The organism is Candidatus Methanoperedens nitratireducens (genome assembly GCF_000685155.1).
Lineage (GTDB): Archaea > Halobacteriota > Methanosarcinia > Methanosarcinales > Methanoperedenaceae > Methanoperedens > Methanoperedens nitratireducens.
In genome coordinates this window covers 261413-306392 of record NZ_JMIY01000001.1, presented here as the reverse complement: position 1 = coordinate 306392, position 44980 = coordinate 261413, and the positions used below count along the sequence as shown (strand labels likewise).

The window sequence follows — 44980 nt, the reverse complement described above, 5'->3', positions numbered from 1 at the left end:
GTGAAAGTCGCATGTACCGTTCTTAGAAGAGGAAGGGCGGGAAACCGCTCTTTCTTATTCGAGCGTGCCTCGAAGCACAAGAAAGAAAGTATAACAACAGGACATTTGAAGAGAATGTTACGGCGTGAGCAATAACATTGGTGTCCGCAGGGTTAAAATCCCCCCATTCGGGTCTGCTCCCGAATGAAGAGAAAGGATAGTGCGATATCGTGAGATATTGTGCGGAGTAACCTAATATCGTCAACCACAGCCCTAAACAATATGTGAACCGAAGGTGGCCTCAGCGCGATGCGACATCCCTCGAATTGATGGAAGCTTGAGCAGAATTGTGAACGCTGGGGTGGTTACGGTAGGGAGGGCTGAGAACGCTCTCTTGTGTGACCGAGGGAGGTCTCATAACGTCCTCCTTGAAACTGGAAACAAACCCTACACGTTTCTGGGTCAATGGAATCAGTGGAAAAGATACGAGGTAGGCGAGGTATAACCTGATGGGAAAGCCAGACCAATGCGGTATGAGAAGTCGGACGAACTCATAGTAACAATGAAGGTCAGACCAATGACACACAGAACCTGTCCCGCAGGGTACAGGAGGCGACTGTATGAGGACAAAACATGACCCAGTGAAGGGGTTCTGGTTTGGATAGAGAATGAGGTGAACAGCACGATAACACCAATCGGATTAAAAGAAGATACCAGAAAGGTAAGCACAGCCAAAACGGCAATAAAACGCTCTCTGGTGACAGTATGTGAAGATAGTGGAACAACTGCTGCAAACCAAAACCGATGGAGGAAATAGTGAAAAAGTGGAATCAACAATACCATGATAAATTCAAGGAATTTGCTCTGATACATAAAGTCTGGGAACAAGAGAACCTTGTAAAAGCTTGGGAAAGTGTAAGAGCGAACAAAGGAAGTGCTGGCATAGATGGTGTAACCATTGAACAATTTGAACAGAATTTGCAACAGAACTTAGCTGAAATACAGAGATTACTGAAAGAGAATCGCTATGAACCAGAGCCAGTCAAAAGGGTACTTATCCCAAAAGATAACGGCAAAATGAGACAGCTTGGGATACCCACAGTAAGAGACAGAGTAGTTCAACAAGCGCTAAAGATCATACTTGAACCAATATTTGAAGAAATATTCTTGCCACAGAGCCATGGATATCGACCTAACACCGATGCCCATGCCGCTGTCAGAAAAGCGGAAGCTTTTATTAGAAAAGATTATCGCTGGGCAGTGGATGCCGATATCGTGGGATTCTTCGACCATGTTGACCATCAGATAATGATGGATCTTGTATGTGAAAAGATTGCAGATGGAAGAGTACTTGCCCTGATAGAATCATTTCTGAAAAGCGGAGTAATGAATGAAGGTGTATTTGAGGAGAGCATAGAAGGCACTCCCCAAGGTGGAAACTTAAGTCCACTGCTGTCGAATATTTATCTAAATCACTTTGACAGAAGAATGGGTGAGCAAGGATTTCTGCTCCTTAGATATGCTGATGACATCGTTATTTTCTGCAAGTTCTTATCAGATGCACAGGATGCGTTGAAACGAGCAACAGAGATTCTAGAGGGAGAACTGAAGTTAAAACTCAGTCCTGAAAAGACAAAAATCGTTGCTGCAAAAAGTAAAGGCGTTGAGTTTCTCGGCTTCCGTTTCAATGGACGCTGGAGAAGCCCAAAGGATAAAGCAAAGAAGAAGTTCAAGGAAGAGATCAAACGAAGGACAAGACGGCAGCAGCCTATAAACCTTGAAACGGTAATTCGCCGCATCAATCCCGTAATTCGTGGATGGGGGAACTATTTCAAGGATGGCACAGTAAAAACATTGTACGCTGAACTTGATGGCTATATAAGAGGACGCTTGAGGAGCTTTAAAGCGAAAAGACGTACCTGGAATACTATTCTGTATACACTTCCTGAAACTGAATTGGCTAAAATGGGATTGGTTACTCTTTCTTCATTATTGAATGAATCCGTCTCCTGCAAAGGGAAAAGCCAAACGAAAGCTGCATACGGGAAATCCGTTCGTGCAGTTTGATGAGGAGAGGGAGGTTGAAAGACCTCTCTTTTACTCTACCTACCAGTTAGTTGTTTATATTAGCTCAACCACATCCGAGTCTAAGATGCGATATATATTGAACTTTTTCATACCAGGGCGCAAAGATCGCAAAGCAGAGCTTGATAATAACCGCCTTGCAACTATAAGGGCGCAGGACAGCATACTGATCCTGAGTATTTAAATTATCCAGAACAACCTTGATCGTTTTACCCAGATATATGGTTAGTGATCCGGTCCTAAGAAGTTTTTTAGAATAGTGACATTCGGTCAAAACCGAACATTTTCAGAGGTTTTATTAGGTACGATGCTTGAAAGAATAATAAAAAGCAAGTAAGCTGGTTATCGTTATAGATCAGGGTCCTTATCATTTACGAGTATTTGAGAACTTGACTATAAAAGCATAGTCAAGAATGTATAAGGCTTAGTAATAGAATAAGAGAAAGATTCCAGATAAAAATGTCCCATATAAGCTCTCATCTAAAACGCATAAGAACCATAGCAGATTACCAGTTCGGAAGAGGCGCAGGTGAAGCCCTCTTCCCTGATAGCGTGGAATTCCAGTTCTCTACGACCGGGAGGGTTCGCTCAATCCTGCTTGATAATAACCGCCTTGCAACTATAAGGGCGCAGGACGGCATACTGATCCTGAGTATTACCGGGGCAGGAAAGCTTCATGAATTCATCAAATCTCCTGGGCACAGGGTCGTGGTTAACAGAGAGGCAGCGCCGTTTGTGGCAAAGGGCAAGAATGCTTTTGCCAGACATGTCGTGGCTGTAGATCCTGATATCAGGGCAGGACAGGAGGTACTGGTTGTAGATGAAAGCGATGTTCTATTAGCCACGGGAAAGGCCATGCTCTGCGCTCTTGAGATGCTGGCGTTCAAAAAAGGCATGGCTGTGAGCGTAAGAAGCGGGGTAAAGACGGATAAGAGCGAGATCCTATGATACTATGCTGATTAGCTCACTTAATCTTCCTGCTACACTTTCACCCTGCTCACATTAGATATATAACCCTAAAAGATATTATTCATCGGATGAGTGATGTGGAATATATTAATCACCCTCTTGTAAAATCGAATACTGTCGAGCAGAGGTTATATCAGCTTTCTCTTGCAGGAGAGGCCCTTAAAAAATCAACGCTCATAGTACTTCCAACAGGTCTTGGGAAAACAGTAGTCGCCCTGCTTGTTATGGTCTCACGCCTCCCGAAGGGGAAGGTTCTTATCCTCTCTCCCACAAGACCTCTTGTTGAACAGCATGCTGCTTTTTTCAGGAACGTCCTTAATATATCGCCTGAATCGATTGTGCTATTCACAGGCAGCACACCCTCCCAGAAGCGCGTATCAATGTGGGAGGGCGCCAGGGTTGTAGTCTCGACCCCCCAGGTGATAGAGAACGATCTCCTTGGAAAAAGAATAGACCTTAGAGGTGTATCATGTATAATCTTTGATGAGGCACACAGGGCGGCAGGGAATTACTCATACGTGTACATAGCAGAGAAGTATGCACAGCAGAATCCAGATCTGCTTGTACTGGGAATAACAGCAAGCCCTGGAAGCGACCATGAGAAGATACAGGAGGTATGCGCAAACCTTCATATCAAATCAGTTGAGATGAGGACAGATTCTGATCCTGATGTCAGACCATATATCTTCGATAAGGACATAGAGTGGAGATATGTATCTATTCCTGTAGAGATAAAGGGATTAAAACAGTTGATGGATGATGTTCTGTCCGATAGATTAAATAAACTATGCGAGCTCGGTTTTATCTCACCCTATCAGAAAAAATTATCAAAGATGGATATGCTTGATCTGCAGGCGCGGATGCAGTCGCAGCTCAGTTCATTCCCGGATCAAAAGATATACAAAGGGATATCCCTGCTTGCTGAAATATTCAAGATCAGCCATGCCATTGAGATAGCTGAAACCCAGGGTGTGTCTGCGTTATCCAGATATTTTGAGCGACTTGAGAACGAGGCGAGATCAAAGAATGGAAGTAAAGCAGCCAGGCGCCTCATGGAGGATCTGAGCATCCGCAAGGCAGTGCATCATCTTGCAGGATGTGATAGCAACAACCCTAAACTGAATGCTGTGAAAGAGATAGTTGGAAAACAGATACTTGAGGCTCCGCAGTCACGGATAATCATTTTTACCAACTACAGGGATACGGCCGAACTTGTTGCAGACTCTCTTAAAGAGGTGGCAGGCATAAGGCCGATCAGGTTTGTGGGACAGGCAAGTAAATACAGGGATACTGGTCTGACCCAGAAGCAGCAGGTAGAGATCATTCAAAAGTTCAAGGACGGTGAGTATAATACCCTTGTCGCTACATCTGTGGCCGAAGAGGGGCTGGATATCCCGGCAACCGACCTTGTGCTGTTTTTTGAACCCATCCCATCAGAGATTAGAAGTATACAGCGAAAAGGAAGGACAGGAAGAAAACATGCCGGACGCGTGGTAATCCTCATGGCAAAAGGATCAAAGGATGAGGCATACCACTGGAGCAGCAACAGGAAAGAAAAGAGCATGTTAAGAACAATGAAAAACCTCAATGATGAGCTTGAGATCCAGCCAAAAACAAAAGAGGAAATAAATCGGCAGCAAAAAAAGTTACCTGATTTCCCGGAACAGGAAATCCATGAGAATATACAGGAACAAAAACCTGATAAAGTCGCTCCCAGGGTCTTTATTGATCAGAGGGAAATCCGCTCTCACGTTGCGCAGGCCCTTGAAAAACTCGGGCTGGATATAGTATTGAGGACGCTTGAGGTCGGGGATTACGTTGTAAGCGACCGGGTGGGCATAGAGAGAAAGACAGTGGAGGATTTCCTGAGCACGCTCATGGACGGGAGAGACCTGTTCGGCCAGATAGGAGATCTTGTGCGCACATTTGAGCGCCCTCTCCTTATAATAGAAGGAGAAGGGCTATACACGGCAAGGCAGGTTAATCCAAACTCCATCCGCGGTGTTCTCACTTCCATAGCTATTGATTTTGGGGTGCCAATAATATTCAGCAGGAACGAGGAGGATACTGCGGCATTGATCAGCACAATAGCCAAAAGAGAGCAGGGTGATACTAAAAAGGAGATAAACCTTCATGGAAAGAGAACTGCCCTTACACTCAAGGAACAGCAGGAGTATGTGATCTCATCCATGCCTGAGATCGGGCCTGTGGTGGCTAAGAATCTGCTCAGGCATTTCGGGAGTATAGAGAGTGTCATGAGAGCATCCCGCGAAGAGCTGATGGAAGTTGAACTTGTCGGGCCAAAAACAGCGGACAGGATAAAGGAAGTGGTGAGCGGGGAGTATAAGGGGTAAAACTATTTAAAATTATAAAATGCGTTATAAAAGTTCAGAATTACCTTTAAGTCTTATAGCAATTATAGTGGACGGATATAAGCCGATGATGGATTGGATTCCAAGGAAGATTCATGAAAGTTCGCAGAACCATCTCTATAGATAAGAGTGACCTTGATGCTTTAAAACCTTTTTTAGACGCAAACGGAAATAATCTTAGTCTGGCCCTGAGACAACTGATTGATGAACACAGACAGAGAATCAATCTGAACAAGATAACAGGTGACCAGAAAAAGTTGATTATTCTCAGGAACCAGATCATCGAAAACAGGATAGCAACACTCGTACCTGTCCCGCTGATCAAATGGCTGCTTAGAATAAACCTGGGCGTGCCCCCTCTGGGTATATTCAGGGTCATAATGGAAAAATATACAAGACTGCTTGGACTGGATAGCCTCTCTATCAATGACTATGTCAAGATGGTCAATACACATGGCGATATATTCGGATACCAGATCAGCCAGCATATAGATGTAAGTCCTGATTCCAAGAGTATCCGTATCACTTTCGAGGCAGAAGATTCTGATCACCTAAGAGGCACGGTCGTTAATTACTCATGCCTGCTTGCCCATCATCCCCTTAGATTGAAGACTAAGAGGGTGATCGAATCACCAAACCTGATCATAATTGATTATGAACAATGCAGCAACGAAGAAGAGGCATACAGATCAGTCGTAAACCATTTCGGGTACAATCAGACGCTTTTTGATGAGATTCAAAACAATATCCAGTTCTGGAGGAATGCGGTCAATATCCTGAAGGCTGATAATTACGAAGATATCATCATAAGCAGGGATATCTTCCATCAACTCCTAATGTCCAGGGATTTTTCTGACCAACTTAACAACCTGATCTCGATCATATATGGTGTATCTGTTGAAAACACCGATTACAAGGATATTATCAGGTTTATAGAAAAGATATGTAATACGAATGGGTTAATCCATAGAATCGAGCAAGACAATAATGAGATTAGGATATATCACAAGTTCAATGACGCAGATATCATTCGCATCGTCAATGACACGATCATCAAGACACTGGAAATATCGGGTCAGCATTTCATGCTAAAGAAAGGGGATAAAATTACGATATTAAGCCAGAGATAGCAGTATAACGTTTATGGAAGTACAGGCATTCGATCAATTAATATATGCCAGGTGCTTCTCAGGTAATACATGCATAAAGTCGGAATCGCGGATACTACATTCTCACGCATCAATATGGGAAAAATAGCAATCGATGAGCTTAAGAAGGGCGCATCCCTGCAGATCGAGCGCTATACTGTTCCCGGAATAAAAGACCTTCCTGTGGCATGCAAGATCCTGATTGAGGAAAAAGGATGCGATATAGTCATAGCTCTTGGCATGCCGGGCTCAAAGCCTATAGATAAGATGTGTGCCCACGAGGCCTCTCAGGGAATAATCCAGGCACAGTTGATCACAAATACACATATTATCGAGGTCTTCGTGCACGAGGATGAGGCAAAAAATGAAGAGGAACTTGCATGGCTTATGGAAAGACGTACGCGTGAGCATGCACAGAATGTAATTAAGCTGTTATTTTATCAGGAGCAACTTCAACGTGAGGCAGGTACGGGTCAAAGGCAGGGTTTTGCTGATATCGGGGCGATACGGCAGTAATATCAAAGATTATTAATAATCGATTATTAATTTAGTATATAGATCCATATGGTTGAACCCATAGTTTTAAGAGATTATATAGAATACAGTCCAGGATCAGTAGTCAGTAAGACACTGAAACAAAACCCCGCAGGCACCATAACATTATTTGCCTTTGATGCAGGGCAGGGGTTGAGCGAGCATTCTGCACCTTTTGATGCTCTGGCATTAGTGATCGACGGAGAAGGGTGCTTTATTATTGATGGTGTAGAGCATAACCTTAAGGCTGATCAGCTAATAATAATGCCCTCCAATGTGCCCCATGCTATCAGAGCTGATCACAAATTCAAAATGCTGCTAATAATGCTGCGGATGTAAATTGTTTTCTTAACGGCATCAACAAAAGGCTTAAGTTAAATAATGTCTTTTAAGAATGTCCTCGATTAAAGAGCCGCCATAACTCAGATGGTAGAGTGCCTGGCTGTTAACCAGGATGTCACAGGTTCGAGCCCTGTTGGCGGCGTCTGAGTTATGATCGTCGCATGATCTTTGGGCCCGTAGCTTAGTCAGGTTAGAGCGCCCGGCTCATAACCGGGCGGTCACCGGTTCAAATCCGGTCGGGCCCATAACTCAAATTTTATAGAAATATCCGCTCCATTGGAGATTACTTCTCTTAAGCTCCTCCATGTTCCTTATGCTCTTCAAGGGTCTCGTGGCCATGTTTTTTCTTGGTAGCTTCACCACCTTTAGACCCACCCTTGTGTCCGATTTCTGAATAGAACTCGCGACCGTGAGTTTCCTTGGTAGCTTCTCCACCCCTGTGTCCTATCTCCGAATAGAACTCATGGCCATGGGTTTCCCTGGTAGCTTCTCCGCCCTTATGGCCAAGTTCCTTATAGCCTTCATGCCCTAACTCCTTTTTTCTCTCTTCTCCTCCCTTCTTCCCGATCTCATGGTAGAACTCATAAGTATAGCCCTTCTCTTTCTCTTCTACCTTCTCTTTTCTCTTTTCTTCTTCTTTTGCCATATTGTACCACTCCCAATTTTGAAATAATTGGAGGCAACCCTGACTATAATGTCCCCTCAGAAATAACAGCAGGTTAGCTCACTGCTGTTGTCATACAGTTACGTTGCCCCTATGAATACTCTATATTTCATTCTATAAGAATATTTTGGCAATCTCATATCCATGCCAGATATCAACCTACTTCTTAAATATCTAAAAATCGGGTTGTATAAGATTATATATTTTGAGGATCAAAACATGCTAATAGAGAGTGAAATAAAACCCATGAATGGGGGGAGGTGAAATGTAATGGCGAGATATATGGACCAGCATCCGATGAGGCCACTTACGCCAGAGCAACTTCAAAAACTTCAAAATGCGCCCACGGACGAATTCGGGGTTAAACACCACGAGATCATTTACAGTGAGAAAGACAACAAAGTATGGTGCGTTCTTGATGCACCTAACAGGGAAGCTATTGAGAAGCATCACGCAAAGGCAAAAGTTAAAACTGACTGGATTTATGAGGTAGAATCCACGCGTGAATGAGATATTAAAGAAACCTTGAAGAAGTGGCAACGTGTCAAAACCGTTCCCTGCTATGGCTTTAGAGTTTGACAGGTAAGTACTTTCTTCATGTAAAGATGGGACAAACCAAACGATATTCAAGAGAGATGAGAATATGGAAGTTATTACAATAGTGGAAGGAAATGTGCCTATTTCTAAGGCAGAAGAATTTGAAACGGCTTACGCATCCCTCAAACAAGAGACACTGTCACCGGGTTTGATAAGATCATACCTGTTAAGAAACAGTAATAATCCAGAAATTTACAGAATTGAAACAGTATGGGAAAGTCGTGAGGCTTTGGAAAAAATGAGAAGAAGTACACAAACACCTAAAGCCATTGAACTATTCCAAAAAATCAAGGCTACACCACATCTAGAAATATATGATATTGTACTTAGCCTCCCTTGATTGGTAAATCTTCAGCTTATCAATATCTTGGACACACTGCGCGTGCCAGAATCACTGAGATGCCTTTACTCTCAAGTTTCTTCTCTAATATATCCTTTATATCTATATTCGCCTGTGGATCTATTATCTCTGTATCTTTGACATAAGAACTCACTAACCCTGTTAGATCAGGAACCTGCTGACCTCCTGTCATTGCAGCTACCTCGTTTTGAAGCACTATCACCAGAAGCTCATGTTTATTGTGGACTGCATTGATAAGCCCTGCAATCCCTGAATGGGCAAGACCAAAATCGCCGATTATCGCAATCCCTTTCCTGCTAAACCCGCAGGCAGTTCCGATAGCAGAACCCAGAGAAAACGCAGCATCAAGAAGAGACAGTGGTGGGGATGAGGTCATTATGGAACACCCGAGGTCGCCTGCAACAGGCACGTTTAACTCTTTTATCGCATTATACAGGGGAATATACGGGCAGTCCTGACATATCTGACGAAGCCCTCTTTCCTTGATGGTCTGCGGTATTATATCGCGTGCTACAGTATCATTATTGATATTCTGTATCGCTTTCTGTATATCCTCAATCTCTATAATTCCGTAGGGCAGGTGACCTGTGAGTTTTCCAAGCACTCTTTTTGTAAGCTGTCTTTCAATAACAGGCTCGGTCTCTTCTACGACAAGAACGCGCTCATGCTCATCCATGAAGCGGTTGACAGTATCCAGGGGCAGGGGATTGATGATGCCAAGTGAGAGGTGGGAGAAGTTATCAGGGATGATGGAATCGACCAGAGATGTAGGAAAACCAGAGGATATTATTCCAGATGCTCCTCTTTTTTTATATGTATTCAAATTCGATCTCCCGGCATACTCACGCATCCTGGGGAAAGATATCCTGTGGAAATTCTGGTGTTTGCCGAACATGGTAAGATGCCATATTTTTTTATCAAGGCACATAGGTTTAGATTTTGACTTTATCTCCCTGGTAATGTTACCTTCGCTTATAAGGAGCCTGTCTGTTAGTCTGATTATCACAGGTGTGCTTACATTTTCTGATAATTCAAATGCCTCCTTGATACTCAGGTAAAGCGCCTCCGGTGTCGGGGGATCGAAAACAGGAACCTCTGCAATAAGTCCGTATAACCGTGAATCCTGCTCGTTCTGGGATTTTTGAACTCCTGGATCATCTCCAGCAATGATCACCAGACCTGCACCTATTGTATGGGTCGCTGATGTCACAAGAGGGTCGGAGAGGACATTCATTCCCACGTGCTTTGTAATCACTGCGCTGCGCTCACCGCATACAGATGAACCAAGTGCAAGCTCAAGTGCCACTTTCTCATTGATCGACCATTCATGCCTGATTCTCTCACCAAGAGCCTCCATGAGAGAGGTTATCGGAAAACCGGGTACACCAGTAACTATTTTTACATCACTGTCAAGAAACGCATAAACCGCTGCATTAAGGCCACTGTTATGCCCTTCTTTTGATAAAACTTTCCTAAGGTTATATACCTCTTTTGATAAAACTTTCTTAAGGTTATATCCCTCTTTTGATAAAACTTTCTTAAAGTTTTTCATATTACTACTGATTCTGAATGTTGCGAGAACCAGGGAAGCGCTGCCAGAGCGCCTATGATGCCCTTGCCATCTATACAGATCTCAACCCCGTTCTCCTTTGCTGTTTTTATTGTAAGTTCTTTTGTTATCATCCTGCTTCTGCAAAGCCTGCTGTACTCAACAAGGGATGCAGCATCAAAATCTGATAATGCAACCATGCCTGTCTCATTTGAAACGCTGTATTTTTCAAGCCCTTTTTTTATCTCCTCAAGTAATCCTTCTGTTGCGCCTTCAACACATGCAAATTCCAGCACTGTTGCCACGCAGTTCTGGGTCTTATCAGGGACAGGATAGAGCTGAACAAGCGTATGCGAGATATACTTATGCTCAATAGAATCAACTGCACTGGCGATATTGTGGGCAAGCGTCCATGTTGCTCCCACCTCTTTTGAATCGGTGTTATCTATTCCCACAAGCACCCTCTCCCTTCTGGGGACAACGATTGTCCCGCTTGCCTGCTTGCCTCCGCCTGATTCTGAGAGCCTGCATCTCAGGACCCCGTTTGCATAAGCCCTGCATGTTGTCGCGCCTACTCCCCCGCCGCCAAGACCGCTGTATGTTATCTCTATCTCTTTACCATTGATAAGGACTGATTCAATGCCTGCAGCCGCGATTGAGGACTGGAGGTTAAGAGTTGATTTCCCGGCCCTGATGAGGTAGCGCATCATGTCCCCGACCGCACGGGTTTTAATAACAAGAGGACTTTTTGAATAATGATAAAGCGCCCATGCTGAGCCACCCAGGCAACTGGAATGCTCCATTATTTCAACAAGCTCATTCTTCTGATCAGCAACTGCGTAGATGCCTTTATAAGGGATTGTATAAGGGTCTGATAGGTACATATTTCCACTGGTTTTAAGTATCTTATCCAATATATTAGCGTTTGTGAAGAAATGATCAACAGATTCATTTGGGTAATGCTGATACTTTTAGTGTCCTTAAGTAATGCTCATGCTCTGGAGGAGGGGGTCACAATCCCTCTTGTGGCAGATCATATTACTGAGGAAGGGGAGGAAGGAATTCTCCTGAGCGCCAGGGTAATAGCCACAAAAGGTACAGGTCATGTTTTTGTGGATACCAGTCCATACACGCAGGTTGATCTGCAGGGCTCTGCAAGGCTTGCGGCTATGGTGGCATCTGATGTTCTTGGGGTCGATCAGAGGACGTATGATTTTTATTATATTATTGATATAAGTTCACCGATCATAGGCGGGCCGTCAGCAGGCGGGGCATTAACAGTAGCTACCATTGCTGCCATAAACAACTGGACACTGAAGCCAGATGTGGTCATGACCGGCATGATAAACCCTGATGAATCAATAGGACCGGTTGGCGGGGTTCCTTTTAAGCTTGAGGCTGCAGCAGAAAAAAACACTACACTTTTTCTGATCCCTGATGGACAGGGCACGGTTACTGTAAAAAGGTCTGTTGGCAGAACAAGGGGCCCGATTACAATATCCGAGCAAAAGGAAGAAACAGTTAATGTAGTTGAGCTTGGAAAGAAACTAAATGTCACTGTTAAGGAAGTGAGTACGATACAGGATGCAGTTTTAGCTTTTACAGGCCATGAGATCAAAAATACACCATATAAGGGCACTATCCTTACCCCGGGTTACCTGAGCCTGCTTGAACCTCTTGCTACCAGCCTGCAGAGAGAAGCAAAAGATATGTACGAAGTAACTTCCTCTCTCGTGCAAAACAGTCAATCCATGAAGCAGGCCAAGGATATACTGGACCGGGCAGATGGTATGTACAGTGATAAGAAATATTATGCAGCGACCTCTCTATACTTTAACTCAATATACTACATGCGATATGTTCAGTGGAATGATGGATACGGTAAAGCATCAGATAAAGAGCAATATCTTACAGAATTGATCGATAGAGTTGAAAAACAGATACAGCGTTCAGAGAACGACCTTGATGATTTTAAATTATATGGTATAAATGACATTGGGGCTGTTGGAGCAGCCGAATCCAGAATTACATCTGCAATAGCAAAACTGGATGAGGCAAAAAAACTCAGTGATACTGATGGAAAGATCTCATCACTTGCTTTTGCAAATGAGAGGGCACGTACTGCGCAGTGGTGGTTGACGCTCTCTGTGCCCGATGGAAGGATCGTACCTGAGGATATATTAAAGGATCGCGCGGGATGGTATTTAAGCCAGGCACAATCAATCAATACCTACACACAGACGCTGCTTCTGGAGAGCGGGGCACATCCAGGCATTATAGGTGATACAGATGAAGACATAGACCACGCCAAGAAAGAGATGATGCGCGGATACTATGCAGGTGCGATATTTGATTCTCTTCAGGCTACAGTGAGATCCAGTACCACAATAGGATTACTCGGCCAGACCGATACCTCTAAAAAAATAGAGCAAAGTGCCATCTCAGCAGAGACAGCAATAAACGATGCGAGAATGGCAGGCATTGAGCCAACGCTTGCGGTGAGTGCATATGAGTATGCTGACACACTGACTGATGCCTACAGCAAGATCTCCCAGTACTCTTATGCAAAAATGGTTGCAAAGACCATGATAGTAATTAATTCTCATTCAGTAGCCACCGATACAACGCCAGTAAAGCCTGCACTTACGCCGTTCATATCAGAGACGCAGATGCCCACTCCAGATGTAACTCCAACTGAAAAGAAGCCAGGAACAAAAATAAGAGTGCCGGCGTTTGAAGCTGCCGTGGCACTGATAGTTATATTATTTGCAAGACGCTTGATTAAGAATTAGATAAGTATGGTTCACAGGGTCTATTTTTCAGTATGTGGTGAGGGCTACGGGCATTCAAGCAGGGATATGGCCATAGCGAATGAACTCACAAGGGCCGGAGCTCTGGTTCTTATGGGAAGCTATGGATATGTGTTAGACCGCTTAAATAAGAGTTTCAATGTTATTGAAGTCGAGCGGGAATTCGAGATGGTGGGAAATCATGGATCTTTTGATCTGAGGGCAACCATATCCAGGAGTAAGAATACTGCGTTTCATATCTCAAGAATTATCCAGGATGAGAAAAAAGCTATGGAGGACTTTAATGCCACATGTGTGGTGGCAGATGGCAGGAGTGCGGCTGTTTTTGCAGCGTTCAAATTAGGGATACCCTGCGTTATTATTACAAATCAGACAAGCATTGCGCCTTTTTTCAATGAATGTACTTTTTTTTTACGTCTTATAGGAAAGCCTGTTGAATTTACGCTCAAGACTATGACTGCACTTGCAGAAGAGGTCCTGATCCCTGATTTCCCTCCTCCCCATACTGTATGTCTTAACACATTAAGTAGAAGCCATCACACCATGAAAAAGCAGCGCTTTATAGGGCCTGCCATATCTGTGAATAATGAGAATGAGCGCCTGAACGCCCCTTATGATATAAAACGTCCCTTTATCCTGACCCTTCTTGGCGGTCATTCCTTCAGGCTTCCGATCTTTGAGGGGATATTGAAGATCGCGGATAGATTTGTGGATCTCAATTTTGTGATCTTCACAGGGTTCAGGAGTGATAAGATCCCTGGAAATGTCAGGGTACTTGAATTTGCCGAGGATATCTCCCCGTATATGCGGGCTGCTGAGCTTATAATAACGCAGGCAGGGCACAGTACTGCCATGGAGATACTGACGCTTGGGAAACCCGCGCTTATTATTCCAGATAAAGGGCAGATCGAGCAGGAAAGCAATGCCGCACGTATGAGAGAACTCGGGATCTGCGAGACCCTTGATTATGCATCCCTTGAGCCTGAACACCTTTTTGAAAAAATTCATACCCTGTTAAGCGATGTGAGATTCAGGGAAAAAGCGGAGCGATATTCTGAAATGGCAAAAAAGATGAAAGGACCTAAAAAAGCAGCAGATATTATCCTTGAGCTATCTGACAGGATACTATGCTATTAGAGAGATTGTAGCAATGAATTTCCTAATATATATTGAATCCATAGATAAATCGGTTTTTCTGAATATTAATCAGAATATCATAAATCCATTTTTTGATATCTTTTTTCCAAGCTTAAGAGAACTCACATATGTTTTCTGGATTCTTCTGATCATTTATTTTTTTATCAGGAAAGAAAGGAAACTGGCATTACTGATGGTAATCGGGATTAGCGCAGGAGCAGCTTTTATCTATCCTGTAAAATATTTCATCGACAGGGCAAGACCATATGATCAAATAGAGTCCACAAGGTTACTGACATCGCCTGAATCTGATCCATCCTTTCCATCAGGGCATGCTGAACTAAGTTTCCTTACTTCTACGGTTGTATCGAAATTCCATCCTGAATATAGCAAATATCTTTACACTTTCTCATCGCTGATAGCTTTGAGCAGAGTGTATGTCGGGGTGCATTTCCCTATGGATATAGTGGGCGGTGTAATCATCGGAATAATTATCGGAAGACTGATACTTGTGCTGGAGCAGAGGAAAGGATATATCTGGAAGGAAAAGATTTAACTAATTATGCTCGCATATTGAGAGGGATCTGCATAAAATAAGGTTAGCATGAGAAATAAGATCATTATTGAGGAAAGAGCACAGTGGTTAATTGAAATGACCTCGGGTTTTTGTGATAAATACCTGGATGAGGACTATAAGCAGTTGTGCGAGAAACTTATTCAAAAGATGGCGCACAAGCGGAATGTACCGTTCCTTTCAGGAAGAATAGAAATCTGGGCAGCCTCAGTTATCTATGCACTTGGCAGTATCAACTTCCTCTTTGACCGAAGTTTCGAACCATATGCAAGTGGCGACGATATCTGTAATTACTTTGGAACATCTAAAAGCACTACATCACAGAAAGCCAAAGCCATAAAAGATATGTTCAAAATGCACCGTTTCGAGGAGGAATTTTCTACAGCTTATATGAAGGAAAGGAATCCATTCTCTAAAATGGTGATGGTTAATGGGTTAATTGCGCCTATAGACTGCCTGCCGCCTGAAATCCAGAAGATTTTAAAAGAGAAATAAACCAAAAGCATTTCCCGCCGTCAGGCGGCGCCTCCCGGGGTCTGGGGCGCGAGCCCCAGCGCATGAAACTATCACAAGAAATAATTTATTATCCTCTGAAATTACCCCCGCTTACAGCAGGGAGTATTGATATCTCATCCGTGCCTTTTACCGGGCTATCAAGACCGCTCAGGTGCCTTATATCCTCGCCGTTCACATACAGATTGACAAAACGCCTTATTTCGCCTTTATCAAGTATACGGCGCTCAAAATCAGCGCCATACTGTTCAACCAGTTTATCCAGTACGACCTTTACTGTCGTATCTCCAAGCTCAAGAACCGTTTCGCGTGTATGGGTTACATTGCTCAATGCAGATGAGAATCTTATTTTTACCATTTTTATCACCTTATATACGTGCAAGATGTACAGCCTCTTGCTGCTTATAAATATTATGTTCGGGCGCAAGGAGATGCTCAAACTCACTCAGCGCGGGTTTAATCACTGGCGGGCGCTGCAGGGACTTAAGAAGCGTGTCCTGTGCTTTAAGGCCGTTTCCTGTAACATAGACCACGACCCGTTCATCACTCTGGATATGGCCGCTTTCAACCAGCTTCTTTAAGCCTGCTACTGTTGTGCCGCCTGCTGGTTCAGTGAATATGCCTTCTGTACGGGCAAGAAGATGTATGGCCTCTATAATCTCATTATCTGTGGGTGAGGCCGCATAACCGCCTGAATCAAGAATGGCACATTTTGCATAATACCCATCAGCAGGGTTGCCTATTGCAAGGCTGTGCGCCACGGTCTCAAAATTCCTTACCGGCACCACATCGCAATTGTTCTGGACCGCGCTTGATATGGGTGAGCAGTTAAGGGGCTGCGAGCCTGATAATCGTATATCTGAGCTGTCAACTAACCCGACCCGTTCAAGCTCTTTATACCCGCGCGAGATTGCACAGAGAAGAGCACCGCTTGCCAGAGGGGCGACGATGTGGTCGGGAACCTGCCAGTTCAATTGCTCAGCCGTTTCGTACGCCAGCGTTTTTGAGCCTTCTGTATAGTAGGGGCGGATATTGATATTCACAAAAGCCCAGTCAGGATGTGAATCAGCTACTTCGCTTGCAAGTCTGTTGGCATCATCATATGTTCCTTCCACTGCTATCACATTTGGGCCGTAGATGAGCATCTGGACGATCTTGCCCATCTCTATTGTTCCAGGTATGAAGATGTATGCAGGCAATCCAGCCTTCGCGGCATGGGCGGCCACGGCTGCTGCAAGGTTGCCTGTACTTGCGCATCCCACTGCCCTGACATCGAATTCGATCGCTTTTGAGATGGCTACTGAGGTAACCCTGTCTTTAAATGAATTGGTCGGGTTCACGGATTCATCCAGTATATAAAGTTCATCCAGTCCCAGTACTGCACCAAGGCGCTTTGCATGATGAAGCTTATTGAAACCAGCGCCAAGATCAACCCGCCTCTCTGACTCAAGCGGCAGAAGGTCGGCATATCTCCATATTGATTTTGGTCCAGATGCGATTTTTTCTTTGTTAATATTATCTGAGATATAATCCCAGTCGTAATTGACCTCAAGAGGTCCAAAGCACTCATAACATGTATTCTGAATAACGGCAGGATATTCAGCACCACATTCCCTGCATTTCAGCCCGATAACATGACTCATTAAACGTCACCAAATCATAATACAACATTACCCTATATAATATTTACCATACAAAGAGATAACTGGGAGTAATAAAACGTACCGGTGAACTGAGAAAGTGACTTATTTAAATCTCCAATACAAATAAGCACTTAATGCTTCGTGTAACTTTTCTTGGGACAGGCGGTACCCTCCCCACGCCAAACCGCAACCCATCTGCAATATTGATCAACAGGGAGGGAGAACTGATGCTGTTTGACTGCGGCGAAGGTACGCAGCAGCAGATGATGCGCGCAAAGACTGGCATGAAGCTAACATCGATTTACATCACGCACTTTCACGCGGATCATTTTCTTGGCATACCAGGGCTTATACAGACGATGTCATTTAACGGCAGGACCGAGCCACTGGATATATACGGCCCAAGATGGGCAAAACAGCTTGTTCGGCTCCTTATCGAGCTTGGTTACTACAGGCTCGGGTTCCATATAGAGGCGCATGAGCTAAAGGATGGGGATATTATTGATAAAGGGCCTTATTTCATCAAGGCGGTCGCCACAGATCACGGTGTTCCCAGCCTTGGCTATGCTCTCGAAGAAAAAAGGCGTATCGGCAGGTTTAACAGGAAGAGAGCTACCGAACTCGGAGTTCCTGTTGGACCTATGTTCTCAAAGCTTCAGAGAGGTGAGCCTGTTGTAATAAACGGCAGGACAATACTGCCCTCGGAAGTGATCGGAGAGAGCAGACCAGGACGGAAGCTCGTTTACAGCGGAGATACCCGGCCGTGTGAATCTATTGAAAAAGCAAGCACTGGAGCAGATCTACTCATTCATGATGGAACGATGACCGGTGAGCTCAAAGACTGGGCACTGCAGACAAAGCACTCAACAGCAGGAGAAGCGGCAGATCTTGCAAAAAAAGCAGGAGTAAAACAACTTGTACTGACACATATAAGCTCAAGGTACTCAGAAAGTACAGAGCCGCTGCTACATGAGGCGAAGGACATATTTGAGAATGTAAGAATCGCACAAGAGTTTACTGAGATAGAGATACCGCTTTCGGATCAGTAAAAGCCATTAAGAGAAAGGCAATTCAAAACTCCTGAATCGCAATAGCATAATTTCAGGCTTGCGACAGAGCTTTCATAACTTCCTCTACGATCATGTCAACCTGCACTTTTTACTCAGACGCTCCAGGACTTCTTTAATCGTTTCAATTGCCAGTTCAAATTGTAGCCTTGGCTCAAAGAATTCCCAGAAAATATTTTTATATGATTCGTGGCCTGTAAACATGTTCCACTGGATCTCATCCAGATGTTGATGCCCTTTTCGCTCATATTTTTTTGCTAAGTCCATATGCGCTATTGATAATACTTCATGAGAGGCAATTATGTTGTTTAGCCTGAATAGCATCCTGCCGTAAATATTTTCGGTAATGAACATTTTCTTGCATAAAGGATAGTAATCTCTCTCAAAAGCTTCTTTAGAAATTCCAGATTCAAATACTGCTTTAACAGCAATCTGCACAGAGTTAAAAGCAGACTCCAATCCATTCTTGTAATACCTTGAGTACCCTGCATCTCCGATTATGAGCAGGCGATCTGCAAAAGGATTTTTTGCATTAGTAACAGGAATCTGTGTACAGCACTGACAGCAGATTTTTGGGTTTTCAGGTAGTATCTTTGTAATTAGTGGACTGGATAAAAAATCGCGAAGGTTCCTTGGTTTAACATTCTTACCAACTATACCAATTGTCAAAAACCGCTTCTTGGGAATCATTATTCCATAATCAATACCTGGGGTTCCGAAAGAGTATATGTGGATCGTGTTTTGAATAAATTCCTCTATATGCTTTTCTCCGCAATCGATTTCCATGAGGCATGCCATTGCGGTTTCAGGAGGCTGATAACCAATCTCCTTGAATTTCTTAATTATCGGGCTTCTTACTCCAAACGCCCCTATCAGCAGATCTACTTTATGACAACCCTGATCATATTTTACTGTAATTTTATCCTCTTTATTCTTCGGAAAAATTACATCTCTCACTGAGCTCTGTACTACTATTGCCCCAGAATTTTTCGCATGCTCCAGTAAAAAGCCGTCAAAACCTCCATTTAGAGGTGAGCAAAAAGGCCCATTTCCACGAAATACCGTTATAATATCATCCAACTTTGTTTTCTTTTCCACGTATAAATTGCCACCTTTTGAAATAAAATAATAGCCATCAATGATCTGCATGATCAGTTCTTTAGGCAGTACTATACCATGTTGTTTCAGCTTTCTATTGAGCCGTTCGTTGATGACACCAACGCAGCCCTTACACCCCTTTGGGCCAGCTTCTGAGAACAATTTGCTGGTGTAGATGGTTACATTAACGTCAATTCCATATTTACGGGCATATTCAATGGCAAATTTAGCAAACAGACTTCCAGCAGGTCCTCCACCTATAATTGCAATCTCAGAGCCGTTAGTGATTAAAAGCTCTTTTTTGTGTCTTGACATGTTTAATAACTTCCTGAAACAGGAATGTCTGAATTTTATTAAGGCTTCTCATGGTTACGGGTAAACCGAGCAGTTCATGAAATGCAATTGGTATGAGTTCCTCTGCGCTGGAATCTTTAGATATTTTAATCTCCAAAATTATTCCTCCTATCATAACGTTTAATAATGATGATATACATATATTTATATATTCCCTTATATAGCAATTTATCTACAAGTATTCAGACTTTCCTTTTCCCAGGGCCTCCGCCCTCTTCTTGATGCCGAGCATCATCTTCCGCATCATGATGAAGTCTAGCTTTTCAAGCACAAGCCATGGCCAGATCTCGGATGGCTGCGCCCTGATGGTGATTGCACGGGTTACCACAAGCAGGGGGCGTTTCACCACATCATCGCCCGGCATTGTACTGTTGACCTCCTCTTGGGTCGCGCCCCACTTAAGATGCCATGGCCGTATAAAGATCAGATATGCTGCTGACACGGCGAATATCATGCCTGCGATCAGATGCCACATTTTCTCAATCCTCCTTATTCAAGGATTTGTTCGGAATTTCTTTTTATAGGTTTTAAAGATACTCCCTCCAGAAAATTTATCAAATCCTGTCTTGTAGGATGTCTTCTTTCTGAATCTGAAATGTAATAAGCTGCAACTGCATTCGCAAGCAAGAGCCTCAAGTCATCAGGTAATCCAATAGCTTCACCAAATATATCACCAGCATTCCATGCATCGCCTGCTCCTGTTAATCTTTTTGGTTGTACACTGAATGTTGGTATCTTTTCTATCTCTCTATCTTTATAGAAAGTTCTTACATAATCTTCTGTATGTAAATCTACTCTCGCCATCTTCCTGAGATAATTTATCGCCCTGCTTAGATTATCTTTCTTCCCATATCTTTTAACTTCATCCTCATTTACACTGAGTATATCAACCAGTCCTTCTGATAGTATCTTTCTAACCATCCTCTCTATCTCTTCTTTTACACTTCCCTCTTTAGGAGATGGATCTCCAGGGTCAAAAAAAGTTTTGCCTTTTTTCTCTTCTTTGACTATACCAAAAACATGCTCTGCAAGTTCTGTGCCTCTCTTATTTAAACCCCAATCTGAGACACATACGATATCTGCTTCTCTAATCAGTTTCTTCTCTTTATCTGTTAAGCATTCTGGCCCGAATTGTGAGAGTGAGCCAGGATCACTGAGCATAACATTTGTTCCTCTGATCTCAATAGCAGTAGTGAAAGCTAACTCACCATCTTTACTTACATATGATAAATCAGCGTCTTTTCCCTCAAAAAAATATTTAAGTAATTTATACCCGATCTCATCTGTCCTTGTGATTAAATATGTGCGGACACCTAAGGACAGAAGGGCTGATGCACAATTTGCGGCTTTACCTCCTCTTAATAGTGTTTGTTTTATAACTATATTTCCCCCTCCATGATCTGCAATGCTCTCAAATTTTTGAATAAATGATTTATAATCATCTTCATATTGAACAAAGCTATCTATACAGAAATGCGGCATGACAACAATTTTAAATTCTTTTGGGGCATTCTTAGCAAGTTTCTCTATAAGCTCTTCTTTTATCACTCTCATATTAGAATCACCCTCATTAGCTTCAATAAGCCTTACTTAATGATTTTGGTAATGAAAATTTAAATACATCAAAAATGTAAACATACTGATATGGGAATTATCACCAATTTCAATAACTGCATAAGCAGGTTAAGGGGGTATAATCTATACATAAACGTAACATAAGCGAAACCGCAACACTGGGTGGAGGATGCTTCTGGTGCCTGGAGGCCATATTCAACGAATTGCGCGGTGTAGAGAAAGTTGTGTCTGGCTACTCAGGCGGCAGTGTGCCCAACCCATCATATCAGGAGGTCTGTACAGGCACCACAGGCCATGCTGAGGTGGTACAGATCACGTTTGATCCTCAAATCATATCGTTCAGAGAGCTCCTGGAGGTCTTCTTTACGATCCATGACCCGACAACGTTAAACCGTCAGGGCCCTGATGTTGGTACACAGTATCGTTCAGTAATCTTCTATCATACACAGGAACAGAAAGCTGTTGCTCAAGAGGTGATAGCCAGGCTTGAGGAGGCAAAGATCTGGGATGCACCTATTGTAACTGAGGTTACACCGCTCACAGCGTTCTACACGGCAGAGGAGTATCACAGAGAGTACTTCGAACGCAACCCTGAGCAGCCGTACTGTCGTATAGTGATCGCGCCAAAGGTAGTCAAGTTTAGAAAGCAATTCCTGGCAAAGCTCAAATCACGACCGCAACAGCAGAACAATTATATCCTTTGACTTAACTAACTTATAAATTGGAGGTGGGGTTATGAAAATAGGTTACCATGCATCTCATGAACAATTCAAACCAGGTGTTTTACTGGAGCTTGCCAGAGCTGCTGAAGCCGCAGGGTTTAATGCAGCGATGTGCTCTGATCATTTTTACCCGTGGAGTGAAAGCCAGGGGGAGAGCGGATTCGCATGGTCATGGCTTGGGGCCGCACTGCAGGCGACCTCTCTGCCCTTCGGAGTGGTCACAGCGCCCGGGCAGAGGTACAATCCTGCAATATTAGCCCAGGCATCAGCCACACTCTTAGAGATGTTCCCTGGCCGTTTCTGGCCTGGATTAGGGAGCGGCGAGCTGCTTAACGAGGCGATCACAGGCGACTGCTGGCCACCTGCATCGGAAAGGAACAAAAGATTACGTGAATCGGCGCAGATCATGCGTGCCCTGTGGGCCGGGGAAAAAGTGACGCACTATGGGCGTGTCGTTGTTGAGGAGGCGAAGCTATACACACGCCCGTCGAATCCACCGCTCCTGATAGGTGCTGCCATATCTCCCGAAACAGCACAGTGGTTGGGGGAATGGGCGGACGGGTTGATAACCATATCCAGGCCAGAGGATGAACTGAAAGAGGTGGTCGAGGCTTTTCACAGTGGCGGAGGTGAGGGGAAGCCGATGTATCTCAAGGTGCAGGTCTCCTATGCCCGTACGGATGAGGAAGCACTGCAGGGAGCATGGGAACAGTGGCGGACTGCCATCCTGGGTAGTTCTGTACTGGCAGACCTTCGCTTCCCTGAGCAATTAGAAGCGGCTGCAAAATACATCAAACCTGAGGATATGTATGATCACGTGCGTATCTCCAGTGACACAGATAAGCATATCGAATGGCTTCGTGACGATATCCGGCTGGGCTTCGAGCATATCTACCTTCACAATGTGAACCGGGGCCAGCAGCTTTTCATTAAGGATTTTGGCGAGCGCGTTCTTCCTGCCCTGGCTGAATTTATGGGGGAATGATGAACGAACTTGAGATCACAGACTTTTTCAGTAAGATTGCAGACCATGTACACGACGTATGGAGAATGCCTGATTACGGTATATGGGAGGTCAGAAGTGAACCACGCCATTTCACCTATTCTAAGGTCATGGCATGGGTTGCGCTTGACCGGGCAGTTCACATCTCAGAACAATATGACCTCCCTGGAGATGTAAAAAAATGGAGCAAAACCAGGGACATAATTCACGAGCAGGTGCTTCTGCATGGTTATAATGTGGAAGTGGGAGCTTTCGTGCGATCATTTGACTCAAAAGAACTGGATGCAGCCAACCTGCGAATCCCGCTGCTTGAGTTCCTTCCCTTTAGTGATCCACGGGTTCAGGGGACTATCGATAATACCATTGAGCAGCTCACGGAAAAAGGATTGGTTTACCGCTACCGCAACGAGGATGGACTGCATGGTGAAGAAGGTGCGTTCGGGCTGTGCACCTTCTGGCTGGTCGATGTTCTGGCCCTATCAAATCGACTTGATGAGGCCAGGGAGATTTTCAGGAATATAGTCAGCCGCGCAAATCATGTCGGGCTGTTCTCAGAGCAGTTTGACACCGATACAGGTGAACTCCTGGGGAATTTTCCCCAGGCTTTCACACATATAGGGCTGATAAACAGCGTCCTCTATCTGGCTTATGCCGGGGGAAGAAGGCTTCCCGAACGTGCGCCGATCGGCACACCCGCCCACCGTATTCATATAGGAAGGGAAGATCACTCATCGCATTTTGTCCCTCATCAATGAAGCTTAAGAAAATTATTTCTCAGCTTTTGCAACCTCATCGAGTATGTTGTTTATACATACGTCACATTCTCTTGCATGTGCAGCGATATCAGCAGACGATACTATTCCCATCAGCCTTCCGCTCTCAACAATAGGAATTCTTCTGCACTTATTTTCCCCTATCATCCGTGAAACATCCTCCAGTTGCATATCAGGGCTGGCTGTAACAGGGTCTCTGGTCATGAATTCGCTCACCTTAGTTCTGGCTGGATCTTTTCCTGCGGCTACTACTTTTGTAGCGATCTGCCTGTCGATCACTATACCCTCAAGATGATCCCTGTCTGCAACAAGAACGGTTCCTACTTTCTCTTCTTGCATCTTTCTAGCTACATCCATTGCCGAAGCTTCAGGGTCTACTGTAATCGGATTTTTTGTCATTATTTCACTAACTTTCATAAAACCACTCCTTACTGAGAAATTGGGTTGATCGAGCAAATAGCTTTTGGTTGAGGTTACTCTGGATAATTTTATCAATCCTCCGCAAGACCAAAATACTAAAGCGACAATTATAAACTGATGATATCCATCGGCGTAATTACAAGAGGAAAATACGGCCGCCGCCTGATCGAGAATATTAAAATCAAAAGCAATTCGGATCTCAGAATATCTTCAGCAGAAATCCCCGAGCTGCTTCCGGATTTTATTGATGATCCACGGGACTTCGTAAGAGCCTTGAACCTTGATAAAAGCGTACTCTCAAGTGATCTCATCATAGTGTATATCCTGCATCCTGATCTAACACCAGAGATCATACGCATCGCAGGAGAATGCGGTGCCAGTGCTGTGATTATAGCAGGCGGTATGTCAGGAGCAGGGGGACACTCTGAGCTGCTCGATCTATCGAACAGATATAACATGAAGATCGAAGTACATGAGATATGCTGCGATCTTGAGAGATGCGGCAATAACACCGTTGATGAGTTTGCTTCATGTTTTGGAAGGCCAGAGGTCAGGATAACTACAAAAGGCGATATCATATCGAATGTTGAAGTAATTCGTGGCGCACCATGCGGGAGCACATGGCATATGGCAGAGGCTCTTGCTGGAACAGGCATAAAGGATGCGCCCGCAAGAGCAGGACTTCTTGTGCAGCAGTACCCGTGCAGGGCTCATCGGGGCACAAGAGGTGGAATACATAGGGCAGCGGAGCTGCATAAGAAAGCATTAGAAACTGCACTGGAGGGGATTAAAGATGGAACAATCGGTATATGAGCAGGCACTCAGGTTCCATGAGTTGCACAAGGGGAAGATAGAGGTAAGAAGCAAGATCAGGATAAGGACAAAAGAAGAACTGAGCCTTGCCTATACACCCGGCGTTGCAGGGCCGTGCCTGAGGATACACTCAAACAGGGATGATGCCTACCGCTATACCCTGAAAGGAAATCTGGTGGCTGTGGTAAGTGACGGCACATCAGTACTTGAACTGGACGATATCGGCCCTTTAGCAGCCATGCCTGTTATGGAAGGGAAAGCGATGCTTTTCAAGATCCTCGCAGGCGTTGATGCATTTCCCCTGTGCCTTGATACGAAGGATGTTGATGAGATCATAAATACAGTAAAGAACATAGCGCCCTCTTTTGGAGGTATCAATCTTGAGGATATAGCTGCTCCACGGTGCTTTGAGATCGAGGCACGCCTGAAAAGATTACTTGATATTCCAGTATTTCATGATGACCAGCATGGGACAGCGGCAGTAATTCTTGCCGGGTCGATCAATGCCTTAAAAATAGTTGGAAAAAAACTCAATGAAATAAAAATCGTTATCAGCGGGGCAGGGGCAGCAGCAACTGCAACTGCCAGGCTGCTGGTAAGCAGGGGGGTCAGGAATATTCTTGTATGCGACTCAAAAGGCATTATTTATAGAGGTAGAAGTGGCTTGAACCCCTATAAAAAAGAGCTTGCAGAGATCACGAATAAGGATAATGAGCATGGAGCACTTTCTGATGCTATGAGAGGGGCGGATGTTTTTATCGGTCTGTCTGTAGGCGGAATAGTTTCTGAGGGCATGGTGCATTCCATGGCAGATAATGCTATTGTTTTCCCGCTTGCAAACCCTGAGCCTGAGATCGCACCTGATAAGGCAGAAAGGGCAGGTGCGCGCATTGTAGCCACAGGACGTTCGGATTGCAAAAACCAGATCAACAATGCCCTTGGTTTTCCAGGGATATTCAGGGGCGTCCTGGATGTTAGGGCCAGGGATATAAACGAGGAGATGAAACTGGCTGCGGCAGATGCGCTGGCATCCCTTGTCGATCACGTCGGGCTGGCAGGGGATACGATCATACCGAGCATTTTTGATCCCAGGGTTGCCCCATCTGTGGCATCTGCCGTGGCGAAGGCTGCTATGGATAGCGGTGCAGCCAGGCTTCACGTTGATCCAGAGCAGGTTGCAGAACACACAAGAGAGCTTGTCAGATCACAATGAAGCTAATAGATTTTCTGATAATACTAAGCGTGGTTCTCAGTTTATATGCATGGGGTACGCCAGGTAACCTTGCTTTCAGTAAGGCTGCCCTTTTACGTGGAGATTATGATACCCTGGTAACAGGTATTTTCGTACATGCAAATTTTGTTCATCTTATTGGCAATATGCTCTTCCTGTACATATTCGGCCGCATCCTTGAGGAAAAGGTAGGTGCACTGCGTACAGCCACGGTATTCTTTACAGGCGGCGTACTTTCGTTTATCCTGAGCATACCCTTCTATCCTAATGTCAAAATGGTCGGTGCATCTGCTGCCATATTTGCCATTATGGCAGTTGTTCTGCTCGTTCGGCGCCCTGGTTATTCATTTCTGTTCCTCTCACCAATCGGGCCACTGGCTCTCCTGTTTTTTGTATTTAATATAATCGCGATCCAGAACGGAGATATGGGGAATGTCGCCTATGTATCCCATGTAATCGGGTTTATTATCGGGGTGTTCTTTGGAGCAAGGTGGAACAATAAATGGAAGGAGAGCCTGATGTACACTGTTTTGCTGCTTGCTGCGTATATTGCGCTATTCCATTCCTTGAGAGCATTGTTTAATCTATGATTAAATCAATCCATAATCTGGTTACCCCTATTCTATGTCACTATCCGAAATAATAATCCAGAAGATCCAGAAGAACGGCCCGATCTCCTTTCGTGATTTTATGGAAATAGCCCTGTATTACCCGGGGCTTGGATACTATACTTCAGAGGGAGATAAGATCGGGAAAAGAGGGGATTACTATACGAGTCCAGATATAACTCCTGTCTTCGGTGAAATGATCGGCAGGCAGCTTGAGGAGATGCGGCAGATCCTGGGTGAAAAAAGGTTCACGGTTGTGGAGATGGGAGCAGGCACAGGTTTGCTCTCTCAGGATATCCTCACCTATCTTAAAAGAAATAAAGAGTTATATGATAACCTTGATTACTGTATTATCGAGAAAAGCCCTGCAATGCGTAAAGAGCAGAGTAAGCTTCTGGGTGAAGAAGAAAAAATAAGCTGGTACGATTCTATCAAAGAGCTTTGCGGAATGACAGGCTGCGTGTTCTCCAATGAGCTGGTTGATGCATTCCCTGTCCACCAGGTTGTAATGAAAGAGGAACTCATGGAGGTTTTTATTGATTACAGCAGTAAGGAGGGTTTTTTTGAGGTACTGAGATCCGCATCAGGTAAGTTAGAAGATTACCTCGCCGATCTTGGAGTTGTTCTGCCTCCTGAATACAGGACAGAGATCAACCTTGATGCAATAGAATGGATCCAGGATATCGGCTCTTGCCTCAAAAGAGGATTTGTCATTACTATAGATTACGGCTACCCCTCTTCTGAGCTTTACCAGGATTACAGGAACAGAGGGACGCTTATGTGCTATTATAAGCATATCGCAACTGATAATCCCTACGAGCGCATCGGAGAGCAGGATATCACATCCCATGTAAACTTCTCTGCACTGGCCATGTGGGGCAGGAAAAAAGGATTAGAACCATGTGGTTTTACGGATCAGGCGCATTTCTTACTTGGACTAGGGATCGAAGACTACCTGAGAAGATTACAGGAACGTGATTATACAAAATACCTGAAGAAAATGCTTCAGATAAAAACCCTTATGATGGAGATGGGTGAGACCTTCAAAGTCCTGATACAGAAAAAAGGGGTTAAATGCACGGAACTCTCGGGTCTGAGGTTTCCGTGCCGATGGAAGATTTGAATTTAATCAGGGACTTATAAAGTCGCTCGGTTTTGGCATCTCAAGTTTAAGACCCTTTCTCTGCCGTATACCCATTACGGTTTCAGCAAGCATATTTGCAGGTATGGGCTCAAACCCGAGGAACTCGGTACTCCACATCGCCCTGCCCTCAGTGGCTGAGCGTATGTCGCCTGCAAACCCGAACAACTGTGCAACAGGTGCCTTTGCCTCTATGATTGTCGTGTCACCCTCTGTTTTCATGTCAAGTATAGCGCCGCGCCTTCCCTGGATCTCACGCATTGCGCCCCCCATCTGCTCCTGGGGCACATGGATAAATACCTTCTGGAAAGGCTCAAGAAGCGTTGCTCCTGCCATGAGCATAGCAGCCTGGATAGCCTGTCTTGATGCGGGGATGACCTGTGCTGGCCCCCTGTGGATTGAGTCTTCATGAAGCTTGGCATCCATCAATTTTACCTTCAAGCCCATGACAGGTTCCCTTGATAGCGGCCCTCCCTTAATGACCTCTTCAAAGCCCTCAAGTACTAACTCCATTGTCTCATTCAGGTACTGGATACCCTTTGTCATATCTATGAATATATTATTCTCAGAGATATGGGTAATTCCTTTAGCCTCTTCCTTGCTCATACCAGCCTTCATAAGAATATCCCTGCGCTCTACCTCCTGCTGCTTCATAGAGATCTCACCATTTCTTACGAGTTCAAATATGGCCGGCTGTAGTGGCTCGATCTCGATATAGAACCTGTTATGACGGTTGGGTGATTTCCCTTCCACAGGCCCGGCATGGGCCGAAACGGTCTCCCTGTAAACAACAAGCGGTTTTGATGTAGTGATCTCTACATGTTTATCACGCTGGATCCTATGGGCAACGATCTCAAGATGTAGCTCACCCATTCCTGCTAAAAGATGTTCTCCTGTCTCCTGGTTGATTGTTACTTTAAGTGTCGGGTCTTCCTTTGCGACCTGCCTCAGGACCTCAACGAGCTTGGGGAGATCCTTCATATGTTTTGCTTCTACTGCCACTGTCACTACAGGTTCACTGACATGCCTGATACTCTCAAACGGCACCATGGCCTTATCCGTGGATGCGGTAGAGCCCACAATAGCATCAGCCAGACCCGTTACTGCAACGATATTCCCTGCTGTGATCCTATCGACCTCAATACGCTCAGGGCCCATGAAAAGCCCTACCTGCTGAATCCTGTTCGGGTTCGGCATTCCTGAGATATAAACCTCTTTACCCCGCTCAAGTGTGCCTGAGAAAAGCCTGCCTGTAGCCACTTCTCCTGCATGCGGATCTGTACTGATATCGGTTATCATGAGGGCTACTTTTCCGTTGGGGTCCACATTTGCCATTGATTTTCCGATCTCGCTGCCCTTGTCACCATGCCAGATAACCTTGATTCGTTCTTTCTGAGCCTGAACCGGATTTGGCAGGAATCGTATAACCATATCATTCACAACAGCATGAAGAGGACATCTCTCTGCAAGTTTCTGCTGTTGATCCTCCATGCAGTATTCGATTACTTCCTTAAAACCGATACCTGTCTTTTTCATAAAAGGAACGCTGATAGCCCAGTTGTTGAGTGCTGAACCGAAAGCTACTTTCCCCACAGCAGCATCCAGTCTTAACCCATCATAGCTATCAGGTTTCATACCTTTAATCAATTTATTGATCTTATCAATAACTGCTCCCAGGCGTATCTGCATATCCTGCGGTGTGAGCTTTAATTCCATTATAAGTCTGTCAACCTTGTTAATGAAGAGTATAGGCACTACATTCTCACGTAATGCCTGGCGCAATACGGTCTCGGTCTGCGGCATCGCCCCTTCGACAGCATCTACTACCACAACAGCGCCATCCACTGCCCTCATGGCGCGTGTAACGTCACCACCGAAATCTACGTGGCCAGGGGTATCGATAAGGTTAATAAGGTACTCCTTGCCCTCATACTCGTGCACCATTGAGACGTTGGCTGAATCAATAGTGATTCCACGTTTCTGTTCCTCTTCATCAAAGTCCATGAATAATTGCTCGCCGGCCAGTTCTTTTGAGATCATTCCTGCTCCGGCAAGTAGATTATCAGATAATGTCGTCTTACCATGGTCAATATGCGCAACTATACCTATGTTGCGGATAAATTCTGGTTTATCCATCAGTGTTGTCACACGTTCAACCATTTTCTTTCTTCTGCCCATTATAAATTACCTCTTTTATTGCAAATTTCAGCTTCTTTATTATTCTATCCTATATAAACACTTTGAAAACAGAAAAACATTGCGGGGAATGGATTAAAGGCAGCATAAAATAGCGCAAAAAATTATCCAACTATAGCGAAGTTCTAAAATCGCCGAAATATCCATTAAAAATCAAAGCCGCAGATAAACGCCGATGAACGCGGATTTATTGCTAAGCATCTGAGTTTATTTTGTATATGCTCGTCCCTTCTTTTTCCCAATCAGAGAGATGTTATCAAAAATACAAAAAACCCAACAGCGATAAATTGCCCAGCAACAATAATATTGGATAATTTATTTATCTCTATAACGTTTAAATTATACAGTAACATATAAAGAAATCCATAGCTTGCACTAAAAATACCAATCTTAACCAAAAAAGTATCTACTGTTCCTACCCAATATCCAATAATTAAAATTAATACAAAAGTGAGATTCAGGAAAAAAAGAAGCTTATTTGTGAATGAGATCCCATATATAGCAGGTATTGTTTTTGTACCTACTTCTGAATCACCTTTTAAATCTTTTATATCAAAAAATATCTCATCAATCAGTAATATTGAGAAAATAAAGAAGCTGAGTAAATATATATCCTGTGTAAAGGGTATATTCAGGAACGATGCTGGTATTATTACTGTCACAAAAGCCCATGTAATGGCCACAATAAAATTCTTAAAGAAAAGAATATCTTTCAGACGTATCATTTTTGATTTTAAGGAAATTCTACTGCTGTATAGAAGACCTATCACAAAAGGCACAAGAACCTCCAGGCCATATTTTACACCTTTAATAAAACTAAATACAACTAACAATCCGAAGCCTGCAAATGCAAATGCAAGGAAGTACCTGTTGTACGATTTATTAAATCCGAATTTCTTTGAATCACTTAATGCATCCTCTCTTGTATCTGTCTTCCCGTTGAATGTGTAAATTACAAATATAATAAAAAACGGTACCAATATTACATAATTTACTGGGATTCCGGCGAGCTTGAAAAGAACGTAGCTAAGGCTCATAGCTCCAAGAGAAATATATAAGTTCGAAAATATTAATGAATCAAGAACTTGAAATGTCTTAAGCAAACTTACCAATCCACCTCACTGAAATCCAATAATCTCTTCTGTCATAAAAGAGTATTGCTTTAATTCTCGTATGGGATTGAATTTTTTAAAAGTTGAAAAGTGAAGAAGCTCCAGAGAACGACTATTGATAATACTAATTGTTCCCTATCTTTAGTTTTATGATCGTTAGGTCCATCAAAGATATTCTCAGAATGCACCCAACACCTATTGTTTGAAGTCACCATACCATGTACATGCGCTTGACCCCTCCCTAAGGGCTGTTCTCGCGGGGGCAGGCGCACATTCGCTTTGCGTGCTCCTTTTGGGGTGGGGGGCAGTCATCATAATTACTTTGGTTGCTGTGTCTTGGTTCATATACGGTAATTTATCGTTGATATCAGGGGAGGAGTTATTCAATATATTTAGAAAAGCATTAAATACTAACCTGTATTCTTAAAGTATCGAGGAAAAGGCAACTTATTATATGGCAAGGTCACGGAGAATTAGAGGATTTCAAGTAAAAAGCGAAAGAGTTGAAAAAGAAAAGCTACAGATTGAAAAAGAAAAGTTAAGAATTTCTAATGATTTCAATCAGATAACTCTTGCAATATCCTTATTGGCTGGAACATGGTTCTTTTTATCGAAATTAATTGATTATCTCAACAATAATATACTCACTCAAAATGATTACTTTCAGTCATTAGTTTATTTTGTGTTAATTTTCTTGCTTATAGAACTCTTGACAACGTTTTATTTATATTAATTAAAGGATATTTAGTATCAGGTAAAAATGGGGGTAGAAGGTTAAATAGAATTGCTCAACTTTTATTGAAAAATACTTTTAAATATTCTATTTATTTTTCTTTTTTGATATTTTCTAAGCTTTTATTAGATTTTATTCTCAAAAATCAGCGAGAAAACTTTTTTTTGTCCAGTTCCCAATATGATTTAATTACGACGGCAATAATAGTTTTCTTTTTTTATTTAATGTTTTCTGATTACATTAAAATGCTTATTTCATATATCTATTCATATTTTAGGGAGTTTATAGAGATTATTGTAAAAGTGTCAGAATCTAAGGACTTAGAAGTGTTTCTGGAACAAAAATTGCTGAAACTAAACCAATATGAATTAACGAGCAGATTTTTAACTTATAGTTCTAAAATCTTAAATATACTGATTTTCCGACCATATCTTAGAGAAATAGACCCATATAATAAGATAAGTAAACTTAGAAAAATAGACCAATATAATATAGATAATAAAATAAGTAGGTTTTGTTTCAATATATCTTTTGTTGCTATTATTAGTTTAATATTATCTTTTCCATTGCTTTTTTTTATTAATTCATTCCTAGTGATGCCAACATACTTGTTAAAGGACTCTTATTCAATAGATGTTTTTCCACAATCAAATACTAACTCTGATTTTATAACCTTCATAATAAAAGAAACAGGCTTCCCGTATTACTATATTTATATAACATTATATAAATTCAACGCTACAGATAATCCTAAGCAGTACGTTGATAATATTACAATAAATCGAACTAAAGAAGCTCAATCAAATAATACGTTCATGTTCGGAGAGAATTATGAAGGTATATGGTATTTGAACATTAATACTTCCAATTTACAACCAGGAAATTATATGTTGCATGCTGAAGTTACGAATGAGCTATCTAGAAACAATACTATATTAGGAACTTTCAGAAAACATACTGAAAAATTATTCTACATCGCACCAAATAACACAAAGTGTTTTCTTAATTCAACGCAAGAATTAAAAAATTCTTCGTGCTCCTTTTCTATCTAAAATATCTTAAAATATATATCTTATTTTTACTAAACGTTACTACAATTTATCATAACCCGTATTAAGAACCTATCTGAAAAGTTAAAATCACGGAGAGCACAGAGAACACAGAGAAGTGTTTAAAAAACCTCTGTGCCCTCTGTGTCCTAGTATGAAAAAGTTCAATATATATCGCATCTTAGACCCGTATGTGGTTCAGCTAATATAAACACCAAACTGGTATGAACTTAAACGAACTCGGGCTCATGAGTTCGTTTAAGTTCGTTTTGAGTTCGTTGTTAATCGCCTTTTTAATTGTTATCTATGAACTGTGGTTCATAGCTGACTTTGCGGTGAGTTTACTATATGCTCCATGATAGCTGAGAACCCGCAGCTACAAACACAGCACATGCCACAGCTATTTCGGTAAACCCTTCTCATCAAACCATGTTACGCTCACCCTTCTTGCAACATGAACCAGTCCCAGCATCACAGGCACCTCAATGAGTGGCCCCACGACAGCAGCAAAGGCTACCTTGGAGCCTATCCCGAACACTGCAACAGCCACTGCGATCGCAAGCTCAAAATTATTGCTTGCGGCAGTGAATGCAAGAGTTGTGGAGTGATTATAGGAAAAACCCAGTCTCAGTGACATGAGAAAAGAGATGCCGAACATTATAATGAAATAGAAAATTAATGGAATTGCTATCCTGAGTACATCAAAAGGTAGATCAACAATGTTCTCTCCCTTCAAAGAGAACATGACGATAATAGTAAACAGCAGTCCTATCAGCGCAGTAGGGCCAAGCCTTCTCATAAATACATTATCATACCATTCCCTCCCTCTCCTTTTTAGAAGAACAGACCGCGTTACTATGCCTGCAATGAAGGGGATCCCGAGGTATATGAAAACAGCCTCTGCGACCTGCCATATGGATATATCTACAACTGCGCCGCCCTCCACACCGCCTATCCATGTTGATAATACAGTAATAAATGCGTATGCAAGAACAGAGTAAAGTGCCACCTGAAACAGAGAATTCATCGCAACCAGTACAGCGCACAGGTCATTATCCCCGCCAGCAAGCTGGTTCCAGACAAGGACCATGGCGATACATCGTGCAAGGCCGATTATTATCAGGCCTATACGGTACTCAGGCAGGTCAGGGAGGAATATCCATGCAAGAGCGAACATGAGGACAGGACCGATCACCCAGTTCTGGATAACGGATGCACCCAGGGCTTTCCCCTGCTTCCTCATTCCTGAGAGCTCCTCGTATTTCACACCTGCAAGTGGCGGGTACATCATCCATATAAGGCCGATGGCGATGGGTAAAGAGACCTGCTCAATGCGAACAGCATCCAAGATAGTGGCTATCTGGGGATATAAAGCCCCGAACGTTACACCGCCTGACATGGCAAGAAGAATCCAGAGCGTTAGATATCTGCTAACCCATGAGAGCTTTGTTTCCATTATTATCGCTTATATAACTTTATGAAATAAAACCATATATGTCGATTCAAAAGAATTTGAACTATATATTTGTAAACTCCCTCAGGCTTTTGTCCTGAGCGTTTGATGTTGTTTCATTGTCCAGTGAAAGATAAGATTTAAATCACATGCCGTTATATTGGCGATAGTTCCGGGCCCGTAGCTTAGCCAGGTGGAGCGCTCGGCTGATAACCGAGAGGTCCTGCGTTCAAATCGCAGCGGGCCCATAGATCGGATACAGTTAATTTTAAGTACAATCGTACACAGACCTATCATATGTGGGAGGTTTTAATAATGGTCGATCCGAAGGAAGACTTCAGACGTTTTGAAGAGGAGATGAGTAGAATGTGGGAGGATTTCTGGGAAAGGGAAAGAAGAGGCAGACGTATGCCGCCCCGGGGTGAAGAAGAAGAAAGGAGACTGATGAGAGCTGAATACCGCGAGCCACTTGTGGATGTCTTTGATACAGAGGATGAGGTTATCGTTACCGCTGAGGTGCCAGGTCTTGATAAAGATGATATCAAGGTTTATGCTACCGGGAACAGGCTTGAAATATCCTCAGAAAAAGCGCCAGAAATGGCAGAGAAGGAAAAAGAAGAGAGAGAGGAGAAAGGGAATTATATATACAGGGAGAGAAGTGTCGGAAGATTTTATCGTTCGATTACTTTGCCATCAACCGTGAACCCGGATAAATCAAAGACCTCGTATAAGCATGGAGTTCTTGAAGTAAGACTGCCAAAAACTGAAGTCACAAAGAGAACATCCATAAAGATTGATTAAAAATCAGACTTCTGTGGCATAGCAAATTGCTCATGCCACCTTTTTTATGAAATACAGAAAGGAATATATCTAATATTAAAGAAATAGCTATCTACCATAGAACCCAAGAACCACGCTATTAAAAAGGAGGTGCAAAAAATGAAAAAAATATACATTACAATCGGCATTTGTTTGCTAATTATGGTGATGGCGACCCCTGCTCTGGCACTTAATCCGCAACCAGAACCCCCGTCTGCTGAAAGAGTGTCTGCATCTATAATATATCCACCAAACCCATATATCATATTTGTTCCACAGGTAGCAGTAACAAACTCTCCGTCATTGGAGGAGCCTTTGATGGATAGAAGATAGTTATATTCCCTATCTTTTTTCTACAAACATAGACCAGAGGGAATGTTGAGGCAATCTTAACAAATGCTTACAGGATCAGGCATACACCGGGGAATAATGCCTGAAAGGGTATGGGGCTGGTGAGATTTGAACTCACGATCGACGGGTCTCTCCGAAAACGCCAGGTTTTAGGCGATTAAATCTTTGAGCAGCACGTTCAGTGCTCCAACGGTTCCTCATTGCTTACCGCGTCCGGTTCGCTCGGTAGACCCGTTGCTCATCATAACACCCGGATCATATCCGGTTTTTTCCGCTGGAGCCCGTCGCCATGCCGGACTAGGCCACAGCCCCTGATTCAATCGAGGTCTATCAGAAGATATCGCTATACTATATTTGATTGCTATTAAAACTATTTAATAATCGAATAATAATATTTTTTCTATTTATTTGTGAACTCTTACACCAGGTAATCTATATTTATACCTGTTAATATGAATTAAAGGAATTTTATGAACATACTAAGACGAGGCCGGCTGTCGATAGAACCTGACGAAGATATCATGCGATTCACATCCTCAATGAAGGCAGATCAGAGGATATTCAACGCTGATATTGAAGTGGACAGGGCTCATGTTGTTATGCTAAGAGAGCAGGACATCATCAGTGCTGATGACTGCTCAGCCATCCTCTCTGGCCTGGATAGAATAAAGAGGGAAGGCATCTCTGCCCTTGATACATCCTATGAGGATGTGCATATAGCACTTGAGGCGCGGCTCATAGAACTTGCAGGTGAGGATACTGGGGGCAGGATGCACTCAGCCCGATCAAGGAACGATGAGGTTGCCACATGTATCAGGCTGTCACTTCGCGAGGAACTTATAGACCTCATGGAAGAGGTACATGACCTCATCACAGCCCTCCTCGATACTGCCACCGAGCACCATGAGACGATCATGCCTGGCTACACCCATACCCAGCATGCTCAGCCCACCACACTTGCCCATCATCTCCTTGCCCATGCTAATGCATATATTCGCGATATTGCCAGGATAAAAGGCGCATATGAGCGCACGAACCGGAATCCATTGGGTGCTGCTGCATTTGCTTCAACAGGCTTTCCTGTAAACAGGAAGAGGACAACAGAACTGCTTGGATTCGACTCTGCAATCGAGAACTCCATGGATTCGGTGAGCACGCGCGATTTTATGATCGAGAGCATGAGCTGTTATGCCAATCTCATGATATCTCTTAGCCGTCTTGCAGAAGAGCTTATCCTGTGGAGTTCATCAGAGTTCGATTTTATTGAACTGGATGATCGGTACTCATCCACATCATCCATAATGCCCCAGAAGAAGAACCCTGATATTGCAGAGCTTGTGCGTGCAAAGACAGGGACTGTTATCGGAGCCCTGATGTCTGTGTTGATGATCTGCAAGGCCATTCCGTATAGCTATAACCGCGATCTTCAGGAGGCTACACCCCATCTCTGGCGTGCCACAGATACTGTCAGGTCTTCCGTGCGTATGGCCTGTGGTATTATCAGGACAATGAAAATAAAAAAAGAGAATATGGAACATGCATCTGGTATTGGGTTTATGACTGCCACCGAGCTTGCAGATACCATCGTGAGATCAACAGGCATACCTTTCAGGACCGCACACCATATCGTGGGTTCGAGCGCAAAAGCTGGAAAAGCTCCATCCCTCGCAGATCTTGACCGGCTCTCATCGGAGATCACTGGAAGGAAATTGAGCGATATGGGTCTATCTGAGGAGAACGTTAAAGAGGCCCTTGACCCTGCTGAGAACATCAGGAAACGTGCTGTGACAGGCGGGCCTGCGCCAGAAGAAACAAGGCGCCAGATAGCTGTATTAAAGGAAGGACTTGTTCATATTGAGAATGATATCAAGCTGATTCACAAAAAGATAGATACTGCATCCGGGGAGCTGGAGAGAACCTGTCAGAGATACTCGTGATTGCATTGGAATTCTAAGGGCTGTTGATAATATAGCTATATGCCTGAGAACCCCTAATTATCTATGGGGGATCTGACATTGGATAAGAAGTGGCACGCCCTTGATATAGATAAGATCTTTCAAATCTTGCATTCAGACAGATCAGGCCTGAGACCAGATGATGTTAAAAACCGTCTATCTGAGTATGGCTACAATGAACTGCCTGAGAAAAAGAGGATATCACCTATTCAACTTTTTCTCTCACAATTTAAGAATTATCTGGTTCTGATCCTTATCGTTGCCGCTGTTATCTCGGCCTTTACAGGTGAGACCACGAACGCGTATGTGATACTGATTATTATCTTATTCATCTCACTACTTGGTTTTATCCAGGAGTACAGGGCAGAGAGGGCGATGGAAGCCCTGAAGGAGATGGTTGCACTTGAAGCCAGGGTACTTCGTAACGGCGGGGTGAAAAAAATCCCGATAAGAGAGCTTGTACCAGGTGATGTTATCCTTATTGAGGCAGGTGACAGGATAGCAGCAGATGCAAGAATAATAGAGGCTATCAATCTTGAGACTGTTGAATCAACCTTAACCGGTGAGTCCAATCCTGTACCAAAGAGCACCGGGGTGCTGGGAGAGGATATCCCTGTCGCAGAGCAGAAGAACATGGTCTTTATGGGTACTATTGCAACACGGGGTAACGGCATAGCGATCGTCGTGGGGACTGGAAGCAATACGCAGATAGGCGATATTGCACAGATGATACAGGTCAGGGAAGAAGAGCCACCTCTTAAGATAAAATTTGCCAGGCTTGCCAAACAACTGGCAAAAATTGTTTTGGTTGCCAGCTTTATTATTTTTATAGTAGGGTCACTGCGCGGGCAGGATATTCTTGATATGCTTATAGTTGCTGCAGCTCTTGCGGTTGCTGGCATACCCGAGGCGCTGCCTTTTATAGCCACTGCCACCCTTGCCCTGGGAACCCAGAAAATGGCAAAACGTCGTGCAATCATCAGAAAGCTCCCTGCGGTCGAGACCCTGGGGAGCGCTACGGTCATCTGCTCAGATAAAACAGGCACGATCACAAGAGGTGAGATGACCGTTCGGAGGATATACACCGATGGGATTATAGAGGTAACTGGCAGCGGGTATATTCCAGAGGGTGAGTTCTTAAGAGGCGGTGTAAAGATAGACCCTGTCCTGGATACGCAATTGAGCGAGGTTCTGAAAATCGGCGTATTGTGCAACAATTCATATCTTGAATATAATAATGGATGGCACATAATAGGAGACCCGACAGAGGGAGCTCTGCTTGTAGCTGCAAAAAAAGCAGACGCAAGTCAGCACATCAATGAACAGTACCGGCGCATTGCTGAGCTTCCCTTTGATAGCGAGCGGAAGATGATGAGTACGATCAACTCAACACCTGGTGGCATTGTGGCATTCACAAAAGGTGCACCTGAAGTTGTACTTGGAAGGTGTACCCATATTTATGACGGAGGAGAGATCAGGCCGCTTGATAATGCAGACAGGGACAGGGTCATGGAGATAAACAGGGCGATGGCCGAGGATGCGCTGCGTGTTTTAGCTTTTGCCAGGAGAACTCTTGAGAACGAAGAGTGCAGTGAATACACAACAGCATGTGTGGAGCAAGAGCTTGTTTTCATCGGACTTATGGGTATGATCGATCCCCCAAGAGAGGAAGTGATGGATGCCATTGCTAAATGCAAAAGCGCTGGCATTAAGACCGTGATGATCACAGGCGATAATAAACTCACGGCTACATCGATAGGAAAAACCATAGGGCTACTTGATTACGGAGGGGTACTTGAGGGAAGTGAGATCGAGGGAATGAGCGATGAGGAACTGGCAGAAGCTGCGCAACTGGTCTCTATCTATGCAAGGGCAGCACCCGCACATAAATTGAGGATCATGGATGCCCTGAGGAGGAAGGGGCATATCGTAGCCATGACAGGGGACGGGGTGAATGATGCGCCCGCTCTTAAAAAAGCTGATATCGGCGTGGCTATGGGCATTACAGGAACCGATGTTGCAAAAGAGGCCTCAGACATGGTAATAATGGATGATAATTTTGCAACAATAGTCCACGCAATCGAGGAGGGGCGGAGGATATATGACAATATACGCAAAGGTGCAAGCTATTTACTATCAGTTACTTTCGCTGAGGTTGCAGTTCTATTTCTATCTTTTGTTGTATTGAACTACCCTCTTCCACTTACACCACTTCAGATATTGTATGTCAACTTAGTGACTGAAGAGTTTCCGGCACTTGGTTTATCAGTGGAGCCTGCTTCCCGTGATATAATGTCAAGAAAACCCCGCGATCCAAAAGAGCCGATACTTTCCCGATCAGTACTACTATATACCCTGGCAATGGCATCGATATTCTTCCTTGGTACTTTTGCACTATTTGCATCTACAGGCCCGAAGCAGCCGCAAAACCTTCAGGTGGCACAGACCACTGCATTTGCCACCCTGATTACTTTTGGATTATTCAATGCTCTGAATTGCAGAAATCTAACTGAATCAATATTCAGGATAGGGTTTTTTGCAAACAAAAAACTGCTTCTTGCACTACTTGGCTCTACTATTGCCATGCTTCTTGCTATTTACTGGCAACCAATGCAGAGTATACTTAGAACAGTGCCTCTTGGATTTGACGCATGGATACTGATTATACTGACATCCAGTACCGTTATCATTGCAGCAGAGATACTGAAGAAACTATTTAGAGTTAAAGGTTATATTTCATAGATTAAATTTTAGTTTTGATTTATAATAAGTTTATATAGCACAGAGTCGAACTATTAATTGATGCGTTAAATGAATAACCGGGTTCAAACCCGGGGCGCATTGGCCCGGTTAGAATGCCGGGTATATCGTATAAACAACATGAGAGGGGGTGAGTATAGTGAAAAAGATGTTAATATTGATATTGATGTCACTAATATCTGCTGTACTAGTAACCGCGCTGCCTGCTATGGCTGAAGTAAGCAGCGAAAACGTCGATAATCCTCAGAGCTGTCCGCACGGGCAGATGATGCCTGATATGAAGGGCTGTCCACCAGATCATATGATGCCTGAACACATGAAACCTGGACAGATGATGCCTGGACAAATGATGCCTGGACAAATGATGCCTGGACAAATGATGCCTGGACAAATGATGCCTGGACAGATGATGCCCGGTCATATGATGGTCTGCCCATCTATGGGCGATCATATTGGGAATGTCATGGTTGTTATGGGCTAAAAAAAGCAAAAGTTTAGAGAAAGGCTTGCCTTTTGCCTTTCTCTTCTTTTATTGGACAGATTATCACTGATACTGCTAATCCGTGAAAATCCATGCGCATCCGTGTAATAGATGAAAATAAAAAAGAGGAGGGGCGGTGATTAACCGTTCCGCTCCACTAATATTGATACTCGTAGTGCATATTGCAATTCTCTATCTTGCACCCATCCCCTTTGCTACGATATTCAACAGCTCCGCTTCAATTCCGCAGTAACTTTAACACCAATATGCATTGCTCGAATAGCCATCATCCGGTTTATTTTTCTTCCAGCAGCATAGAAGTTCCAATCAGTTGACCTCATATCTGCTATATTGTAGCCATTAACTTTTATTGTTTCTTTCATATCTCCCTCACATTTAGCCCCATCTTAAATAAGATATATGTGTATTGGGTTTATAAATACATACGTTCCTCTAACATAGAGATAAAAAATATATAATTATGTGAATAGCGGTTCTTGAAACAGTTGATTTTAGAATGTTTCAGTTAAGTAGTATAGTGGGCAGACTATTGGATAGAATAGGAAGGAGATGGTTTCTAAAAAAGTTTTTTTATCTGCCCACTACTTGTTCGTATATATACGAACAAACTATTTATAGATTACGATGCGACAAAACATGTTTTTCTGCATGAAGCAAGAAGTTCAGCCCTTGCGGGGTAGTTCACTTAATAGGTATTTTAACTCCCACCGTGATGGGATTCTTAAGTGGTGCTTTTATCGTTAGAAGACCATTATCGAACCTGGCATCTACATGCTCGGTATCAATGTGGTGAGCCAGGGTATAGCATGCAGCATAGACAAGATCCTCTTTAGGAGCCCGGACGCAGAAGGATTCCTCACCCATCTCAAGATCGATCTTCTCTTTCTGCACGCCAGGGAGTTCTATCTCAATATGGTAGTTCTCTCTGTCGTGGTCCACGCATATCGCCGGAATAACTTCAGGATATTCAGATTTAGCACTTTTAACCATAAAACCTCCACCTCAGTTAAAATACACAAATAACAGATATAAAACTTCCCTACAACATGTTTACTCCCGGTCTATAAACCGGGCTCATCATAGGAAGGTATGGACTTAATAAACTACCATTTGATAGTATTATGCATTACAACATTATGATTAATTAATTCATGGAGTATATTTATAACATCGTCCTTGGGGATTTTAATAAATCTCCTTGAGATGCAGATAACATCTTCCACTTCCACTTTCCCGTAATAACTTAACAATTTTACAATCCGCATAACAGTATTCTTTTGCCTCTCATGTTCCCGTGTCTGGTATGTGCGTATGGCTCGAAGGAAATCTATCCTCCTGAATTCTGGCCAGAAAGGAGCGCAGAAATACGCTGCGCACTCATTTCCATTTGTCTGCCACGGAAGGAAATTGGATAGCCGCTCATCTCCACCAGTCCTGATAATAAGATCTACATACGGTATAGATCCATCTGAGGGATACAGGTTATTGGATATAGTCTCTTCATTGATATCATCTATATGCAGCTCGCCATTTCTGATCTTCAGCGCCATGGCACGTGCAGCATCGACAAGCTCCTGCCTTCCTCCGTAGGCAAGCGCCACATTCAGATACACGCCATCATAGTTTTTTGTTATATCTTCAGCATGTTTTGCAGATGATCGCAGTGCTGGTGGAAGAAGGTCGGTGTTCCCGAGTACTCTGACCCTCATGCGCCGCCTGTGAGTGCGGGCATCTGTGCATATTTTATCGAACTTGATCCCTATAAGCTCAAACAGGTACTTTTTTTCCTGATCGAAACGCTCAAAATTCTCGGTTGAAAAAGCATAAACAGTAAGCTGTTTAACGCCAATATCGAAGCTCCAGTCAAGGACTTTCTCTGTAGTATCCGCACCCTTGAGATGACCGTAGTACCGGGCCAATCTGTACTTACTTGCAAAGCGTCTATTGCCATCCATTATTATTGCAACGTGTGATGGGACTGGATAATCCTTTATTTCCTTGGCAAGTAGAACCTCATAACCTTTATATAGAATTCCAGCAAAACTCAAAATATCACTCCCTCTATTAACTATCAGATAAGTATTAAAATTTACCTGAAATCTCCAAGGCGGCGCTGTTCCTCTGCTTCTTCCATGGGCACAGAGGTGCCTATCTGTCTTAAAATTTTCATGGCTGTTTTAGTGCCGATAATCTTTGCAATTACCCCCGGCTCTGTCTCCCTGAGCGCCTTCATATCCTTTAACCCGGCATCATACAGCTTGCGGGCGCGTACCCTGCCTATGCCCCGTATCTGGATAAGATCAAGAAGCTCAGGATTTGCCCCGTATTCCACGCGTTTTTCAAGCTCATGTACCTTATTCGCCGATGGCCATCTCATGGATATACCAAGCTGTGCCATTGAGTGAACAAGCCACAGCGTAGTTTCAGCAAGAGCCCTTATATCACCCTCACCTATACCGTATTTTTTAACAATATCCTCCTCTTTTTTCTCGTCTATCCAGTCAAGCATAACACATGCGGTCTTAACCTCGGACAGGAACCATTCGTAACTCACCCTGGACTGGTCAGGTATCTGGGTGAACTCCATGCTATGCTCTATGACAAAGTCGTTTATCCATTCATAGTCGTTTGAACGCAGATACAATGGCCGCATATCAGGCGTCATGCATACAAGATGAAGTAGAGTTAGCTCCGTATACCGTGTCTTTTTCTCCTCTATTTTCTCCATACCTTCTATTATTATAGAGGCAGAAAGCGGGTCGATATATAAGCGTGATACCAGCTTACCGAGGTCTGTCGGAACAAGACCATCCCTTTCGTCTATCATCTTTTTACCGACCAGGAAAACCATCACTCTTTCAATTATCACTTTCAAGCTCCATGGTTCCTGCTGGCATGAGTAGAACGTAGAGCCAATGAACTCAAGCAGCTCTTCCATATTTCCTGCAAAACCTGTTGCAATGGTGGAAAGGATGTGTTTTCTCAGTGCATTCTCGCTGCTGAGCTTTGACCAGATTTTTTCAACATCTGCAAGAACATACCTGTGCATGAGCTCATCCAGTTCATTATATGTTTTTGCGATAAGGACAGACTCACCGTAAGGGTCAAGCCTTGGCCGTCCTGCCCTCCCTGCCATCTGTTTGTATTCAAGTACCGGGATGGGAGTAAGACCGAAGTTGGTATCGTATCTACGATAGCCTTTTATTATAACCCGGCGTGCAGGGAGATTGAGCCCTGCTGCGAGTGTTGGGGTTGCGACGATCACTTTTATAATGCCGGCGCGGAATCCATCCTCTATGAGTTTTCGCTGCTCCGGGATAAGGCCTGCATGATGGAATGCGCTGCCGTACTCGACGCATGAGGCAAGCTTTCTTGCAGTATCCACCTCGCTTGATTCGCGGATTTCTGCAGCAATGAATGTTAGCTTTTCTTTTGCTTCATGGGTAATAAGATCCGGTATCGATGCCCCGATGCGCGATGCCAGGCCTTCTGAGTTCCTTCTGCTGCTCTCAAAAACAAGGCACTGCCCGCCTTCTATGATGGTATCGCAAACAAGGGAGATTGCGCTATCCTTATGTCTTTCTTTGATCTCCCTCTGGCCGCTGACGAAATTTATAGTGCTGCCGAAGAAAACACCTTCTTTTAATTCCGTGGGGCGCCAGTTACTCACAACAAGTCTGGCATCCAACCATTTTGCGATCTCATTCGCATTCCCTATGGTGGCTGAGAGTGCAATCATCTGCAGCTTCGGGTTTATACGCATCAATTTTGCAAGTACGATCTCAAGCGTTGGTCCCCTATCAGGAGAATCAATGAGATGTATCTCATCAGCGATTACAGCAGTTATCTTACCCATCCAGCTTGACCTGTTGCGCAGAAGCGAATCCACTTTTTCAGATGTGGCAACAATGATATCATAATTACCGAGCCACTCATCCCTTGAGTCAAAATCGCCTGTCGCAATGCCT

Annotated in this window: 43 protein-coding genes and 4 tRNA genes (1 of these 47 only partly in view); 29 read left to right on the top strand and 18 right to left on the bottom strand. The window is 43.6% G+C overall.

The window, feature by feature from the left end:
* The first annotated feature begins 795 nt into the window (after positions 1-795).
* The 9 genes from ltrA (at position 796) to ANME2D_RS01520 (ending at position 7674) form a co-directional block, all read left to right on the top strand.
* The gene (ltrA, locus tag ANME2D_RS01560; RefSeq protein ID WP_052368507.1) at positions 796-2046 is read left to right on the top strand and encodes a group II intron reverse transcriptase/maturase; all 1251 of its coding nucleotides are present in this window, start codon (positions 796-798) and stop codon (positions 2044-2046) included.
* Positions 2036-2248 (top strand): hypothetical protein, encoded by a 213-nt coding sequence (locus tag ANME2D_RS01555; RefSeq protein WP_048088562.1) that lies wholly within the window; start codon positions 2036-2038, stop codon positions 2246-2248. Before ltrA ends, ANME2D_RS01555 begins: the two co-directional genes overlap by 11 nt.
* A gap of 275 nt (positions 2249-2523) precedes the next feature.
* Positions 2524-3012, top strand: a complete 489-nt coding sequence (locus ANME2D_RS01550; RefSeq protein ID WP_048088554.1) for a PUA domain-containing protein — start codon at positions 2524-2526, stop codon at positions 3010-3012.
* 89 nt (positions 3013-3101) lie between these two features.
* Positions 3102-5387, top strand: a complete 2286-nt coding sequence (locus ANME2D_RS01545; protein WP_048088553.1) for a DEAD/DEAH box helicase — start codon at positions 3102-3104, stop codon at positions 5385-5387.
* Between the two features lie 113 nt (positions 5388-5500).
* Positions 5501-6535 carry a hypothetical protein gene (locus tag ANME2D_RS01540; protein WP_048088549.1) on the top strand — a complete coding sequence of 345 codons (1035 nt, stop codon included), beginning with the start codon at positions 5501-5503 and terminating at the stop codon, positions 6533-6535.
* 69 nt (positions 6536-6604) lie between these two features.
* Positions 6605-7069 (top strand): riboflavin synthase, encoded by a 465-nt coding sequence (ribC, locus tag ANME2D_RS01535; RefSeq protein WP_048088547.1) that lies wholly within the window; start codon positions 6605-6607, stop codon positions 7067-7069.
* Positions 7070-7117: 48 nt separating this feature from the next.
* Positions 7118-7426, top strand: coding sequence for a cupin domain-containing protein (locus ANME2D_RS01530; protein ID WP_048088545.1), 309 nt, complete (start codon positions 7118-7120; stop codon positions 7424-7426).
* 72 nt (positions 7427-7498) lie between these two features.
* Positions 7499-7571 (top strand) — tRNA-Asn (locus ANME2D_RS01525).
* A 28-nt stretch (positions 7572-7599) separates the two neighbouring features.
* Positions 7600-7674 (top strand) — tRNA-Ile (locus tag ANME2D_RS01520).
* Positions 7675-7721: 47 nt separating this feature from the next.
* Here ANME2D_RS01520 and ANME2D_RS01515 read toward each other — a convergent pair.
* A complete protein-coding gene (locus ANME2D_RS01515) occupies positions 7722-8075 on the bottom strand; it encodes a hypothetical protein (RefSeq protein WP_048088543.1) in 354 nt (117 codons plus the stop codon).
* Between the two features lie 288 nt (positions 8076-8363).
* Here ANME2D_RS01515 and ANME2D_RS01510 point away from each other — a divergent pair, with 288 nt between their 5' ends.
* Both ANME2D_RS01510 and ANME2D_RS01505 read left to right on the top strand, forming a co-directional pair.
* Positions 8364-8603 (top strand): nickel-binding protein, encoded by a 240-nt coding sequence (locus tag ANME2D_RS01510; protein WP_048088541.1) that lies wholly within the window; start codon positions 8364-8366, stop codon positions 8601-8603.
* Positions 8604-8736: 133 nt separating this feature from the next.
* Positions 8737-9030, top strand: a complete 294-nt coding sequence (locus ANME2D_RS01505) for an antibiotic biosynthesis monooxygenase family protein (RefSeq protein WP_048088538.1) — start codon at positions 8737-8739, stop codon at positions 9028-9030.
* Between the two features lie 19 nt (positions 9031-9049).
* Here the strand turns inward: ANME2D_RS01505 and ANME2D_RS01500 are convergent, their stop codons facing one another.
* Positions 9050-10603, bottom strand: a complete 1554-nt coding sequence (locus ANME2D_RS01500; protein ID WP_048088536.1) for a thiamine pyrophosphate-dependent enzyme — start codon at positions 10601-10603, stop codon at positions 9050-9052.
* A complete protein-coding gene (gene mmp11 / locus ANME2D_RS01495) occupies positions 10600-11484 on the bottom strand; it encodes a methanogenesis marker protein 11 (protein ID WP_048088535.1) in 885 nt (294 codons plus the stop codon). Before mmp11 ends, ANME2D_RS01500 begins: the two co-directional genes overlap by 4 nt.
* Before the next feature lie 51 nt (positions 11485-11535).
* Here mmp11 and ANME2D_RS01490 point away from each other — a divergent pair, with 51 nt between their 5' ends.
* The 4 genes from ANME2D_RS01490 to ANME2D_RS01475 are packed head-to-tail and all read left to right on the top strand — an operon-like array spanning position 11536 to position 15616.
* On the top strand, positions 11536-13392 hold the full coding sequence (locus tag ANME2D_RS01490) for a S16 family serine protease (RefSeq protein ID WP_081810077.1): 1857 nt from the start codon (positions 11536-11538) through the stop codon (positions 13390-13392).
* Positions 13393-13398: 6 nt separating this feature from the next.
* Positions 13399-14547 (top strand): UDP-N-acetylglucosamine--N-acetylmuramyl-(pentapeptide) pyrophosphoryl-undecaprenol N-acetylglucosamine transferase, encoded by a 1149-nt coding sequence (locus tag ANME2D_RS01485; protein WP_048088532.1) that lies wholly within the window; start codon positions 13399-13401, stop codon positions 14545-14547.
* A 13-nt stretch (positions 14548-14560) separates the two neighbouring features.
* Positions 14561-15103, top strand: coding sequence for a phosphatase PAP2 family protein (locus ANME2D_RS16650; protein WP_052368506.1), 543 nt, complete (start codon positions 14561-14563; stop codon positions 15101-15103).
* Positions 15104-15151: 48 nt separating this feature from the next.
* Positions 15152-15616 (top strand): DUF6398 domain-containing protein, encoded by a 465-nt coding sequence (locus ANME2D_RS01475; RefSeq protein ID WP_048088531.1) that lies wholly within the window; start codon positions 15152-15154, stop codon positions 15614-15616.
* A gap of 88 nt (positions 15617-15704) precedes the next feature.
* Here ANME2D_RS01475 and ANME2D_RS01470 read toward each other — a convergent pair whose 3' ends face one another.
* The gene (locus tag ANME2D_RS01470) at positions 15705-15992 is read right to left on the bottom strand and encodes a ubiquitin-like small modifier protein 1 (protein ID WP_048089234.1); all 288 of its coding nucleotides are present in this window, start codon (positions 15990-15992) and stop codon (positions 15705-15707) included.
* Positions 15993-16002: 10 nt separating this feature from the next.
* Entirely contained in the window at positions 16003-17277 is a 1275-nt protein-coding gene (gene thrC / locus ANME2D_RS01465; protein WP_048088527.1) for a threonine synthase, read from the bottom strand.
* Between the two features lie 134 nt (positions 17278-17411).
* Between thrC and ANME2D_RS01460 the strand changes: the two genes are divergently transcribed.
* The gene (locus ANME2D_RS01460; RefSeq protein WP_048088525.1) at positions 17412-18326 is read left to right on the top strand and encodes a ribonuclease Z; all 915 of its coding nucleotides are present in this window, start codon (positions 17412-17414) and stop codon (positions 18324-18326) included.
* Between the two features lie 90 nt (positions 18327-18416).
* Here ANME2D_RS01460 and ANME2D_RS01455 read toward each other — a convergent pair whose 3' ends face one another.
* From ANME2D_RS01455 to ANME2D_RS01445, 4 genes are read right to left on the bottom strand one after another with little or no spacing between them, the layout of a single operon-like run.
* On the bottom strand, positions 18417-19757 hold the full coding sequence (locus ANME2D_RS01455; RefSeq protein WP_048088523.1) for a geranylgeranyl reductase family protein: 1341 nt from the start codon (positions 19755-19757) through the stop codon (positions 18417-18419).
* A complete protein-coding gene (locus ANME2D_RS17630; RefSeq protein WP_102044950.1) occupies positions 19723-19911 on the bottom strand; it encodes a hypothetical protein in 189 nt (62 codons plus the stop codon). Before ANME2D_RS17630 ends, ANME2D_RS01455 begins: the two co-directional genes overlap by 35 nt.
* Positions 19912-19968: 57 nt before the next feature.
* Positions 19969-20271 (bottom strand): hypothetical protein, encoded by a 303-nt coding sequence (locus ANME2D_RS01450; protein ID WP_048088520.1) that lies wholly within the window; start codon positions 20269-20271, stop codon positions 19969-19971.
* A gap of 14 nt (positions 20272-20285) precedes the next feature.
* Positions 20286-21350 (bottom strand): carbohydrate kinase family protein, encoded by a 1065-nt coding sequence (locus ANME2D_RS01445; protein ID WP_048088519.1) that lies wholly within the window; start codon positions 21348-21350, stop codon positions 20286-20288.
* 146 nt (positions 21351-21496) lie between these two features.
* On the opposite strand from ANME2D_RS01445, the gene msrA reads away from it, so the two are divergent.
* From msrA to ANME2D_RS01430, 3 genes are read left to right on the top strand one after another with little or no spacing between them, the layout of a single operon-like run.
* Positions 21497-22075, top strand: a complete 579-nt coding sequence (gene msrA / locus ANME2D_RS01440) for a peptide-methionine (S)-S-oxide reductase MsrA (protein WP_198527345.1) — start codon at positions 21497-21499, stop codon at positions 22073-22075.
* A 31-nt stretch (positions 22076-22106) separates the two neighbouring features.
* Complete coding sequence (locus ANME2D_RS01435; protein WP_048088516.1) at positions 22107-23078, top strand: TIGR03885 family FMN-dependent LLM class oxidoreductase; 972 nt, start codon at positions 22107-22109, stop codon at positions 23076-23078.
* The gene (locus tag ANME2D_RS01430; protein ID WP_081810076.1) at positions 23075-23851 is read left to right on the top strand and encodes a glycoside hydrolase family 15 protein; all 777 of its coding nucleotides are present in this window, start codon (positions 23075-23077) and stop codon (positions 23849-23851) included. Before ANME2D_RS01435 ends, ANME2D_RS01430 begins: the two co-directional genes overlap by 4 nt.
* 12 nt (positions 23852-23863) lie before the next feature.
* On the opposite strand, the gene ANME2D_RS01425 is transcribed toward ANME2D_RS01430, so the two are convergent.
* Positions 23864-24286 (bottom strand): CBS domain-containing protein, encoded by a 423-nt coding sequence (locus ANME2D_RS01425; protein ID WP_048088511.1) that lies wholly within the window; start codon positions 24284-24286, stop codon positions 23864-23866.
* Positions 24287-24406: 120 nt separating this feature from the next.
* Between ANME2D_RS01425 and ANME2D_RS01420 the strand changes: the two genes are divergently transcribed.
* Genes ANME2D_RS01420 through ANME2D_RS01405 form a run of 4 tightly spaced genes read left to right on the top strand, consistent with a single transcriptional unit; the run spans position 24407 to position 28064 of the window.
* Complete coding sequence (locus ANME2D_RS01420) at positions 24407-25102, top strand: DUF166 domain-containing protein (protein WP_048088509.1); 696 nt, start codon at positions 24407-24409, stop codon at positions 25100-25102.
* Positions 25083-26315 carry an NAD(P)-dependent malic enzyme gene (locus tag ANME2D_RS01415; protein ID WP_048088507.1) on the top strand — a complete coding sequence of 411 codons (1233 nt, stop codon included), beginning with the start codon at positions 25083-25085 and terminating at the stop codon, positions 26313-26315. Before ANME2D_RS01420 ends, ANME2D_RS01415 begins: the two co-directional genes overlap by 20 nt.
* Entirely contained in the window at positions 26312-26923 is a 612-nt protein-coding gene (locus ANME2D_RS01410) for a rhomboid family intramembrane serine protease (RefSeq protein ID WP_048088505.1), read from the top strand. The genes ANME2D_RS01415 and ANME2D_RS01410 overlap by 4 nt, the downstream gene beginning before the upstream one ends.
* A gap of 34 nt (positions 26924-26957) precedes the next feature.
* Positions 26958-28064 (top strand): class I SAM-dependent methyltransferase, encoded by a 1107-nt coding sequence (locus ANME2D_RS01405; RefSeq protein ID WP_048088504.1) that lies wholly within the window; start codon positions 26958-26960, stop codon positions 28062-28064.
* Between the two features lie 6 nt (positions 28065-28070).
* Here ANME2D_RS01405 and ANME2D_RS01400 read toward each other — a convergent pair whose 3' ends face one another.
* The 3 genes from ANME2D_RS01400 to arsB form a co-directional block, all read right to left on the bottom strand.
* The gene (locus ANME2D_RS01400; protein WP_048088503.1) at positions 28071-30260 is read right to left on the bottom strand and encodes an elongation factor EF-2; all 2190 of its coding nucleotides are present in this window, start codon (positions 30258-30260) and stop codon (positions 28071-28073) included.
* A gap of 260 nt (positions 30261-30520) precedes the next feature.
* Positions 30521-31381 (bottom strand): UbiA family prenyltransferase, encoded by an 861-nt coding sequence (locus tag ANME2D_RS01395; RefSeq protein ID WP_157833895.1) that lies wholly within the window; start codon positions 31379-31381, stop codon positions 30521-30523.
* 2191 nt (positions 31382-33572) lie between these two features.
* Positions 33573-34628 (bottom strand): ACR3 family arsenite efflux transporter, encoded by a 1056-nt coding sequence (gene arsB, locus ANME2D_RS01380; RefSeq protein WP_048088491.1) that lies wholly within the window; start codon positions 34626-34628, stop codon positions 33573-33575.
* A gap of 171 nt (positions 34629-34799) precedes the next feature.
* Between arsB and ANME2D_RS01375 the strand changes: the two genes are divergently transcribed.
* The 3 genes from ANME2D_RS01375 to ANME2D_RS01365 all read left to right on the top strand — a co-directional run bounded on the left by ANME2D_RS01375 (position 34800) and on the right by ANME2D_RS01365 (position 35777).
* A tRNA-Ile gene (locus ANME2D_RS01375) sits at positions 34800-34873 on the top strand.
* A gap of 67 nt (positions 34874-34940) precedes the next feature.
* Complete coding sequence (locus ANME2D_RS01370; RefSeq protein ID WP_052368503.1) at positions 34941-35426, top strand: Hsp20/alpha crystallin family protein; 486 nt, start codon at positions 34941-34943, stop codon at positions 35424-35426.
* A gap of 138 nt (positions 35427-35564) precedes the next feature.
* Positions 35565-35777 carry a hypothetical protein gene (locus ANME2D_RS01365; RefSeq protein ID WP_048088488.1) on the top strand — a complete coding sequence of 71 codons (213 nt, stop codon included), beginning with the start codon at positions 35565-35567 and terminating at the stop codon, positions 35775-35777.
* 111 nt (positions 35778-35888) lie between these two features.
* On the opposite strand, the gene ANME2D_RS17765 is transcribed toward ANME2D_RS01365, so the two are convergent.
* Positions 35889-36107 (bottom strand) — tRNA-Trp (locus ANME2D_RS17765).
* A gap of 158 nt (positions 36108-36265) precedes the next feature.
* On the opposite strand from ANME2D_RS17765, the gene argH reads away from it, so the two are divergent.
* The 3 genes from argH to ANME2D_RS01350 all read left to right on the top strand — a co-directional run bounded on the left by argH (position 36266) and on the right by ANME2D_RS01350 (position 40991).
* Positions 36266-37732, top strand: coding sequence for an argininosuccinate lyase (gene argH, locus ANME2D_RS01360; protein ID WP_048088486.1), 1467 nt, complete (start codon positions 36266-36268; stop codon positions 37730-37732).
* A 78-nt stretch (positions 37733-37810) separates the two neighbouring features.
* Complete coding sequence (locus tag ANME2D_RS01355; RefSeq protein ID WP_241763291.1) at positions 37811-40492, top strand: cation-translocating P-type ATPase; 2682 nt, start codon at positions 37811-37813, stop codon at positions 40490-40492.
* 184 nt (positions 40493-40676) lie between these two features.
* A complete protein-coding gene (locus tag ANME2D_RS01350; RefSeq protein ID WP_157833894.1) occupies positions 40677-40991 on the top strand; it encodes a hypothetical protein in 315 nt (104 codons plus the stop codon).
* A 224-nt stretch (positions 40992-41215) separates the two neighbouring features.
* On the opposite strand, the gene ANME2D_RS17760 is transcribed toward ANME2D_RS01350, so the two are convergent.
* The 4 genes from ANME2D_RS17760 to ANME2D_RS01335 all read right to left on the bottom strand — a co-directional run.
* Complete coding sequence (locus tag ANME2D_RS17760; protein WP_157833893.1) at positions 41216-41374, bottom strand: hypothetical protein; 159 nt, start codon at positions 41372-41374, stop codon at positions 41216-41218.
* Positions 41375-41693: 319 nt separating this feature from the next.
* Positions 41694-42002 (bottom strand): Hsp20/alpha crystallin family protein, encoded by a 309-nt coding sequence (locus tag ANME2D_RS01345; protein WP_048088479.1) that lies wholly within the window; start codon positions 42000-42002, stop codon positions 41694-41696.
* A 113-nt stretch (positions 42003-42115) separates the two neighbouring features.
* Complete coding sequence (gene uppS, locus ANME2D_RS01340) at positions 42116-43060, bottom strand: polyprenyl diphosphate synthase (RefSeq protein WP_241763290.1); 945 nt, start codon at positions 43058-43060, stop codon at positions 42116-42118.
* Positions 43061-43101: 41 nt separating this feature from the next.
* Positions 43102-44980, bottom strand: partial view of an ATP-dependent DNA helicase gene (locus tag ANME2D_RS01335; protein WP_048088477.1) — the 3' portion only. 311 nt of this gene lie beyond the right edge of the window; 1879 of the gene's 2190 nt are visible here — the last part of the coding sequence; its start codon lies off the right edge, out of view; the stop codon is at positions 43102-43104.

What these genes read in the sequence shown, in the direction of transcription:
- ANME2D_RS01550 (WP_048088554.1), top strand. Translation starts at nt 2,524, where the DNA reads ATGTCCCATATAAGCTCTCATCTAAAACGCATAAGAACCATAGCAGAT.
- ANME2D_RS01545 (WP_048088553.1), top strand. Translation starts at nt 3,102, where the DNA reads ATGAGTGATGTGGAATATATTAATCACCCTCTTGTAAAATCGAATACT.
- ANME2D_RS01540 (WP_048088549.1), top strand. Translation starts at nt 5,501, where the DNA reads ATGAAAGTTCGCAGAACCATCTCTATAGATAAGAGTGACCTTGATGCT.
- ribC (WP_048088547.1), top strand. Translation starts at nt 6,605, where the DNA reads ATGCATAAAGTCGGAATCGCGGATACTACATTCTCACGCATCAATATG.
- ANME2D_RS01530 (WP_048088545.1), top strand. Translation starts at nt 7,118, where the DNA reads ATGGTTGAACCCATAGTTTTAAGAGATTATATAGAATACAGTCCAGGA.
- ANME2D_RS01515 (WP_048088543.1), bottom strand. Translation starts at nt 8,075, where the DNA reads ATGGCAAAAGAAGAAGAAAAGAGAAAAGAGAAGGTAGAAGAGAAAGAG.
- ANME2D_RS01510 (WP_048088541.1), top strand. Translation starts at nt 8,364, where the DNA reads ATGGCGAGATATATGGACCAGCATCCGATGAGGCCACTTACGCCAGAG.
- ANME2D_RS01505 (WP_048088538.1), top strand. Translation starts at nt 8,737, where the DNA reads ATGGAAGTTATTACAATAGTGGAAGGAAATGTGCCTATTTCTAAGGCA.
- ANME2D_RS01500 (WP_048088536.1), bottom strand. Translation starts at nt 10,603, where the DNA reads ATGAAAAACTTTAAGAAAGTTTTATCAAAAGAGGGATATAACCTTAAG.
- mmp11 (WP_048088535.1), bottom strand. Translation starts at nt 11,484, where the DNA reads ATGTACCTATCAGACCCTTATACAATCCCTTATAAAGGCATCTACGCA.
- ANME2D_RS01490 (WP_081810077.1), top strand. Translation starts at nt 11,536, where the DNA reads ATGATCAACAGATTCATTTGGGTAATGCTGATACTTTTAGTGTCCTTA.
- ANME2D_RS01485 (WP_048088532.1), top strand. Translation starts at nt 13,399, where the DNA reads ATGGTTCACAGGGTCTATTTTTCAGTATGTGGTGAGGGCTACGGGCAT.
- ANME2D_RS16650 (WP_052368506.1), top strand. Translation starts at nt 14,561, where the DNA reads ATGAATTTCCTAATATATATTGAATCCATAGATAAATCGGTTTTTCTG.
- ANME2D_RS01475 (WP_048088531.1), top strand. Translation starts at nt 15,152, where the DNA reads ATGAGAAATAAGATCATTATTGAGGAAAGAGCACAGTGGTTAATTGAA.
- ANME2D_RS01470 (WP_048089234.1), bottom strand. Translation starts at nt 15,992, where the DNA reads ATGGTAAAAATAAGATTCTCATCTGCATTGAGCAATGTAACCCATACA.
- thrC (WP_048088527.1), bottom strand. Translation starts at nt 17,277, where the DNA reads ATGAGTCATGTTATCGGGCTGAAATGCAGGGAATGTGGTGCTGAATAT.
- ANME2D_RS01460 (WP_048088525.1), top strand. Translation starts at nt 17,412, where the DNA reads ATGCTTCGTGTAACTTTTCTTGGGACAGGCGGTACCCTCCCCACGCCA.
- ANME2D_RS01455 (WP_048088523.1), bottom strand. Translation starts at nt 19,757, where the DNA reads ATGTCAAGACACAAAAAAGAGCTTTTAATCACTAACGGCTCTGAGATT.
- ANME2D_RS17630 (WP_102044950.1), bottom strand. Translation starts at nt 19,911, where the DNA reads ATGATAGGAGGAATAATTTTGGAGATTAAAATATCTAAAGATTCCAGC.
- ANME2D_RS01450 (WP_048088520.1), bottom strand. Translation starts at nt 20,271, where the DNA reads ATGTGGCATCTGATCGCAGGCATGATATTCGCCGTGTCAGCAGCATAT.
- ANME2D_RS01445 (WP_048088519.1), bottom strand. Translation starts at nt 21,350, where the DNA reads ATGAGAGTGATAAAAGAAGAGCTTATAGAGAAACTTGCTAAGAATGCC.
- ANME2D_RS01435 (WP_048088516.1), top strand. Translation starts at nt 22,107, where the DNA reads ATGAAAATAGGTTACCATGCATCTCATGAACAATTCAAACCAGGTGTT.
- ANME2D_RS01430 (WP_081810076.1), top strand. Translation starts at nt 23,075, where the DNA reads ATGATGAACGAACTTGAGATCACAGACTTTTTCAGTAAGATTGCAGAC.
- ANME2D_RS01425 (WP_048088511.1), bottom strand. Translation starts at nt 24,286, where the DNA reads ATGAAAGTTAGTGAAATAATGACAAAAAATCCGATTACAGTAGACCCT.
- ANME2D_RS01420 (WP_048088509.1), top strand. Translation starts at nt 24,407, where the DNA reads ATGATATCCATCGGCGTAATTACAAGAGGAAAATACGGCCGCCGCCTG.
- ANME2D_RS01415 (WP_048088507.1), top strand. Translation starts at nt 25,083, where the DNA reads ATGGAACAATCGGTATATGAGCAGGCACTCAGGTTCCATGAGTTGCAC.
- ANME2D_RS01410 (WP_048088505.1), top strand. Translation starts at nt 26,312, where the DNA reads ATGAAGCTAATAGATTTTCTGATAATACTAAGCGTGGTTCTCAGTTTA.
- ANME2D_RS01405 (WP_048088504.1), top strand. Translation starts at nt 26,958, where the DNA reads ATGTCACTATCCGAAATAATAATCCAGAAGATCCAGAAGAACGGCCCG.
- ANME2D_RS01400 (WP_048088503.1), bottom strand. Translation starts at nt 30,260, where the DNA reads ATGGGCAGAAGAAAGAAAATGGTTGAACGTGTGACAACACTGATGGAT.
- arsB (WP_048088491.1), bottom strand. Translation starts at nt 34,628, where the DNA reads ATGGAAACAAAGCTCTCATGGGTTAGCAGATATCTAACGCTCTGGATT.
- ANME2D_RS01370 (WP_052368503.1), top strand. Translation starts at nt 34,941, where the DNA reads ATGGTCGATCCGAAGGAAGACTTCAGACGTTTTGAAGAGGAGATGAGT.
- ANME2D_RS01365 (WP_048088488.1), top strand. Translation starts at nt 35,565, where the DNA reads ATGAAAAAAATATACATTACAATCGGCATTTGTTTGCTAATTATGGTG.
- argH (WP_048088486.1), top strand. Translation starts at nt 36,266, where the DNA reads ATGAACATACTAAGACGAGGCCGGCTGTCGATAGAACCTGACGAAGAT.
- ANME2D_RS01350 (WP_157833894.1), top strand. Translation starts at nt 40,677, where the DNA reads ATGTCACTAATATCTGCTGTACTAGTAACCGCGCTGCCTGCTATGGCT.
- ANME2D_RS17760 (WP_157833893.1), bottom strand. Translation starts at nt 41,374, where the DNA reads ATGAAAGAAACAATAAAAGTTAATGGCTACAATATAGCAGATATGAGG.
- ANME2D_RS01345 (WP_048088479.1), bottom strand. Translation starts at nt 42,002, where the DNA reads ATGGTTAAAAGTGCTAAATCTGAATATCCTGAAGTTATTCCGGCGATA.